The sequence below is a fragment of the Butyrivibrio sp. ob235 genome (genome assembly GCF_900109475.1).
Taxonomy (GTDB): domain Bacteria; phylum Bacillota; class Clostridia; order Lachnospirales; family Lachnospiraceae; genus Butyrivibrio.
In genome coordinates this window covers 1-54,976 of record NZ_FOBE01000026.1, presented here as the reverse complement: position 1 = coordinate 54,976, position 54,976 = coordinate 1, and the positions used below count along the sequence as shown (strand labels likewise).

At 41.5% G+C, this 54,976-nt stretch carries 70 protein-coding genes, 3 tRNA genes and 1 pseudogene (1 of these 74 cut by a window edge); 61 read left to right on the top strand and 13 right to left on the bottom strand.

Translation table 11 applies throughout. The features are described 5' to 3' along the window. The 6 genes from thpR to BMW61_RS15970 all read left to right on the top strand — a co-directional run. Positions 1–199 carry the final stretch of an RNA 2',3'-cyclic phosphodiesterase gene (gene thpR, locus BMW61_RS15995; RefSeq protein WP_091823901.1) on the top strand. It extends 314 nt beyond the left edge of the window, so 199 of the gene's 513 nt are visible here — the last part of the coding sequence; its start codon lies beyond the left edge, outside the window; it ends in the stop codon at positions 197–199. Positions 200–221: 22 nt separating this feature from the next. Beyond that, positions 222–674 carry a thioredoxin-dependent thiol peroxidase gene (gene bcp, locus BMW61_RS15990; RefSeq protein WP_022762716.1) on the top strand — a complete coding sequence of 151 codons (453 nt, stop codon included), beginning with the start codon at positions 222–224 and terminating at the stop codon, positions 672–674. Positions 675–1,200: 526 nt separating this feature from the next. Continuing rightward, a complete protein-coding gene (locus BMW61_RS22745; protein WP_022762714.1) occupies positions 1,201–1,491 on the top strand; it encodes a PspC domain-containing protein in 291 nt (96 codons plus the stop codon). Positions 1,492–1,506: 15 nt separating this feature from the next. Next, positions 1,507–1,746, top strand: coding sequence for a hypothetical protein (locus BMW61_RS15980; RefSeq protein WP_022762713.1), 240 nt, complete (start codon positions 1,507–1,509; stop codon positions 1,744–1,746). Positions 1,747–1,910: 164 nt separating this feature from the next. Then, positions 1,911–3,092, top strand: coding sequence for a MerR family transcriptional regulator (locus tag BMW61_RS15975; protein WP_091823899.1), 1,182 nt, complete (start codon positions 1,911–1,913; stop codon positions 3,090–3,092). Between the two features lie 19 nt (positions 3,093–3,111). Continuing rightward, positions 3,112–3,888, top strand: coding sequence for a class I SAM-dependent methyltransferase (locus BMW61_RS15970; RefSeq protein WP_091823896.1), 777 nt, complete (start codon positions 3,112–3,114; stop codon positions 3,886–3,888). A 31-nt stretch (positions 3,889–3,919) separates the two neighbouring features. Here the strand turns inward: BMW61_RS15970 and BMW61_RS15965 are convergent, their stop codons facing one another. Next, positions 3,920–4,351 (bottom strand): hypothetical protein, encoded by a 432-nt coding sequence (locus tag BMW61_RS15965; RefSeq protein WP_091823893.1) that lies wholly within the window; start codon positions 4,349–4,351, stop codon positions 3,920–3,922. A gap of 218 nt (positions 4,352–4,569) precedes the next feature. On the opposite strand from BMW61_RS15965, the gene BMW61_RS15960 reads away from it, so the two are divergent. The 13 genes from BMW61_RS15960 to BMW61_RS15910 all read left to right on the top strand — a co-directional run bounded on the left by BMW61_RS15960 (position 4,570) and on the right by BMW61_RS15910 (position 12,639). Further along, positions 4,570–5,253: a hypothetical protein gene (locus BMW61_RS15960; RefSeq protein ID WP_091823891.1), complete on the top strand. Its 684-nt coding sequence runs from the start codon at positions 4,570–4,572 to the stop codon at positions 5,251–5,253. A 183-nt stretch (positions 5,254–5,436) separates the two neighbouring features. Next, entirely contained in the window at positions 5,437–6,219 is a 783-nt protein-coding gene (locus tag BMW61_RS15955; protein ID WP_091823888.1) for an AAC(3) family N-acetyltransferase, read from the top strand. Positions 6,220–6,228: 9 nt separating this feature from the next. Further along, the gene (locus BMW61_RS15950; RefSeq protein WP_022762706.1) at positions 6,229–6,405 is read left to right on the top strand and encodes a hypothetical protein; all 177 of its coding nucleotides are present in this window, start codon (positions 6,229–6,231) and stop codon (positions 6,403–6,405) included. Between the two features lie 4 nt (positions 6,406–6,409). Further along, the gene (locus BMW61_RS15945; RefSeq protein ID WP_091823939.1) at positions 6,410–7,249 is read left to right on the top strand and encodes an MBL fold metallo-hydrolase; all 840 of its coding nucleotides are present in this window, start codon (positions 6,410–6,412) and stop codon (positions 7,247–7,249) included. Between the two features lie 38 nt (positions 7,250–7,287). Next, positions 7,288–7,503 (top strand): aspartate dehydrogenase, encoded by a 216-nt coding sequence (locus BMW61_RS15940; RefSeq protein ID WP_091823885.1) that lies wholly within the window; start codon positions 7,288–7,290, stop codon positions 7,501–7,503. A 19-nt stretch (positions 7,504–7,522) separates the two neighbouring features. Then, entirely contained in the window at positions 7,523–8,209 is a 687-nt protein-coding gene (locus BMW61_RS15935) for a Pr6Pr family membrane protein (protein ID WP_091823883.1), read from the top strand. 81 nt (positions 8,210–8,290) lie between these two features. Continuing rightward, positions 8,291–8,470 carry an oxidoreductase gene (locus BMW61_RS23095; protein ID WP_139176381.1) on the top strand — a complete coding sequence of 60 codons (180 nt, stop codon included), beginning with the start codon at positions 8,291–8,293 and terminating at the stop codon, positions 8,468–8,470. Further along, entirely contained in the window at positions 8,415–8,672 is a 258-nt protein-coding gene (locus tag BMW61_RS15930; RefSeq protein WP_091823880.1) for a hypothetical protein, read from the top strand. Before BMW61_RS23095 ends, BMW61_RS15930 begins: the two co-directional genes overlap by 56 nt. A 17-nt stretch (positions 8,673–8,689) precedes the next feature. Further along, positions 8,690–10,117 carry an Ig-like domain-containing protein gene (locus tag BMW61_RS15925; protein WP_091823877.1) on the top strand — a complete coding sequence of 476 codons (1,428 nt, stop codon included), beginning with the start codon at positions 8,690–8,692 and terminating at the stop codon, positions 10,115–10,117. 11 nt (positions 10,118–10,128) lie between these two features. Then, positions 10,129–11,478: an MATE family efflux transporter gene (locus BMW61_RS15920; RefSeq protein ID WP_091823875.1), complete on the top strand. Its 1,350-nt coding sequence runs from the start codon at positions 10,129–10,131 to the stop codon at positions 11,476–11,478. Further along, the gene (locus tag BMW61_RS15915; RefSeq protein WP_091823873.1) at positions 11,468–11,938 is read left to right on the top strand and encodes a GNAT family N-acetyltransferase; all 471 of its coding nucleotides are present in this window, start codon (positions 11,468–11,470) and stop codon (positions 11,936–11,938) included. Before BMW61_RS15920 ends, BMW61_RS15915 begins: the two co-directional genes overlap by 11 nt. A 27-nt stretch (positions 11,939–11,965) precedes the next feature. After that, entirely contained in the window at positions 11,966–12,127 is a 162-nt protein-coding gene (locus BMW61_RS22060; protein WP_022762698.1) for a hypothetical protein, read from the top strand. Further along, positions 12,124–12,639 carry an O-acetyl-ADP-ribose deacetylase gene (locus BMW61_RS15910; protein WP_091823870.1) on the top strand — a complete coding sequence of 172 codons (516 nt, stop codon included), beginning with the start codon at positions 12,124–12,126 and terminating at the stop codon, positions 12,637–12,639. The genes BMW61_RS22060 and BMW61_RS15910 overlap by 4 nt, the downstream gene beginning before the upstream one ends. Positions 12,640–12,924: 285 nt before the next feature. On the opposite strand, the gene BMW61_RS15905 is transcribed toward BMW61_RS15910, so the two are convergent. Together BMW61_RS15905 and BMW61_RS15900 are read right to left on the bottom strand one after the other, a co-directional pair. Then, a complete protein-coding gene (locus BMW61_RS15905; RefSeq protein WP_022762696.1) occupies positions 12,925–13,188 on the bottom strand; it encodes a hypothetical protein in 264 nt (87 codons plus the stop codon). A gap of 350 nt (positions 13,189–13,538) precedes the next feature. Beyond that, complete coding sequence (locus tag BMW61_RS15900) at positions 13,539–14,525, bottom strand: WYL domain-containing protein (RefSeq protein WP_091823867.1); 987 nt, start codon at positions 14,523–14,525, stop codon at positions 13,539–13,541. 237 nt (positions 14,526–14,762) lie between these two features. On the opposite strand from BMW61_RS15900, the gene BMW61_RS15895 reads away from it, so the two are divergent. The 13 genes from BMW61_RS15895 to BMW61_RS15840 all read left to right on the top strand — a co-directional run bounded on the left by BMW61_RS15895 (position 14,763) and on the right by BMW61_RS15840 (position 28,272). Then, a tRNA-Ile gene (locus tag BMW61_RS15895) sits at positions 14,763–14,826 on the top strand. A 189-nt stretch (positions 14,827–15,015) separates the two neighbouring features. After that, entirely contained in the window at positions 15,016–16,473 is a 1,458-nt protein-coding gene (locus BMW61_RS15890) for a DUF2828 family protein (protein WP_091823865.1), read from the top strand. A gap of 69 nt (positions 16,474–16,542) precedes the next feature. Further along, positions 16,543–17,760: an RtcB family protein gene (locus BMW61_RS15885; protein ID WP_091823862.1), complete on the top strand. Its 1,218-nt coding sequence runs from the start codon at positions 16,543–16,545 to the stop codon at positions 17,758–17,760. Between the two features lie 152 nt (positions 17,761–17,912). Continuing rightward, positions 17,913–19,727, top strand: a complete 1,815-nt coding sequence (locus BMW61_RS15880; protein WP_091823859.1) for a leucine-rich repeat protein — start codon at positions 17,913–17,915, stop codon at positions 19,725–19,727. Between the two features lie 612 nt (positions 19,728–20,339). Beyond that, a complete protein-coding gene (locus BMW61_RS15875; protein WP_091823856.1) occupies positions 20,340–20,852 on the top strand; it encodes a nitroreductase family protein in 513 nt (170 codons plus the stop codon). A gap of 630 nt (positions 20,853–21,482) precedes the next feature. After that, complete coding sequence (locus tag BMW61_RS15870) at positions 21,483–22,757, top strand: hypothetical protein (RefSeq protein WP_091823853.1); 1,275 nt, start codon at positions 21,483–21,485, stop codon at positions 22,755–22,757. A gap of 73 nt (positions 22,758–22,830) precedes the next feature. Continuing rightward, positions 22,831–23,229, top strand: coding sequence for a (deoxy)nucleoside triphosphate pyrophosphohydrolase (locus BMW61_RS15865; RefSeq protein ID WP_091823851.1), 399 nt, complete (start codon positions 22,831–22,833; stop codon positions 23,227–23,229). Between the two features lie 45 nt (positions 23,230–23,274). After that, entirely contained in the window at positions 23,275–24,213 is a 939-nt protein-coding gene (locus tag BMW61_RS15860; protein WP_091823850.1) for a phosphatase PAP2 family protein, read from the top strand. A 76-nt stretch (positions 24,214–24,289) separates the two neighbouring features. Then, positions 24,290–24,448 carry a hypothetical protein gene (locus BMW61_RS22055; RefSeq protein WP_175475251.1) on the top strand — a complete coding sequence of 53 codons (159 nt, stop codon included), beginning with the start codon at positions 24,290–24,292 and terminating at the stop codon, positions 24,446–24,448. A 219-nt stretch (positions 24,449–24,667) separates the two neighbouring features. Then, positions 24,668–26,092, top strand: coding sequence for an AAA family ATPase (locus BMW61_RS15855; RefSeq protein WP_091823847.1), 1,425 nt, complete (start codon positions 24,668–24,670; stop codon positions 26,090–26,092). 36 nt (positions 26,093–26,128) lie between these two features. After that, positions 26,129–26,959 carry a deoxyribonuclease IV gene (locus tag BMW61_RS15850; protein WP_091823844.1) on the top strand — a complete coding sequence of 277 codons (831 nt, stop codon included), beginning with the start codon at positions 26,129–26,131 and terminating at the stop codon, positions 26,957–26,959. 198 nt (positions 26,960–27,157) lie between these two features. Then, positions 27,158–27,652, top strand: coding sequence for a hypothetical protein (locus BMW61_RS15845; protein ID WP_091823841.1), 495 nt, complete (start codon positions 27,158–27,160; stop codon positions 27,650–27,652). Positions 27,653–27,816: 164 nt separating this feature from the next. Further along, positions 27,817–28,272 (top strand): hypothetical protein, encoded by a 456-nt coding sequence (locus BMW61_RS15840; RefSeq protein ID WP_091823838.1) that lies wholly within the window; start codon positions 27,817–27,819, stop codon positions 28,270–28,272. Between the two features lie 47 nt (positions 28,273–28,319). Here the strand turns inward: BMW61_RS15840 and BMW61_RS15835 are convergent, their stop codons facing one another. After that, on the bottom strand, positions 28,320–30,212 hold the full coding sequence (locus tag BMW61_RS15835; RefSeq protein ID WP_175475254.1) for an Ig-like domain-containing protein: 1,893 nt from the start codon (positions 30,210–30,212) through the stop codon (positions 28,320–28,322). 451 nt (positions 30,213–30,663) lie between these two features. Continuing rightward, positions 30,664–31,374, bottom strand: coding sequence for a hypothetical protein (locus BMW61_RS15830; RefSeq protein WP_091823832.1), 711 nt, complete (start codon positions 31,372–31,374; stop codon positions 30,664–30,666). 261 nt (positions 31,375–31,635) lie between these two features. On the opposite strand from BMW61_RS15830, the gene BMW61_RS15825 reads away from it, so the two are divergent. From BMW61_RS15825 to BMW61_RS15810, 5 genes are all read left to right on the top strand, one after another. Next, positions 31,636–31,938 carry an AAA family ATPase gene (locus tag BMW61_RS15825; RefSeq protein ID WP_091823830.1) on the top strand — a complete coding sequence of 101 codons (303 nt, stop codon included), beginning with the start codon at positions 31,636–31,638 and terminating at the stop codon, positions 31,936–31,938. Positions 31,939–32,077: 139 nt separating this feature from the next. After that, on the top strand, positions 32,078–32,338 hold the full coding sequence (locus tag BMW61_RS15820) for a hypothetical protein (RefSeq protein ID WP_022762673.1): 261 nt from the start codon (positions 32,078–32,080) through the stop codon (positions 32,336–32,338). A 349-nt stretch (positions 32,339–32,687) separates the two neighbouring features. After that, positions 32,688–32,849, top strand: coding sequence for a hypothetical protein (locus BMW61_RS22050; RefSeq protein ID WP_175475250.1), 162 nt, complete (start codon positions 32,688–32,690; stop codon positions 32,847–32,849). 108 nt (positions 32,850–32,957) lie between these two features. Next, positions 32,958–33,030 (top strand) — tRNA-Glu (locus BMW61_RS15815). Between the two features lie 4 nt (positions 33,031–33,034). Next, positions 33,035–33,117, top strand: a tRNA-Tyr gene (locus BMW61_RS15810). Positions 33,118–33,120: 3 nt separating this feature from the next. Here the strand turns inward: BMW61_RS15810 and BMW61_RS22575 are convergent. Together BMW61_RS22575 and BMW61_RS15800 are read right to left on the bottom strand one after the other, a co-directional pair. After that, positions 33,121–33,723 carry a hypothetical protein gene (locus BMW61_RS22575; RefSeq protein ID WP_242876771.1) on the bottom strand — a complete coding sequence of 201 codons (603 nt, stop codon included), beginning with the start codon at positions 33,721–33,723 and terminating at the stop codon, positions 33,121–33,123. Positions 33,724–33,747: 24 nt separating this feature from the next. Continuing rightward, positions 33,748–34,548 (bottom strand): hypothetical protein, encoded by an 801-nt coding sequence (locus tag BMW61_RS15800; RefSeq protein ID WP_091823828.1) that lies wholly within the window; start codon positions 34,546–34,548, stop codon positions 33,748–33,750. A 221-nt stretch (positions 34,549–34,769) separates the two neighbouring features. On the opposite strand from BMW61_RS15800, the gene BMW61_RS15795 reads away from it, so the two are divergent. From BMW61_RS15795 to BMW61_RS15785, 3 genes are all read left to right on the top strand, one after another. Further along, positions 34,770–35,507, top strand: a complete 738-nt coding sequence (locus BMW61_RS15795; RefSeq protein ID WP_242829950.1) for an AAA family ATPase — start codon at positions 34,770–34,772, stop codon at positions 35,505–35,507. A 22-nt stretch (positions 35,508–35,529) separates the two neighbouring features. Continuing rightward, positions 35,530–35,988 (top strand): GNAT family N-acetyltransferase, encoded by a 459-nt coding sequence (locus tag BMW61_RS15790; RefSeq protein WP_091823825.1) that lies wholly within the window; start codon positions 35,530–35,532, stop codon positions 35,986–35,988. A gap of 121 nt (positions 35,989–36,109) precedes the next feature. Next, positions 36,110–36,475: a YrhA family protein gene (locus BMW61_RS15785; RefSeq protein WP_207650195.1), complete on the top strand. Its 366-nt coding sequence runs from the start codon at positions 36,110–36,112 to the stop codon at positions 36,473–36,475. Between the two features lie 32 nt (positions 36,476–36,507). Here BMW61_RS15785 and BMW61_RS15780 read toward each other — a convergent pair whose 3' ends face one another. After that, entirely contained in the window at positions 36,508–37,074 is a 567-nt protein-coding gene (locus tag BMW61_RS15780; protein WP_091823819.1) for a GNAT family N-acetyltransferase, read from the bottom strand. After that, positions 37,046–37,567 (bottom strand): NUDIX hydrolase, encoded by a 522-nt coding sequence (locus BMW61_RS15775; protein WP_330388538.1) that lies wholly within the window; start codon positions 37,565–37,567, stop codon positions 37,046–37,048. The genes BMW61_RS15780 and BMW61_RS15775 overlap by 29 nt, the downstream gene beginning before the upstream one ends. A gap of 316 nt (positions 37,568–37,883) precedes the next feature. On the opposite strand from BMW61_RS15775, the gene BMW61_RS15770 reads away from it, so the two are divergent. After that, positions 37,884–38,102, top strand: a complete 219-nt coding sequence (locus BMW61_RS15770; protein ID WP_022762665.1) for a hypothetical protein — start codon at positions 37,884–37,886, stop codon at positions 38,100–38,102. 58 nt (positions 38,103–38,160) lie between these two features. Here BMW61_RS15770 and BMW61_RS15765 read toward each other — a convergent pair whose 3' ends face one another. Further along, positions 38,161–38,460 (bottom strand): hypothetical protein, encoded by a 300-nt coding sequence (locus BMW61_RS15765; RefSeq protein ID WP_091823816.1) that lies wholly within the window; start codon positions 38,458–38,460, stop codon positions 38,161–38,163. Between the two features lie 110 nt (positions 38,461–38,570). Between BMW61_RS15765 and BMW61_RS15760 the strand changes: the two genes are divergently transcribed. The 4 genes from BMW61_RS15760 (at position 38,571) to BMW61_RS15745 (ending at position 40,731) form a co-directional block, all read left to right on the top strand. Then, entirely contained in the window at positions 38,571–39,086 is a 516-nt protein-coding gene (locus BMW61_RS15760) for a pyridoxamine 5'-phosphate oxidase family protein (RefSeq protein WP_091823813.1), read from the top strand. Continuing rightward, positions 39,083–39,421: an arsenate reductase family protein gene (locus BMW61_RS15755; protein WP_091823810.1), complete on the top strand. Its 339-nt coding sequence runs from the start codon at positions 39,083–39,085 to the stop codon at positions 39,419–39,421. The genes BMW61_RS15760 and BMW61_RS15755 overlap by 4 nt, the downstream gene beginning before the upstream one ends. A 260-nt stretch (positions 39,422–39,681) precedes the next feature. Continuing rightward, the gene (locus BMW61_RS15750) at positions 39,682–40,161 is read left to right on the top strand and encodes a YbaK/EbsC family protein (RefSeq protein ID WP_091823807.1); all 480 of its coding nucleotides are present in this window, start codon (positions 39,682–39,684) and stop codon (positions 40,159–40,161) included. A gap of 18 nt (positions 40,162–40,179) precedes the next feature. Further along, positions 40,180–40,731 carry a DUF6609 family protein gene (locus tag BMW61_RS15745; protein ID WP_091823804.1) on the top strand — a complete coding sequence of 184 codons (552 nt, stop codon included), beginning with the start codon at positions 40,180–40,182 and terminating at the stop codon, positions 40,729–40,731. Here the strand turns inward: BMW61_RS15745 and BMW61_RS15740 are convergent, their stop codons facing one another. Continuing rightward, positions 40,732–40,926: a (2Fe-2S)-binding protein gene (locus BMW61_RS15740; RefSeq protein WP_242876770.1), complete on the bottom strand. Its 195-nt coding sequence runs from the start codon at positions 40,924–40,926 to the stop codon at positions 40,732–40,734. A gap of 228 nt (positions 40,927–41,154) precedes the next feature. On the opposite strand from BMW61_RS15740, the gene BMW61_RS15735 reads away from it, so the two are divergent. The 4 genes from BMW61_RS15735 to BMW61_RS15720 all read left to right on the top strand — a co-directional run bounded on the left by BMW61_RS15735 (position 41,155) and on the right by BMW61_RS15720 (position 44,560). Next, positions 41,155–41,892 (top strand): MmcQ/YjbR family DNA-binding protein, encoded by a 738-nt coding sequence (locus BMW61_RS15735; protein WP_091823798.1) that lies wholly within the window; start codon positions 41,155–41,157, stop codon positions 41,890–41,892. Between the two features lie 420 nt (positions 41,893–42,312). Continuing rightward, the gene (locus tag BMW61_RS15730) at positions 42,313–42,783 is read left to right on the top strand and encodes a MazG nucleotide pyrophosphohydrolase domain-containing protein (RefSeq protein ID WP_091823796.1); all 471 of its coding nucleotides are present in this window, start codon (positions 42,313–42,315) and stop codon (positions 42,781–42,783) included. Then, the gene (locus BMW61_RS15725) at positions 42,780–43,802 is read left to right on the top strand and encodes a nucleotidyltransferase domain-containing protein (RefSeq protein WP_091823794.1); all 1,023 of its coding nucleotides are present in this window, start codon (positions 42,780–42,782) and stop codon (positions 43,800–43,802) included. Before BMW61_RS15730 ends, BMW61_RS15725 begins: the two co-directional genes overlap by 4 nt. Further along, the gene (locus BMW61_RS15720; RefSeq protein WP_091823792.1) at positions 43,799–44,560 is read left to right on the top strand and encodes a nucleotidyltransferase domain-containing protein; all 762 of its coding nucleotides are present in this window, start codon (positions 43,799–43,801) and stop codon (positions 44,558–44,560) included. Before BMW61_RS15725 ends, BMW61_RS15720 begins: the two co-directional genes overlap by 4 nt. 74 nt (positions 44,561–44,634) lie before the next feature. Here BMW61_RS15720 and BMW61_RS15715 read toward each other — a convergent pair whose 3' ends face one another. Then, entirely contained in the window at positions 44,635–45,711 is a 1,077-nt protein-coding gene (locus BMW61_RS15715) for a hypothetical protein (RefSeq protein WP_091823790.1), read from the bottom strand. A gap of 394 nt (positions 45,712–46,105) precedes the next feature. Here BMW61_RS15715 and BMW61_RS15710 point away from each other — a divergent pair, with 394 nt between their 5' ends. Next, the gene (locus BMW61_RS15710; RefSeq protein ID WP_091823788.1) at positions 46,106–46,900 is read left to right on the top strand and encodes a hypothetical protein; all 795 of its coding nucleotides are present in this window, start codon (positions 46,106–46,108) and stop codon (positions 46,898–46,900) included. 190 nt (positions 46,901–47,090) lie between these two features. Further along, positions 47,091–49,754 (top strand): BspA family leucine-rich repeat surface protein, encoded by a 2,664-nt coding sequence (locus BMW61_RS15705; protein WP_091823786.1) that lies wholly within the window; start codon positions 47,091–47,093, stop codon positions 49,752–49,754. On the opposite strand, the gene BMW61_RS15700 is transcribed toward BMW61_RS15705, so the two are convergent. Continuing rightward, positions 49,747–49,932, bottom strand: a complete 186-nt coding sequence (locus tag BMW61_RS15700) for a hypothetical protein (protein ID WP_022763461.1) — start codon at positions 49,930–49,932, stop codon at positions 49,747–49,749. The genes BMW61_RS15705 and BMW61_RS15700 overlap by 8 nt on opposite strands. Positions 49,933–50,377: 445 nt before the next feature. Here BMW61_RS15700 and BMW61_RS15695 point away from each other — a divergent pair, with 445 nt between their 5' ends. The 10 genes and pseudogenes from BMW61_RS15695 to BMW61_RS15655 form a co-directional block, all read left to right on the top strand. Beyond that, a complete protein-coding gene (locus BMW61_RS15695) occupies positions 50,378–50,596 on the top strand; it encodes a helix-turn-helix domain-containing protein (RefSeq protein WP_022763462.1) in 219 nt (72 codons plus the stop codon). Then, positions 50,593–50,718 (top strand): hypothetical protein, encoded by a 126-nt coding sequence (locus BMW61_RS22740; protein WP_022763463.1) that lies wholly within the window; start codon positions 50,593–50,595, stop codon positions 50,716–50,718. The genes BMW61_RS15695 and BMW61_RS22740 overlap by 4 nt, the downstream gene beginning before the upstream one ends. After that, positions 50,678–50,764 (top strand): annotated as a pseudogene (locus BMW61_RS23090) (HipA domain-containing protein); the annotation flags it as partial. The gene BMW61_RS22740 and the pseudogene BMW61_RS23090, both read left to right, overlap by 41 nt. A 188-nt stretch (positions 50,765–50,952) precedes the next feature. Continuing rightward, positions 50,953–51,255, top strand: coding sequence for a Dabb family protein (locus BMW61_RS15685; protein WP_022763465.1), 303 nt, complete (start codon positions 50,953–50,955; stop codon positions 51,253–51,255). Positions 51,256–51,266: 11 nt separating this feature from the next. After that, positions 51,267–51,578, top strand: coding sequence for a hypothetical protein (locus BMW61_RS15680; protein ID WP_139176369.1), 312 nt, complete (start codon positions 51,267–51,269; stop codon positions 51,576–51,578). Positions 51,579–51,645: 67 nt separating this feature from the next. Beyond that, positions 51,646–51,834, top strand: a complete 189-nt coding sequence (locus BMW61_RS15675; RefSeq protein ID WP_091823784.1) for a YccF domain-containing protein — start codon at positions 51,646–51,648, stop codon at positions 51,832–51,834. A gap of 217 nt (positions 51,835–52,051) precedes the next feature. Continuing rightward, complete coding sequence (locus BMW61_RS15670; RefSeq protein ID WP_026499216.1) at positions 52,052–52,372, top strand: putative quinol monooxygenase; 321 nt, start codon at positions 52,052–52,054, stop codon at positions 52,370–52,372. 42 nt (positions 52,373–52,414) lie between these two features. Then, a complete protein-coding gene (locus BMW61_RS15665) occupies positions 52,415–52,792 on the top strand; it encodes a zinc ribbon domain-containing protein (protein ID WP_091823782.1) in 378 nt (125 codons plus the stop codon). A 225-nt stretch (positions 52,793–53,017) separates the two neighbouring features. Next, positions 53,018–54,598: a leucine-rich repeat protein gene (locus tag BMW61_RS15660; protein ID WP_175475252.1), complete on the top strand. Its 1,581-nt coding sequence runs from the start codon at positions 53,018–53,020 to the stop codon at positions 54,596–54,598. A 148-nt stretch (positions 54,599–54,746) separates the two neighbouring features. After that, positions 54,747–54,976: hypothetical protein (locus BMW61_RS15655; RefSeq protein ID WP_442857294.1), on the top strand; the 230-nt coding region annotated here is incomplete at its 3' end.

The window sequence follows — 54,976 nt, the reverse complement described above, 5'->3', positions numbered from 1 at the left end:
AGACATTGAGTATGACAGGAAAAAGTTTATCCCTCATATCACACTTGTCAGACGGGCGACCGGAAATAAGGATTTCCCCGGGCAATATGAGATTACTACCGAGGAATCGATGAGAGTAAAGGGAATCTCATTGATGAAATCAGAACGCGGAAAGCACGGAATGGTCTACACGGAGATTGGCTATGTGAGAGCTTTCTAAAAAAGATAAGGAGGAATAATTCATGCTCGAAGTAGGAACAAAGGCACCGTCATTTGAACTTCCGGATCAGAACGGAGTAATGCATTCGCTGGAAGAATACAGAGGTAAGAAGGTTATTCTCTATTTTTATCCGAAAGATAATACTTCCGGATGCACTAAGCAGGCATGCGGCTTTTCAGAGAGATATCCGCAGTTTACAGAAAAAGGAGCGGTTGTACTTGGCGTGAGTAAGGACACAGTGGCTTCCCATAAGAAGTTTGAGGAGAAGTACGGACTTGCATTCACACTGCTGGCAGATCCTGAGCGAAAGGTGATTGAGGCCTATGATGTCTGGAAAGAGAAGAAAAACTATGGCAAGGTATCCATGGGCGTGGTGCGGACAACATATCTGATAGATGAAGAAGGCATAATCATCAGGGCGAACGATAAAGTAAAAGCGGCTGATGATCCCGAAAAGATGCTTGGAGAATTGTGATGAGCTTTATGTAAGGATGTACCAAGGAGAAGGAGCGAAGAAAAAATCCACTTATTTTGCTTAATTATGAAAGTTTAATACTTTTTCAAAAAGGGTTAAGAGGCTGAAAATCCGGACCGATAAATATATCAGAAAGACAATCATACAGGGAACGAGACAAGCCTCCGGTTTCTGTATGGGAGCCTCCCGAGAAAGCCCGAGCTTTCAGAGGATGTATTAAAACGAAACGATAATAAGAGATTTTCTTCATTTTTTAACTCCTCCTAATATAAATATGTGACCTGAGTAACCTGATCAATGCAGAATTGACCAGGTTATTCTTTTGAACGAATCAGTGCAGAACAGGCCAAAATCAGTGTATGATGAGGCCTGTTCTTTTTGTGCGTTTATACTAGCATCTGAAAGCCACAGAAAAAGAAAATAAGGGTAGTGTTTTTGCTGTAAATAGATTTTATTTGAAGACAAATGAGGATTATATTCGTTATATAAACAAGTGAGTGCTTCAGAAGAAAGAGAGGCGTTAGTTATGAGTGAAAAGAGAATACACAAAAGTAATGATAAAAAGATCTGTGGCGTATGCGGAGGCATTGCAGAATATTTCGGCGTTGATCCTACAATAGTAAGACTTATTTTTGTTCTGGCAGTAATGTTTACGGGCGTAGGAATCCTTCCGTACATCATAGCAGCGATCATCATGGACGAATGTCCTGAAGGCGCAGCAGAAAAAACAACTTATAAAGAAGAAAACAGTTACTCGGCAAATAATAACTATTATGAAACAGATGAACCCGTTGGCTTCAAGTTCCCGATGTCATGAGAATGGGAGAAAATCATGAACAAGACACTTCGAAATGTGTTTGCAGCATGTGCAATAGTAGGTGGCATCTTATTACTTGGAGATGCGCTTGATGAAGGAAATGCACTTTTGATGTGGGAATGCATAGGAATCTTCCTCATAGGAGTGGGCTACCTTTTCCCGGTAAAGCAGGCTGCAAAGTATATACTTGAAAAAACAATTGCGTTAAAGAAAAAGGAAAAAGCTTCCGGAGAGGAAGTTTTCAAATCGGCGTGATAAAAAAAGGAAAAACTGAAGAATATTTTAACTACAAGGGCGGGGTACTTTTCATTTGAATTGTGTCCTGCCTTTTTCATGGGTATAATTATCAAAAACACTGTTGACTCTTCCCTTAGGGAACCCCTTAAGGTTGATTTATCAACAAGAAGGAGGTTTCGAAAATGGAAAAGAAAATGACATCCGGAGAAATGGCAAAGAAGGCGGGAGTATCGCAGAAGGCAATACGTCTTTACGATGAAAAGGGGCTTCTTAAGCCGACTGAGTATTCAGAGGGGAATTATCGCCTGTATGATGCGGCTGCGCTGCAGATCCTTGAAAAAATCGTGGCCCTTAAGCAGATAGGATTTTCTCTTGAAGAAATTCGCGACAATCTAAAGAGCGGTGAAGCAAGTGACATCAAGTCGGCGCTGGAGATTCAGCTCCAAAAGATGGAGGAAAAGAAATATCAGCTTGAGAAAATTACGGATGCAATTAAGAGGACGCTAGCCCGTAAGGATGATCTTGACTGGGATGATGTTGCAGGAATCGTACAGTATGTGAATGCCGATCAGTCAGCAGACGAGCGCCACTGGGATGCACTTAAGCACACAAGCGGAGAGCTCGACTGGTATGTAAGGATTTTCAGATCGCTTGAGATAAAAGAGGGCAGCAGGGTTCTCGACCTTGGATGCGGATATGCTAAGCTTTGGAGAAACAACTGGACCGAGATTCCAAAGGGCACAAAGATTACGGGATACGATATTCACGGAAGCTGGGCTGATGATTTTGCAAAGTTCATTCCGGAAAACAAGGAAACACTTCCCGAAGACGTAAGTATTGAGCTTGAATTTGAGGATCTTGAGGATGAGAAGACCTGGCAGAAAATAGATGCTACCGGAGAGTATGACGTTGTTGTTGCTCACTACCTTGACTCCGAGATAAAAGATATCGAAGCTATTGTAGCGCATGCAAGCAGCGTGGTTTCCGAAGATGGATATTTTTCATTAAACGGTGCCAACGTGGCAAAGTGGAATAAATATTTCAAAGAAGCTATAGAAGCTGTTGGGGTAGATGCATCTTTCATAGATGAAAAGATAGCTAAGCAGACAGAGAAGAGAAATCAGTATATAGCAATGATGGAGAAATACTTTGCAAGGGTTGAGTCAGTTATTTTGCCAAACGTTTGGCATTATACCGAGGCCGGAGAAATTGTAGAGAAGATGAAGGACTACTACAAGGATCAGGAGAAAGCCATCGTTCGCTACGAGGACAAGCTGCTTTCTTATTTCAAGGACAAGATTGAAAAGGACGGAGAGTTTGCTCTTGAAACCGGAAGCCAGTTCTGGCATTGCTATAAAAAGTGAAAAAAGTTGGAGGAGCTATATGGGGAACATTTTCATTGATGATACGAAATTCGTCAAAGATCAGTACAAGAATTCTAACGGACTAAGCACCAGAATCTCAATTCATGACAAGTATTCAACCAATAAAATGGGGCTGCATAATTGGTATTTTACAGTTATGAAGCTGGAAGAGGGCATGAAAGTTCTGGAGCTCGGCACCGGAAGCGCAGTTATGTGGGTAAAAAACAGAGATGTTATAGGAAAGCTGTCGCAGCTGGTTTTATCCGACATGAGTGAAGGCATGCTCGCTGAAGCGAAGAAGAACCTCGGTGAGCTGCCAAATGTTAAATACGAGGTCATTGATATTCAGGACATTCCGTTTGAAGATAATACTTTTGATGTAGTAATAGCTAACTGCATGCTCTATCATGTGCCGGATATAAACAAGGCGGTATCTGAGGTTCGAAGAGTGCTTAAAAGCGGCGGATGTTTCTACGCCGGAACATCCGGACAAAACGGCGTGCTCGAGACCATTGCCGACATTCTTGAGCAGGATATTTCCTATGAGAATAATTTCTCTCTGGAAAATGGTGGAGAGAAACTGGAGCCGTTTTTCACTAATGTCCGGATAGAGCGTTACAAGGATTCCCTTGAGATAACAAATATCGATGATCTCATGGACTACATCTATTCAGGCATCACCTTTGAAAAATCCTGTACTCTCTCACGAGAAGAGGTGAGAGAAAAACTACTGTCCAATATGGTGGACGGTGTTTTGAAACTCCCAAAAGATCCGGGAATGTTTGTAGCGTGGTGAGGGATATGATTTATCGCGCTCATCGGGGAGTTTAGCCGAAGAAGAAAACAAGCGCAGCGGTTGCGGCAACACTGAAAAGAAAGATTAGTGTTATAAATCTTATTTTTGCACCGCAGGTGTCTGTCTGGATTTCCGGAATTCCATTATTTGTCAGAACATGTACATTAAGGGAATCTCCTGCGTGGAGGTTCCTTTTTGCTGTAAGGACATCGCTTTGCTGCCAGTGACCGTCGAGATTATATTCAACACAATACTTTTCAAAGGTGTGATAATAGCTGGAACGGCCGCTGATGTAAGCCTTTTCCTTTACGGTGCCGAGGCTCTTTACTATATGTCCGCTATAAACGGATGCGCGGAAATAGTTGAACATGCCGATAAAATCCGATACCAGCATCCATATGAGTCTAACTAAGAAAAATCCAAGTATAGCTAAGAAAATATAATCTGTAGGTTTGTCAATCATGATGTATCTCCTTTATAACCGATTGTTATTTGCTGAGATAATCCCTTGTTTTATCTCAGTCTATTTATAATACAGATGGACTTTGGGAAATGTTGCAAACCGTACAGGAATTTTTGAAGCAGATAATATCACAAGAATTTTTCACAAATATTACACACTTTGTAACAAAGAACTGTGATACAATGCAAAACATAGTTTTTAAAAAGGAGATAAATGTTATGAAAAAAAGAATTTTAGCTATGTGTTTTGCGGTTTCGATAAGTACTATGCTTATTGCATGTGGGGGTGCTTCAAACAGCACTGTTGATGTTCAGGAAGAAGAGATAGCCGAGGCAGCTGAGAGTGAGGCTTCTGAGGCAGCAGAGGAAGCAGCTTCTGATGTAACAGAGGCAGATGTTTCAGATATAGTTGGTGATGTTACAGAGGCAGGCGAGCTTGCCGGAGAAGAAGCAGCAGATGGCGAGGACAAAGCAGCTGATGCCGGTGAAGATGGTGCAACTGATGCCGGCGAGGATAGCGCAGTTGATTACTCAGTCTTCACAAGCGCAAGCAGTGCAGACGTTGAGGCATATGCGCAGAAAATTGTAGATGCTACAAACGCAAAGGATTGGGACACAATCGGTGATATGATCGAGTATCCTATCGGTTCTGAGGAGCTTGGCAACCTTTGCAATAACAAGGAAGAGTTCGTTGCTTATGCTAATGACAAGGGCTTTGACGAAGAGGCACTTGCTAAGCTTCAGTCTTGGAGCGTTTCCGATCTCTGGGCTAATTACATGGGTGCAAGCATCGGCGACGGAGATATCTGGTTCAGAGACCTTAGCCTTGATAACCCTGAATTTAAGATTGTTTCATATCTCGGACTCTATGAGAGCGAAGCTGGTGGAGAGATATCAGAGTAATTACAATATAATATGGATTTGAGGATATGCCGTCATGCTGGTGCGTGGCGGTATATTTGTTTTATGGGAAATGGAAAATGCTCACGTGTGGAATTGTCTGAAAAAAGCCATGCTTTATGGATTGTTTACTGTTAAAAGGCTCTTTTTCTGCTATAGTAGAACTATGAATTTGAGGAGGAGAAAATGAAAACAGTTATTAAGTCGGATATTGTAGAAGCACTAAGGAAAGTAGGGCTTCAGAGCGGAGATACGGTGATGGTGCACGCATCTCTTAGCCAAATTGGATATGTATGCGGCGGAGCGCAGGCGGTTATAGAGGCTTTGATAGAGGTGGTGGGAGATGAAGGAACCATCATGATACCCACGCAGTCATGGAAAAACCTCGATCCCGAGACGGGAGTTCACTGGGATGCTGATGAAGCTGACTGGGACAAAATACGTGAAAACTGGCCTGCATACGACAAAGCTATCACGCCAACAAATACGATGGGCGCGGTTGCGGAAATGTTCCGCTCATGGCCGGGTGCGATAAGAAGTGACCATCCTGCGAGATCAGTAGCGGCCTGGGGCAAAAATGCTCAGTATCTAACCGAAAACCATGATCTGTCAAATATATTCGGAGAGGGATCACCTATTGGTAAGTTGTATGAGCTTGGCGGGAAGGTTTTGCTGATCGGAGTGGACTACGACAAAAATACTTCCATTCACTTGGCGGATGTTCGAGCTGAATATCCCGGCAAGCATAACTGCACCGAGCACAGCGCGGTTATGGAAAACGGTGAGCGCATCTGGAAAGCATACGAGACACTTTTTGTTGATGGTGAGGATTTTGTTGATATAGGAAAAGCATTTGAAGCTGTGAATGACGTGAATAAATGCATGCTTGGCGAGGCGGAACTAAGGCTGATGAACCAGCGTGAATTAGTGGATTATGCGGTGTCGTGGATTGAGAAAAACAGGAAATAGGAGGATGTTATGGAGACTTGGTACTATGTTGTGGAAAGTATAGACGGCGATTATGCAAATCTTCGCAGAACGGATATAGAATCCGATGATCTTAAGCTTGTTGCGAGAGCGCTCCTGCCGGATGGCATCGCAGAAGGAATAAAGCTTAAGTATGAGCTGATGCAGTATTCTATTATTGATGGGTGAGAATATGCGGATTGTAAATCTGATAGAAAATACCGAGGGTGTAAAAGGTTGTGCGAGTGCACACGGCCTGTCGTTTTATGTGGAGACAGAAAAGCACAAGCTTCTCGTCGACCTTGGACCTTCGGAGGAGACTATAAAAAATGCAGAAGTGCTTGGAATTGATCTGAAGGCAGTGGATACTGTTGTTTTAAGTCATGGTCATTATGATCATTCGGGGGGAATTATGCCCTTTTCATCAATAAATTCCACAGCTGCGATCTATATGCAGAAATCGGCGCCGGGAGAATATTACGCAGATGATGGAGTGGCAGAGGACCGGGATAGATACACTTATATCGGAATCGATAAGAATATCGCTGACTTGCCTCAGATAAAACTTGTCGAGGGCGATTATAAAATTGATGATGAGCTTACTTTGTTTATCATAGATGAGCGCGAAGAGGACGTTCCGTTTACCAATGCGCGTCTTCTGGAAAAGAAAGATAGTGGTTATATTAGGGACGATTTCAGGCATGAGCATTTTCTTGTTATCAAGGAAGGCGGCAGGCATGTTCTGATTTCCGGGTGTGCCCACAATGGCATTGTGAATATCCTGAAGGAGTACATCAGGAAGTTCGGGGAAGAGCCGGATGTGGTAATAAGCGGTTTTCACCTGATGAAGAAGACCGAATATTCCGAATCGCAAATGCGGGTAATCACTGACACGGCAAAGGAACTTCAAAAGTATCATACAATCTTCTACACCTGTCACTGCACCGGAATTCCGGCCTATGATGCAATGCATGAGATCATGGGTGACCAGCTTAGATACGTACATTCAGGAGATGAAGTGGTTTTGGGATGAATTTCTTTGTGATTGGTGAGAAGTAAGGAGCATGAGTTATGTTCTTCAAAAAGAAAAGCGAAAAGAAAACCTATGATAAGGAAAACAAGAAACCCGTGATCAAAGCCAGTATTTGTAATGGGGAACAGGTTGCAGGCTTTCTGGATGTTCATATGGGAACTTTCGAGGAAGTAATGCTGATTAGGGATTCGGAAGATCTTTTTCAGTTTAAGGATACGTATGGAATCAGCGGGGATATTGAGAAGATATACTAAGGCGGCATGAGGTTTATATATGAAAGATTTATCTGCGGGACAACAGAAAATAAGCTGCGTGCTTAAATTTATTACTGTGCTGTCGGCGGTTGTGGGAATTTTTCTCAGTGCTTATGCGGGCAGAAAAGTCTTCATGGGCGGATCGAGGTTTTTGATGTACTTTACGATTCAGTCCAATATTCTTATTGCCATCATCTGTGCGATAGGTCTTTTCCTGATTCTTGGGAAAAAGAAAATCAGCAAGACCTGGTATGTGGTCAAGTTTGTTGGCACGGTTTCAATAACGCTGACAGGCTTTGTGTTTGGCTTCATGCTCGCGCCTCTTCTTGGAGCAAATGCCTGGAATATTCAAAATACGTTGACGCACCTGATAGTTCCTGTTGTTGCAGTGCTGGATTTCTTTGTTATTGCCCCGAGTGCAGGGATTGCAAAGAAGAATGTGATATTTGTCACCATTCCACCCCTCCTTTATGCAGTCTATGCTGGAATCGGATATGTAAGAGGATGGGAGTTTTCACCGGGAAACAATTACCCTTACTTCTTCCTTAACTGGGGAAGCGCCGCCGGAGCATTTGGCTTCTCAAGCGAGCTCCCATATATGGGCACTGTGTGGTGGATACTCGCACTGCTGGCTTTCCTGATGGTTGTGGGCTACTGCTACCTTGTTATTGCGGATTTGATTGGGAAGATTATACATAGAGGTTAGGGCGGCTATAAGTCAACCAAGCCTGTAGATGTATTTTTGACTTACCAAAGGCAATAACAGGATGAAGGAATTTAGAAAACCATGGTAAAGAAAATAGTAATAAGAAACAGGCTTACTATGGCGCCGACTGTGAAGTTTGACTATGCAGGGTCGGATGGAAAGGCTACAGAGAAGCACATTGAGCATTACAGAGAGAGGGCTGAGCATGGCTGCGGGCTCATATGCGTGGATGCCTGTATCATGTGTCAACGGCATCTATGAGCCTGAGCTTGCGAAGTATCTTATTGAAAATGAGCTTGTCGATACAGTGGATCTTGGAAAAGCGATTCTTGCAGATCCAGCCTTTTGCGAGGCAGTATTAAACGGGACACCTTTCGTAAAATGCTTTGGCTGCCCGAACTGCCAGTATGGTCCCGGGATGCCGCACAAATGTCCTGCGGAAACTAAACGAAGCAGGAAATAAAGAAGGGGGGAATAGTAGTGTCAAAGACTATGCCATCGATTATCCTGACAATTGCGCTTTTGATCGGATTATTTTCCGGGACAGAATATGCAATTGCTGCGCATGCTGTAACCGGACAATATCCTCTAAGATATGAGTCAAACGGAGGCGCAGGGACTATGGATCCTATTGAGGTATCTATAGGAGATACCTTCGTATTTCCAGAATGTGAATTTGAAGCACCCGCGAATAAAACATTTTTGAACTGGCAAATAACAGGAGTTGATGGAATACATTATCCGGGCGATTCAGTAGTGATAGCTGCAAATTGTGTATCTGGAGGCGCTATAACCGTGACTGCGTATTGGACTAATGCACCTGCAGCCGGCGTAACCACACGTCCTGAGGAAAAACAGCTGACCTATTCGGGCTCCGCGCAGGAACTAATTACAAGCGGATCAACGTCAGAGGGCACCTTGCAATATGCCATCACAGATACAAACACTGCTCCGACTTATGATAAATTTTCTGCGGAGATTCCAAAGAGAACTGAGGTGGGAGTGTACTATGTATGGTACAGAGTGCGCGGAGATGCTACGCACAGTAACAGTAATCCGGTGAGCATCAAAACTGAAATAACAGGAAAATCAATCGCGGGAGCAACAGTTACGCTGAATGCTGCAACCTTGGAATATACAGGCTCTGAGCAGAATGTAAAAGTCGAAAAGGTTATGCTCGGAGACACAGTTCTTCCGGAAAACTGTTATGACATAACCGGAGATCTCACAGCAAAAGAACCCGGCACTTATAAAGTGACTGTCACCGGCAAAGGCAACTATAAGGATTCCGCGACTGCCGAGTGGATAATAAAAAAGTCAAGCGAGGAAAAAACACCTGATGCAAAATCACGTTTCCTTTCATCAGTCAAAGTAAAACAGAAGAAGGGAAAACTCATAGTCAGCTGGAGTAAAGGCACTGCATCAAAGTTCGATGTTTATGCGGCATATTGCGGCACTGATTTTTCCCAAAGGAATATGAAGACTACAGGCAGAACTACCGCAACTTTCAAAAAGCTTAACGGAAAACCGATTAATTTTAAAAAGAGCTTCAAGATCTATGTTGTGGGCTATGATAGTAATGGTCAGAAACTCGGGAGAACCATTACTGCACATGTTTCCGGAAAAGACAATAAAGAGTTTGCTAATGTCAAATCCATACATCTTTCCAAGAAGAGTGTTTCCGTAGAAGTTGGCAAGACGACAAAGGTTAAGGCATCTGTAAAGCTCGATGATAATTCCAAGAAGATGAAAGAGCATGCACCAATGTTCCGTTATAAATCTTCTGATGAGAATGTTGCTGCTGTAGATGAAAACGGAAATATCACGGGCGTTGGCGCAGGAACATGTGACATATATTATTATGCTGTAAACGGTATTTCGAAGACATTAAAAGTGACCGTGCAATAAGTGAGGAGTAAATGGAGAAACAAATAGATTTTACAGAAGGAAAAATATTAAGGCCACTGCTGGAGTTTGCAATTCCGGTGCTGTTTGCGCTGTTTTTGCAGTCCTTGTACGGTGCGGTTGACCTTCTGATAGTAGGAAAATTCGGAGAGTCCGCGGATGTTTCGGGAGTCTCCACCGGCTCGCAGATAATGCAGACAATCACGAACCTCATGACCGCCTTGTCCCTTGGCATCACTGTTTTCCTGGGACAAAAGATTGGAGAAAAAAAAGGAGAGGAAGGCGGAAACGTTGTCGCAAACGGAATAATGCTTTTTCTATCGCTGGGAGTGATTCTAACAATACTTATTCCCCTGTGTTCGAGCGGACTTGCAAAGGCGATGAACGCACCGCAGGAGGCGTTTGACCTGACCTCAGCGTACATAAGAATTTGCGGAATGGGAATCATCATAATAATAGCCTATAACCTAATCGGCAGTATTTTCAGAGGGCTCGGAGATTCTATCACGCCGCTGGTGTCTGTGCTGATTGCCTGCATTTGCAACATTGTCGGGGACCTTGTTCTAGTGGCCGGTTTTAAGATGGGAACCCGCGGAGCGGCGTATGCCACGGTGGCTGCGCAGCTTGTGAGCGTGATAATCTCACTTATTTTGATCAGGAAAAAGACGCTGCCCTTCACGCTCAGCAGGCAGAGCTTCAGCGTGGACAGAAGTATTATAGGAAAAATTCTTTTCATAGGTACGCCGGTTGCGCTTCAGGATCTTCTCGTAGGTATTTCATTCCTTGTGATCCTGGCAATAGTCAATGCGTTGGGACTTGTGGCCTCCGCGGGAGTTGGCGTATCGCAGAAAGTATGCGGATTCATCATGCTGATTCCGGCGGCGTTTGCCCAGTCAATGTCCGCTTTCGTATCACAGAACAGAGGCGCAAAGAAATACGACAGAGCCTTCAAGGGCCTAAAATATGCGATAGGCGTGTCTTTCATCTTTGCAGTGGTCATGTTTTACATGGGATTTTTCCACGGCGATATTCTGGCGGGACTTTTTGCTAATGACAAGGAAGTCATCATGGCGGCCTGGGATTATCTGAAGGCGTACGCCATCGACTGCCTGTTTACATGCTTTTTATTCTGCTTCATTGGATTCTTCAACGGCATGGAATATACGAAGTTTGTCATGCTTCAGGGAATCGCAGGCGCGTTCCTTATAAGGATTCCTGTGTCGTATTTCATGAGTAAGCAGGAGCCGGTATCACTTTTCAAAATCGGCCTTGCGACGCCGTGTTCAACCATTGTTCAGATCATAATGTGCTTCATCTGCATGTTTTATCTGCAGAGAAAATTGGGGGAAAATCATGAGCATTGAATACAAGAAACTGACGCAGGAGTACCTGGACACCATCATCAGCATGAGAATCAATCAGCTGACGGAGGAGTACACTTCAGAAGGAAAAACACCCCCTGAAGGCGTCGACCTAAACGCAGCACTTCGCGATTTTTATACGAAAAATATGGCTGCCGGCACCTATGTCTCATGGCTGGCATTCGATGGGGACAAAATCGTGGGAACAAGCGGAATGTCGTTTGCGGAGAAACCGCCGTACTTCACGTGTCCGTCCGGAAGGCTTGGAATCCTGTCAAGCATGTATACCGATCCGAATTACCGCAGAATGGGGATAGCAACCGCGCTCCTCGACAGAGTTGTCAAGGAAGCAAAGGACTACGGCTGCGGAACAATTTACATCACTGCCTCCAACATGGGCGTTAAGCTCTACGAGGCTTATGGGTTCAAGCATAATGGCAATTTCATGCAGTACAATTTTTAGTTAAGGAAAATGACTGAGGAGGTGCTTATGGCAGTTTACAGATGTAGAGCGTGTGGTTACATTTTTGATGAGGAGAAGGAAGGAAAAAGCATCCGTGATATCGATGTGTGCCCGAGATGCAAGCAACCTGACGATATGTTTGTGCTTGTTGAAGAAGATGGAAACACAGAAGGGAAGGAAGAAAAATGAGCAGCATAAATTATCATGCAGGCGATATAACTAAACTCAAAGTAGATGCGATTGTTAACGCAGCGAACTCGAGTCTGCTTGGCGGAGGCGGCGTTGATGGCGCAATACACAGGGCTGCGGGTCCGGAGCTTTTGAACGAGTGCAGAACGCTTAACGGCTGCAGAACCGGTGAGGCCAAGATCACGGGAGGTTACAACCTTCCTGCGAAGCATGTCATTCACACTGTGGGACCGATTTACAGCGGCAGTGCCTCGGATCCGAAGGACCTTCGTAACTGCTACTGGAACAGTCTGGAGCTGGCAAAAAAGAATGACCTTCACAGCATCGCTTTTCCTGGAATATCTACAGGAGTTTACGGGTATCCCAAAAAAGAAGCGGCAAAGGTTGCCCTCGCCGCTGTTAATGATTGGATTGCTGAAAACGTCGGATACGAGATAGAGATAACCATCGTGAATTTCTCGGAAGAGGATTATCTGATCTATCAGAAAACCGCGGCGGAAATGTTTAACTGATCTTCTGTCCTTTTCCCTTAAGACCTTTTGAGGGGAAGGAATTTCTTGTAGGCTTTAAGAACTTTCTTCGGAACCTTTACTTTTGCGTTCGCGTTTATCTTCTTAATATTCTTGTTCTTCGGACCGGTGAATTCAATTGTGTTTGTACCGATAACTTCATAGCTGTTTCCGTCGGAGCCCTGCTCAACAGCACCTACAGTCTGTCTCTCAGCAAAGGCAAAAGTACTGAAGTGCGTGATCGTAAATGAAATGGTTCCGTCACTGTTGAACCTCGGATGGATCAGGTCATCCCCAATGCCAGGTCATGATGGTTTTGCCATCTTTCTCCAAGTAAACAAAATAGTAAGCTTCCTGATCTACGACTGTGAAAATTGCGTGATGATCATCACTCCATTTAAGATTGGTGGGTGCAACCAGGGCTGCAGGCGTTTCTGTCTGAGCCGCGGATGTTTCTGCTGCAATAACGGTGAAGTTTGTTAATCCGATTACTGAAAATAGACACAGCATAGCTGTGGTGAAACATAAAAGATTTCTCTTGATTTTGTTCATTCCTCGCTCCCCTTATAAAATTTTCATACCCTCGGACTTTTATACTACATAAAAACTGTGAAATGTGGAATGTGGAAGGAAAAAGGTAAATCTTCCGAAGGAAAATTGCTAAGTGGATTTATGCAGAAATCATGGGTTACCAAGATAACATAAATAATGCATAGATCTGGGTATGGAAAAGATTTTTTGATGCCAAGAAAAAGTGGAAAAAAGAAATATCTTGGTAGAGCTGCTTCCAAGCACTACCAAGATATAAAGAATAGTCAACATATATTGGTACAACAAGTTTTGAACACTACCAAGAAAACAAGAAAAGCAATCGTATCTTGGCACAACAAGCTATAAACTCCTCACCTACTATATTCCCTCAGCCCATAATAATAGAACTTCCTGATCTTCTCCTTCAGGGATTCCGGCTCGATTACGATGGCGTCGCGGCCGAAACGCTTGAAGTACTCCTCAAGCTGGAGCTCGGGCCAATCAAAGTAATAGAGGTCACCTTCAATCTTGGAGACAAGTGGGCGGTTCTTGGTGATTGCCTTGAACTTTCTGACGCCATAAGGGTTGAGGCGTATGACAGCCTGCACGGGCAGACTCACAGAATGAGGGCTACGCAGAGCTTTTTCTCGAAGCTCATCCTGAATGTCCGGATTAAGCGTGAACGTGTCGGAGCTGACAAAGACACTTCGAAGCCTGGAGATGCGGAAAGTCCTGTGCTTTTTGGCGCGCCTGTCAAAGCACAGTAAATAGTTGCACTGCTCCTCCTTGGAAGGCGCAATGATATAGGGCTCAACATAGTAAGCCTTGTTGTCGCCGGAGGTTGTGGTTGTGAAAGAGAGGACCCGGTGCTCCTTCAGTGCCCGCGAAATATCCTCATAGCTGTCCTTGAAAATGATGGACTCTCGCTCGCTTCGTGGAATGGACAAGTAAGCATTGAACATGTCCTTGAGGTACTGTGAGAGGGACGTTTCCGCCAACATATTGTTCTCGATTATCTTCAGAATTTCATAGGAAGAGCCGCTCACAGTCAGGGTGAGCGCAGAGTTTTTGCCGCTCTGGTGGCGGTCAGCCTTAATATATGTGCTCACGATCTTATCTGCAAGAAAAGCTGCATCCTTCTTACTAATAGAAGAAAGCTCGCTAAGATCCTGCATAATATTCGCGAGCAGCGCCTCGCTGTCGTGCCTGTACTGATCAAAGTAGTTCACAATCAGCGTCTTGAGAAAAGCGTTGAGATTCACGCTTTCGTCATTCTTGGTGAACTCGAAGAGTTCAGCGTCATTTATAAGTCTTGATTTTGTATCCTCTGAAAGATAGATTTTATACTTTTCTGTCATATTGCACCTCTTTTATGGGGATGTATATTACATCATAAAAAACATATATAAACCATTTATAACATTATATTGGGGTCGCAGAAAAGAGTCAAACTGCATCTTTTTATCTCCAATACACTGCGCTATGATTAAGTCACAACAAAGACAAAGCCAAGTCACAAGTGGCCTGGCGAGTCACAAAGTCAAGTCACAACAGGCCTGGCGAGTTACAAAGACACAGACAGCAACTAACTTACAGGATAGCTAAGAGGTGAAGCACCGGATGAATAATCCGTGATCGCGGGTTCAAATCCCGCTCCAGCCCGGAAGGGTGTATGTGTCTTGAAAAAAAGAAGATACTAACAGCAATTAACTAGGGACGCGTTGAAAAGTCAGCTGTAGCATGATTTAGGCATTGCGGGGTAAGAGCCCGCGGCGCGTAAAAAACAGTATCTTGAAAAGCGGCTCATGGAAGCTACAGATCTGTGAGCAACAACAGGAGGAAACCAACATGTTATCATTCTTAAAGAAAGAAGCAAACATCACATATACAGAGAACGGCGCAGTTACCTATGTTTCAACACAGTCCGACTGCCTTGATCTTTTCGCAACAATAGGCGCGCTCAGAAGAGCTTCCGAGGAAGACATCATCACCAGATTCGTGAAGGCGTACGCTGAGGATGCGGACCTTGCGATGAAAATGCTCTTCTTTGCAAGAGACATCAGAGGCGGCCTCGGTGAGAGACGAGTTTTCAAGGTAATCCTTAAGTACCTCGCCGCTACAGAGCCTGAGTCTGTGAAAAAGAACATCGCGAACGTTGCGGAGTACGGCAGATACGACGATCTTCTTGCGCTCATGGACACACCTGTGGAAAAAGAAGTCATGAACTACATAGAGCAAACACTTCGCTCAGATATGAACGCCACCACTGACATCTCTCTCTTGGCAAAATGGCTCCCTTCCATCAACGCAAGCAACAAGGAAACCATAAGCAATGCAAAGAAGATCGCGAAGGCCCTTGGCATGACTGACTCCGAGTACCGCAGAACCCTGTCGGCACTCAGAGCGCAGATCAAGATCATAGAGAACAACCTCCGTGAGAAGGACTACACCTTTGACTACGAGAAGCAGCCCTCCAAGGCGCTCTACAAGTACAGACAGGCCTTCATCAGGAATGACGGCGAGAGATATCAGGCTTTCATAAATAGAGCGCAGGCAGACCCTTCAGTCATGAATACAGGCGCGCTCACACCTTATGATGTAATCGCACCCGTGATAGACAGAAGAGGTAAAACCTTCAGCGTGGAAGAGAGACAGGCGATGAACGCTACCTGGAACGCGCTCCCGAACTTTGCGGGCGCGGAGAACTCCCTCGTAGTTGTCGACGGCTCGGGCTCAATGTACGGCTGGGACAATCCCACACCGGCAGCAGTTGCGCAGTCACTTGGCATCTATTTTGCAGAGAAAAATACAGGCGCTTTTCATAATCACTTCATCACCTTCTCGGCGAACCCGAGACTCGTGGAGATCAAGGGATGCGACATAGTGGAAAAAGTCCGCTACTGCATGCGGTTCAACGAAGTCAGCAACACTGACATCGAAAAGACCTTCATGCTAATCTTAAGAACTGCCGTAAACAACAAACTCACGCAGGCTGACATGCCGGAGAAACTCTACATCATCTCCGACATGGAGTTCGACTACTGTGCTAATAATTCCGGAATGACCAATTTTGAGAACGCGAAGGCGCAGTTTGCAAGATACGGCTTCAAGCTTCCCCAGATAGTTTTCTGGAACGTGTCGAGCCGCAATCAGCAGCAGCCTGTAAAAATGAATGACCGCGGCGTGGCGCTTGTATCAGGCTGCAATCCGCAGATCTTTTCAATGTTAAAAGACGGCGATTTAGAACCCTACAAATTCATGATGAGCGTTCTTTCATCGAAAAGGTATGAAAGAATAGCCGCATAGCCGGGACCCAAAAAAGAAAACAGCCGAGAGCGTGCAATACTCCCGGCTCTGACAAAAAGGAAAAAACCAATGAACACAATAGAGATCAAAGGAAAAGTAAACACTGCTCTTTGCTTCGCTAAGGTGATCGAGGACGAGGCAATCGAGCAGATAAGAAGAATGTGCGACTACCCCATGACCGAGGGCTCCAAGATCAGAATCATGCCCGACGTCCATGCCGGGAAGGGCTGCACAATCGGAACCACCATGACCATCACAGACAAGGCCGTGCCCAACGTCGTGGGCGTGGATTTGGGCTGTGGCATGTACACAGTTAATCTCGGAAAACAGAACATCGACCTTGAGAAGCTTGATATGGCGGCTTTTACCGTGCCTTCAGGAAGAGAGGTCTGGGAGGGCAGAGTCGAGAAATTCGACTTAACCGAGCTTCGCTGCTACAGACAGCTGAAAGACACCAAGCGTCTCGAGAGATCCCTCGGGACACTCGGCGGCGGTAACCACTTCATCGAGGTGGACAGAGCTACTGATGGAACCCAGTATCTCATAATCCATTCGGGCTCCAGAAACTTAGGAAAACAGGTCGCTGAGCTCTATCAGACACTTGCCGTGGACCTTGCAAAAGGTATAGGAGATTATCTCGAGGCGAGGGATGAACTCATAAGAACCTACAAGGAGCAGGGCAGAAGAAGCGAGATCCAGGCTGCACTTAAAGAGCTCTACCATAAAAAGTATGTCGAGTTTCCGTCAACCATGCCCGAGGACCTTTGCTACTTATCGGGAAAATACCTTGAGGACTACCTTCACGATGTGGAGATATGCCAGAGATTTGCCAAGAGAAACCGCGAGAAAATGGCCGAGATTTTACTTGAGAAAACCGGTCTGTCAGGCGGGGAGTCTTTTCACACGATACATAACTACATCGACACCGACGAGATGATCCTAAGAAAAGGCTCAATCGCAGCCCACAAAGGAGAGAAGGTTCTGATCCCCATCAACATGAGAGACGGATCCGTGCTTGCGATCGGCAAGGGTAACCCTGAGTGGAACTACTCCGCACCCCACGGCGCAGGAAGAATCATGTCCAGAACCGCTGCGAAGAACAACCTATCCATGGAGGAGTACAAGGAGTCAATGAAGGGAATTTTCACATCATCCGTCTGCGAGGCGACAATCGACGAGGCCCCCATGGCCTACAAATCCCTTGACGACATCATCGACGTGATAGGGGAGTCGGTGGAGATCGTGGACGTCATGAAGCCGATCTACAACTTCAAGGCCTCAAACTGATATGTGCATAAGCCGTGAAAACTGAATAATGAACAATATAGGCTAAGCAATTTTGTTAATTGTTTAGCCTATTTCTCTGATGCCGGCGTAATTTATAATTGTTTTTGTAGCGTTAAGTCATGATTCTTTTTGTGACATTGGGGGAAATAAATATGAAGAAAAAGAGACGTCTGGTTTCTATTGTTTGCGCTGCCGTTCTGGCACTTTCAGGCCCTGGGGTTCTAGGGGCCGGAGATTTCACTTTGACTGCTCATGCAGAAGAGGAAGATCCGTACGAAATAGGTTTTTCTGATTATGCTATTGGAATTGCGAATGAATTTGGCGAGATAATTGATGAAGATACTATCTGTGATGGAGAAGGCCCCACTTATTCTGCAGTGTTTATGGATGAGGAGCTTGAAAATACCGTTTCGGATCCTGAGTATGAGTGGACACTTAGCAAGGACATACAAAAATATCTGTATATAGATGGTTCTGCTACCGGGGACACCATAGCTATTGCTACAAAGGAAGATGCTTTGCGGCAGCTTGGCGGCGAGGTATGTGCGTACGGAGAGCTGACTCTGACTGTATATAGTGATGATCTGGAAGAGCCCCTGGTGAGGGAAATTTCAATTAATTTTGCATTAGACGCGGCGTTCTATATTGCTGACGCGTGCCGAGTAAGCACAGAATTTCCGACACGCACTGTAAAAATGGAAGTTTCTGACAACATAGATCCAGACATGATTTCCTGGGATCTTTCCGGAGATTATGCAGATGACATTTTTTCTGTGAGCAAAACAGGTAAGGATATTACTGTAAAGCTGATGGATGACGCTGCAAACATTGTTGCTGAGAATGGCCTTGATAACGATGATTGCGGTTATCCACTTTATGCGGCAGATATGGAATTTTATTTGGAATCAAAGACCGGAAAGACAATGATGAACCTTCGCACTATGACTCTTGAATTTTATCTGGAGGATTTGTATGAAGTAACCTACTCTCCGGAGGAATTGTACTTTGTCAGAGGTGTTGCCGCAGAGAAGACAATTACGGCAAATATCAAGAACGCCGGCTCCAAGAACATAACTTACAAATGGTCACTGGATGGGTATGATCCGGAATCTGAGAAATGCTTTAAGATAACTCAGACTAATTCCAAAACCGTAAAGGTGAAATATAACGGCTATGCTTCAGAAGATGACTGGTTTGCTTTGCTTCTTGATATTGAAGTAAACGGCAAGCCGAAACCGCTATCCAAGGATACTGGAATCAACCTTTCTGATACGGAAGAAAAACCTAATAACAACGAGGAAGAATCGGGCTCCGGAAATAACGGCGAGTCCGGCTCAGGAAAAGGCGGCAAGTCAGGTTCAGGAAATGGAAAAGAGTCCGGTTCAGGAAATAGCGGCGAGTCAGGTTCAGCCAATGGAGGCAAGCAGGAGAATCCGCCTACCGTTCAACAGAACGAAAACCAGAACAATGACCAGGCTAAGAAACCCAAAGATATAGGCACACTGATTGAAGTTGCCGGCATGAATAATTACAAGTTTGTAGTTACTTCCAATACTGAAGGCGCTGCAACAGTAGCTTTCGCGGGATTAAAAAATAATAAGAAGGACAAAAAGCTCACAATTCCGGCAACTATAACGGATGAAAACGGCATTATGTATACAGTAACATCTATATCCGCTAAAGCCCTTAACGCTAATAAGAAAATCACTAAGGTCGTAATTCCGGAAACAGTAACTCTCATTGGCAAAAAAGCCTTTTACCAGTGCTCAAAACTTGGCACAATAATCATTAAATCAGAGAATCTTACCATAAGGGACAAGGCCTTCGGAAAAATTAAGAAAGGTGCAACCATCACTATATACGCAAGCAAGAAGTTGAAGTTTAAAAGAATGGTGAAAAAGATAAAAAAGGCCGGAGCCAAGAGTGCTGAATTCAAATACGAGAAAATTATTGAGTGTTATAAATAAATACGATTGCATTGGAAGGGGTCCTTTCTATTTTTTTTGCAGGCGTAGTTCCTGGCTTCTTACTAATTATCTTGGTATTGGAAATGGTAATAGTAATGGAATTGCTGTATATGCCAAGATAATTCTTATTTTTGTTTTTTCTTGGTAATGAATTGCTATTTTGGAACCAAGAAATTTTGCCTTAAGCGAATATCTTGGTTGTGGTCTAAATAAGCTGTACCAAAATATTTCTTGTTTTAGATTTATCTTGGCAATAAAATAGCTTTTTCGTGCCAAGATATTCTTGCTTTCACAAATATATTGGTAGAACTTGGATCAAGTCATACCAAGATATATCGTGCTTTAGATTTATCTTGGTAATGAAATGACTTTTTTGAACCAAGAAATATTATTTTTCACGAGTATCTAGGTATAGCCCATAACAAGCTGAACCAAGATATTTCTTGCTTGAGCTATATCTTGGCATTTGGACGTGCAAGGAGTTCATAATTGAATTCGATACTTGAAAAATGATTACAGAGTGATACAATTACATTGTGCAAAATATAATACAATTGTATCTTTTTATGCCTACCATTGGCGGGCCAAAGCAAGCGAAAGGGGAATTATTAAATGGAATTCAGTGATGTAGTAAAGAATCGTTATTCATGTAAAAAGTACGATACCAGAAAAGTTGACAGAGCTAGACTTAATACAATTCTTGAAGCAGGGCGACTTGCTCCCACAGCAAAGAACCTGCAGGAACAGCATGTATATGTAATTGAGTCGGAGGAGAATCTTGCTAAAATCGATAAGGCTACTCCGTGCCGCTATGGAGCACCAACAGTACTCGTTGTGGCTTTTGACAAGAACAATGTGTTCACATATCCCGGCGGCAAGAGAGATTCAGGCATCGAGGACGCGTCCATCGTGGCAACGCATCTTATGCTTGCTGCAGCAAATGAAGGCGTCGACAGCTGCTGGCTCAATTTCTTTGATCCTGATGAGCTGGCAAAAGACCTCGGCCTTCCGGAGAACGAAGAGATTCTGATGCTCCTTGATCTCGGATACGCTGCTGAAGGTGCCGGCCCGCTCGACAACCATAACAGCAGAAAAGAATTGTCAGAGACAGTTACATATATTTAAGGTAGAATGTATGCTTGAGAGTATATGTGAATAATGTAGGTTAATGTGTATGAGCTATGAAAAGCTGGTTAGGCTTTTTGTAGCTCATTGTTTTTAAGACGCGCCTGAGCGCAGGGGTATCTTGGAGCTGTCCCCTTACCAAGAAAATGTTGTATTCGTAAGTATTTTGGTAGTGCTTGGATCAAGTTGAACCAAGATATTTCTTGTTTTAGATTTATCTTGGTAAGGAAAGGGCTTATTTGTGCCAAGATATTTTTGATTTGTTTATATCTTGGTAGCAGCTGGAACTAGCTGTGCCGAGATATTACTTGTTTTGGTTCTATCTTGGTAAAGAAATAGAATTTCTATGCCAAGATATTTTTGTTTCCACAAATATCTTGGTAGTGCCTAGAACAAGCAATACCAAGATATATCTTAATATAGACTTATCTTGGCAATTAAATAGAATTTCTGTACCAAGAAATATTTGTTATCACTAATATCTTGGTAGAGGGTCGGAATATGCCATACCAGGATACATTAAAAAAATATAAAAGCTACGAGGAAATGGTAATTAGTCGTCGAAAAAATGTTAAAATATTAAGAGTTGGATTTACGGACTGAAGCAAACACTATAATGAGGGGAAATAAATGTCGGAATACTACGAACCTCAAATAAATATATCATCACCAGAGACTCACAACACCATGGGTGTGATAGTTGTGCTCAAAGAGAAAGTAGATGGTGAGATTCTAAGGCAAGTGGTAGAGGAGCTTAGAGAGAGGTTCCCTTACTTCTATGTGAAGGTAGGGCGCAGAGGCGGTGGCCAGACAACAGAAGAAAACAGAGCCGGTGGTCAGCCAACAGAAGCAAGCAAAAATGGCCTGACAACAGAGCCAGCCGACCTCATCCCCATCCCCAACGATCTTCCGATGACAACACGTAACACCTGGGAGCCGATAAAACTAAACTCAGCAGAGTCAAACTATCACCTCGCGGCCTGGAAATACGAGAATAAAAGACTTGCATTTGAGATAGATCATGCCCTGACAGATGGGGCGGGGATCATGCCTTACATAAAAAGTGCAATGTATCTGTACCTCTCGAAGGCGACCGGGAAGACCTTCAATTCAGAAGGATTCAGGCTGCCCGGCGACACGATACCCGAATCAGAAACAGGAGACCCCTTCAAGGACATAGATTTCACAGAAGTGGAAGAGCCATTCTACCAAAAGAAACCAATCACAGATTTCCTGCGCCTGGTCAATGAACAAGACTATGAAAAGAGAGTATTCTACCTGAAACTCCCGGAAGAACAAATCATGCAATATTGCAGGGACAAAGACGGAAGTCCAAACGTGTTCTTCTCAGTTATGCTGGCGAAAGCGGCAAGACGATATAAAACGAATGATGAAAAGCCGGTCACTGTTTCTATATGCACCGACCGCAAGGCAATCCTTGGAAATCATGACAATTACCGCATGTTTGCGGGGGACTGCAGACTGGACTTCCCCAAGAACAGGGACTTAACCGACATTACTAAGGCTTGCACAATAGCCCGCGGACAGGTGATGCTGCAGATTCAGCCTGAAAACGCGCTTTATGAGATCAAGCAGATGAAGCAGATGCAGCAGACGCCACCCGCACCTGATATTTCGTTGGCGAGCATCTGCGTATCCTATGTAACCGGCAGAAGCTTTGGCCCGCTTGATCCCTACATCGAAGAGATATATGTCGTGACAGCCCTATCCAAGATTACAGACATCCTTTGTGAGATTACCTGCATCAACCACAGCTTCTTCATAGCCTTAATGCAGCCGTTCTCATCAGAGGAGTACTATAACTGCTTCCTGAAGGAACTAGATGAAGCAGGAATCCACTATGAGGAACTATCTAGCGAACCCCTGCGCATCTGCGGAATCTAGCAACAAAACAGAATCGAGCCCCGGCACACTAGTCCCAGCCCAAAAAACATAACCCAATAACAGGACATAACCCATGAAAACAGTAAACGTAGTAGCAGCCGTAATCTGTGACGACTACAAAAACAAAACAAAAATATTTGCAACCCAGCGTGGCTATGGTGACTTCAAAGACGGCTGGGAATTTCCCGGCGGAAAAATCGAAGACGGCGAAACCCCGGAGGATGCGCTTATAAGAGAGATAAAGGAAGAACTTGCGACAGACATAGAAGTGCATGACCTCATCAGCATCGTCGATTACGACTATCCAACATTCCATCTGCATATGCACTGCTTCTTTGCAACTGTGAAAAGCGGAGAACTCTCACTTCTCGAGCATGAGGCAGCAAAATGGGTAACCAAAGACGACATAGACACCCTTGACTGGCTACCGGCTGATGAAGGACTAATACAAGAAATCAAAAAATATATATGAAGAAGTACTTATACAAGAAAAAATTCTTATGAGGAGGAATTTGTAATGGATATTCAGTACTTGTTATGGCTTCAGGAACTTAGGAACGCAACAGGCGGCACTTTTGACGAATTTTTCAATGCGCTGTCGAAAATCGCGGTGGATGTAATGCCGTTCCTGCCATTCATCATTTTCTGGTGCGTGGACAAAAAGTGGGGCTATCGCTTCATCTACACGTTCGGCATCGCAAACGTGGTGAACGGAATTCTAAAACTCACGGTATGCGCATACAGACCCTGGATCCGCTCCGACCTGATCGAACCCGCAGGAGACTCCAAGACTGCCGCAACCGGGTATTCTTTCCCGAGTGGACACACCACCGAGGCGACATCTGTCTATGGCACAACGATAGCGTGGCAGCATAAAAAGAGAAAATGGCTGGCCTATGCCTGCGGCATCCTGATCGCGCTGACCGGATTTTCAAGAAACTTCCTGGGCGTACATACCCCGCAGGACGTGGTCGTTGGCTTTGGTGCAACTTTGATCATCATCCTTGTATACGGAGTTGTTGAGAAGAAAATCGAGGGCAATGAAAAAACTTTGGACATCCTGACTATCGTCGGAGTTCTCGTGGTTATAGCTTCCCTTATCTACATCTCGGTAAAGTCTTATCCCATGGACTATGTGGATGGCGAGCTACTTGTGAATCCGAAAAAAATGATGAACGACACCTTCAAACAATGCGGTGCATTTTTCGGACTTCTGTTAGGAAGCTATATTGAACGCCATTATATTCACTACGAGATTCCGGAAGGCTCCAAAAATCTTCCCATTCTCGGATTCATCGGCTTCATGATCGTATTTTCCTGGAAAGAATTCCTGGCACCTGCAACAATCGTTCAGGCCCTCGGCGGACACTGGGGACACTTCATCTCAAGAGCCATCATGTGGTTCTTCGTTGTGGCGATCTGGCCGATTGTTATCAGGAAAAATTCGAATGCATGACACAGATCAGGCGAAGAAACAAATCAAGTATAAGAGAAAATATGTAGCAGTAACTGCATTTTAGAGAGGTACACATATGGAGCGAAAATTCCCCAATCTTACAAAGCCGATAACAATAGGGCGGACGACTTTCAGAAACAGAATGTTCTCAGCGCCCATGGGAGGAACCGACATCGCCAACGACGGATGCATAGGACCTAAATACATTCCACAAGGCGCTCAGGATAACAGCTGACGGCGTTATCTGCGATGCTTCAAGAGTATCAACAATTACCAACGCGGTTTACTGGGGATACCACGTAGCTCTGGATATCTAATCGAGTTGACTATACTTGCGGAAAATCATGTTTGAAAATGGTATTTTGGCGATTTATAATGTAAATAAGTATTATAAATCGCCAAAACTATGTTATAAGAATATGTTTTGGCGCAATATGATCAAAAGAGGGCGCTTATGAAGATAATTGGAAGAAAGCATGAAAAGGATGTATTGCTGCAGTGCCTCAAGTCAAAGAGACCGGAATTTGTTGCCGTATACGGCAGACGAAGAGTAGGGAAGACATACCTGATAAGAGAGTATTTCAATCAGCAGTTTTCGTTTTATACCACGGGTCTTACGGATGAAAAGACTAAAGGACAATTACGTGCCTTTAATGAGAGTCTCAAGACATGTGGATATGTGAGTAAGACACCTCCTAAGGACTGGTTTGAGGCATTTGCATGGCTGAGAGAATTGCTTGAAAGTGATAAGGTGTATCGCGAGCCTATAAACAATAAAAGGGTGATATTTTTGGATGAACTGCCATGGATGGACACGGCACGGTCTGACTTTAAAAGTGCTTTGGATTATTTCTGGAACAGCTGGGCATCTGCCCAGGAGGATCTGGTGCTGATCGTGTGCGGAAGTGCGACTTCATGGATAATAACTAATTTATTGACTTCCAAAAAGGGATTTCATAACAGGGTTACAAGACGTATTCATTTAGTAGCCTTTACACTGGCAGAATGTGAGAAACTTTTTGAGATGAATGAAGTGGTCATGACCAGGAGCCAGATGATCGAGAGTTATATGGTGTTTGGTGGTGTTCCGCATTATCTCAACCGCCTGGATCCGAGGCTTTCTCTGGCACAGAATATTAATGAACTGTGTTTTAAGGAATATGGAGAGCTTCATAATGAATACTATAATCTGTTCCATTCGCTGTTTGCTAAGCCTGAAAAGCATATTGCCATCCTTGAGACTTTGGCGAAAAAGAAAGAAGGCATGACTAGGACGGAGCTTTCAAAACAAAAGGCAATAGGGGGAGGATCGGTACTGACCAAGAATCTTCGTGAGCTTGAGGAGTGTGGATTTATCCGTAGGTTTTCCAATTATACAAAAGAAGAGAATAATGCTGTTTACCAGCTTATAGATCCATTCACTCTTTTTGCCATAGCGTTTATAGAAAATAAGAAATTTGATTCATGGAATGAGTATATAAATTCTCCGGGATATAATTTCTGGAGAGGTAATTCTTTTGAAATAGTATGTCTGAATCATATTAATCAGATAAAGGCTGCGCTTGGAATAAGCGGCATTGAGACAAATGAATTTTCCTGGAGAAGTAAGGAAGGAGATAAAGGCGCTCAGATTGATCTCATAATATACCGCAAGGATGGTGTAATAAACATCTGTGAAATGAAGTTCACTAACAAAGAGTATATGCTCGATAAAAAAGAATATGAAAAGCTCCGGAATAGAATGGAGAAATTTCAGGATGAAACCGGAGCAAAGGAAGCAATTCACATCACACTTATTTGCGGTAATGGTTATAAGCAAAACGAGTACTCCGGAATTGCTCAGAATATAATAGTTGGGGATGAGCTGTTTGAGGATTGATGAAGACACTATAACACAATACTTGGAGAGATTTAAATGATTCATATAGGCTGTCACTTATCGGTTACAAATGGATATGAGGCCATGGGCCGTCAGATGCTGGAGTTTGGCGGAGACACCTTCTCGTGGTTTACGAGAAACCCCAGGGGAGGAAAATCGAAGGATGTAGATCCTGCAGACGTCAAGGCACTTGAAGAACTCCTTTCTGAAAATAGATTCGGAAAACTCGTGGCGCACGCCAGCTACACCATGAACCTCTGCTCGGTAAATCCCGACACGAGGGCCAACGGCCTTGATATGCTGAAAAAAGATCTGGAGAAAATGGAATACCTTCCGGGGCAATATTACAACTTCCATCCCGGTTCACACACAGGACAGGGAGCGGAGGTCGGAATAGAGCAGATAGCGGACGGCCTTAACAAAGCTCTGTGGCCTGAGATGCAGACCACAGTCCTTCTGGAGACCATGGCAGGAAAAGGCTCCGAAGTCGGAAGAAGCTTCGAAGAACTAAAGAAAATAATTGACCGCGTGGACCTCAAAGACAAAATCGGAGTCTGCTTCGATACATGCCACACCTGGGATTCCGGCTACGATATCGCGGCTGACCTTGACGGAGTCTTGGATCAGTTTGACAAAATAATCGGCCTTAGCAGACTTAAGGCAGTTCACTTCAACGACAGCAAAAACGAGCGCGGCTCAGGAAAAGACCGCCATGAAAAACTCGGTCAGGGAATGGTAGGCATGAAAGCCATGAAGAGGTTTGCGATGCACCCTGCTTTCGAGGGCCTCCCGTTCATCCTGGAAACCCCTAATGATGATGAGGGATATGTGCAGGAGATAGCGACCGTGAAGGGATGGTTTCAATGACAAAAGGCAGATTCATCTGTATAAATTTCTTAAATTAAATCAGATGGGAGATAGGTATTATCAGCGGAAGAAACCGAAGCGGAACCTGAAGAAACAACACCCAATACTTCCACATCCTCCGACGAAGACGCCTACGCAGACGTTCTCGATGTCTACTACTACGAATTAAAGAGCCAAAAGACCTACGAAGACTTCTGGATGACCAAGCCTTTTAATCCCATGGCGACCTATGCCTATTCCAAAGACGGCTATGACAAATCCGGATCCCTGGAATACACAGGTTATGGCTTTGAAGGCCTTAACGGTGATGGAGTGGATGAACTCATTATCGGGAACATGTCCGATGATGGAAGGCTGGACAAGATGGTTTATCTTATCGGCACGATTCATAATAACGTTCCCTATGGAGTTCTGACCAGTATGGAAAATGGGAACTATTACATCTGCGACGACAACAAAATCAGTTATGAGTGCCGCGGTAATTTCGGTGAGGATTATAAACTCTATCAGTTTTCATCTGATGGAACCGCTACAGAATGCATAGGCGGTATCTCGAGTTACAAGAATTCAGATACAGGAGAAATCAGTTACAAAACAACAGATAAAAACGGAACCACCGTTGATGAGATTTCCGAAGAAGAATTCGAAACGGAAAAGAAAAATATCCTGGTAAAAAAGTTCAGATACAGCTGACACCTTTTGCAAATTATAATCCGAGAAATCCCGAGGATGCTATCGGCGCAGACTGGGATACTGTATTCGGAAAAGGATTCAATTCCTGGAATGAAGGTTATCTTGCCTACTATAACGAACAGCTGAAAGATTATGACAACGGATTATCATACGCTCTTATATATGTGGATGTCGATGATATTCCGGAGCTCGTCATCGATACCGGAGTTGAGGCCGGAGGTTGCCAGATCCTTACATACTATGATGGCGAAGTTACTGTCCTTCAGACAGCCAGAATCTACTTCACATACATTGAAAAAAGCGGCCTTCTGTGCAATTCCGACGGGCATATGGGCTACTACTATGATTACGTATATAAACTGGATAAGGGAAAATGGACTTCGATATTCAGCGGAAACTACTATGAATTCGAGGAGACCGATGAGGGTGAAGTAATAGATTACGACGAAGAGACCGGCCGATACCGCACACTTCACTATGAGATTGACGGCGAAGAAACGGATGAAATGACCTGCCTTGAAAAACTGGGCGAGGTATATGACATGGGACTTGCAAAGGTACCGGAGAACTATTTTGGCTCAGATGAGTTGCCGGCATATATATGTGAGAATGAAAACTAAAACAGTTAAAAAAGCCGTTTCGCATATCGTTGCGAAACGGCTATAATTTATTTTACTCTTACCTTTTTGATTTTACTCCAGTTAGAATAAACTTTACCATTATCAGTATTTTTAAATGAACGCATTCTTACAAAATACGTTGTTTTAGGCTTGAGTTTCTTTACTGTCACATTTGTCTTTTTTGCACCTAATGTTTTTGATTTAGCTGAAGAAAACTTCTTTGAAGTATCATACTGTACTTCATATCCATCTATGGATGAAGCCTTTTTAAAAGTAACAGTAAATTTCTTTTTAGCTGCCTTTAGAGATTTGATCTTTACAACTTTAACTGTGTCATCAACTTTTTCCGAAACGGTCTCAGCCTTTTGGGCATCATTGGTTGAATCAACAGCATCATTTTTCTGAGAGGCAGAGCTACTATTCTGATCGCTCTGAGCATTAGCATTACTATTGCTGTTATTTGAACCGGAGTTTGATTCCGTACCGGTATTTGTATCATATACTGTGACTAAAATTGTATCTGATAAAACTCCATCATGAGACACAACAACAATATCTGCAGTACCGGCAGAATGTGCTGTTATAACACCATTTTCTGAAACAGTAGCAACCTTTTCATCACTTGATGAGTAGCTAACCTGCTTATCATAAGCGTTCTCAGGATTTATGTTGATGGAAGTGGTAAGTGTTTCACCAACTTTGAGTTTGCTCGAGGATTCATTAAATGCTACGTCCTCAACTCTTACTCCCATATCTATCGTTTTATCATAAGAAGCCATTACAGTTTTTGTGGAATCATTTGTATTAACAAAAACGAAGTCTAATGTGTAATAATATTTTCCTCTGGCATTATTGTTGGTTGAAATATCGCAAGATACCTCGATTTCGACATCAACAGATGCATATTCCAATTTCAGTCCATGAACCTTAGACAGCGAACCTTCAGATTTGAGAGGGATGTCTTTTTCAGTACCATTAGGCATCACATATTTTACTCTGCCCTCTGTTGTAAGATATCCATTATCCGGTCTGCGATAGTTCTTATAACCATATGTTATTACAAATTTGCCATTTTCCAAATCTATCGATGGCTCTTCCAAATATGTTTTGACATATTCAAGGCTATTTACTACAGTTACAACACATGAAGCAGAAGCACCATCATCTGCAGTTGCTGTAATTGTTGCCACACCGATATTATTGGCATATATATATCCATTAGAATCAACAGCTACAATATTAGAATCACTGCTTGACCATGTAACATCAGAAGTTATTACTCCATCCCTTTCAACCTTTGGGAAAAATCTGGTCATTGCGCCTTTTCCCATTCTATAAGTAGATGGATCTAAAGTAACATTTGTTTTGGGAGCAGCCTGGCCGGCTACTTTGCTCCAATAGGATTCCTTGATTTTATATATCGTAAAAATACAATTTCCGTACAGATATTTATTGTAAAAACTTGATGAAGTGTTCAACTGAAGCTGCTTGTCATTATGCCATATTGTGCCACTTGAAGTTCCATCTGTGATTTCAATAGAGCTACTACTATAATCAAGAATTATAAAATTGTGGGTAACACCCTCGCTGTTATGCGCCCATACGATATCACCGGATTTTGCATTATTCTCACGTAAAAACTTATACAGATCATTGCTTTTGCCGGAAGTTGAATTTTTATCGTATTGTCCGTCATAATAATCAACACCAAAGACATTTTTCCATACATAATTAACGAAAGCAAAACATCCGGATGCTTTTCCTTTATAGCTGACAGGATAGCTTCCATTTAATCCGTTTACGTAATTATTAATTGCATTAATTACATTTTGATTTCTTCCGCTTGCAGCTCTTGAGTCAAAGCCATTATTAGCTAGTAGAATATTAATAGTCATAATTACAACTAATAATCTTGACAGCAACACATTACTTTTCTTCATAAATTTACCTCCCTTGTATAAAAAAACACGTCCCAGAATAGTCATAGGACGTGTAAATATCAATATTTTGAAGCAAAATTGTATAATTGTATATCTGCTCAAAATTTTATTGTAATTATACCCCCTATCAACTTTTCCTAAAAAGATTTTAATATCAAAAATTAAGTTACGCAATTATTTTTTGGCCAAAATATAAAAATTTTATAAACAATGTTACAGTTCAGACCCTGGCTTGAGATAAGAAGACCGTTTCGCTTGTCTAACTGCTTGATTATGCCCATGGTGTGCTCCTTTCAAAGATACATCGTTACGTTATGGTTATATACCATAACGATGTAAATGCAATAGCAAAACCCAGAAAAAGTCAGATTTTTTCTGGGTTTAAGACCATTTTGATATGTGATTTTTAATCGTTAGGGTTGTGTGTCAAGCTAAGGTCTGAACTGTAACACTACCTATTGCTGTTGTTGAATCCTGCCAAACCGATGTAGCCCTCTTTGTCCTTGTAAGCAATGCTTATGCACGTGATGTTTGAAAAATTAATGGTTCTTCCATTCTTGAAGGATGGTACTGATTTTCCATTTTTCGCCTGGTAGTGAGACCATTTTTTATTTTTTAAAAGTTTATATCCATTTTTCATGGTTATTTTTAGAGCCTTTTTACCTTTGATTTTTTTATATCCAAAGTAGTAATAACCACGTAAGAGTACTTCTGATTTGTTAAAAATATTCTTGTAGTTTTTCCCACCAACGGAAACGGACTTGAAGGGATTTTCATAATCGACAGCTTTAATGCGTGCCTTTGAAGTATAGTGTTTGTTTTTATAGTCACATTCTACGGTTATGACTGCTTTGCCGGTCTCCCCCATGTCCATATTTAGATAAGGGGTATTGCTTGAAGACATTTCTAGTGTAACATCACATACAGATTTGTTGGAACTTGTAACTTTTACATTACTAACACCTTCAAATGCCAAATAGGAAGGGTAATAGGTGTCGTCTACACCTGCATTAAACAAACGTTTGTCCAAAGATGATATGCCCTCTTCAACAGTCATTTTAAGAGCTTTGTCATATTTGCCTGCGGATGCCGACTTTGGCACAGCAAGGACGAGTGCTGCAAAGAGCATCAGTAGTGCCATGAGTTTTAGTGCTTTTTTCATTTTTCTCCCTCCGTGAAACATTTTTTATACTATGTAATATTTTAGTACATTGTTTGCAAAATAACTAGTAAAGCATCGACGAAGATAGCGTAAATTGTTGCAGGATGTGGAGCTATGGGGGATTGTAAAGGAGTTAGAGAATGTACCATTACCTGCAAAAAATAGAAAAAATGCCGATATGGGTAAGTTAACTTCTTGAAAGAGCTATGTATAAATTTTATATTTTTCAAAGAACAGAGATAGATGTAGAGGAGCCAGAAGATGGAGTTTAAAGTTGGTGTAGGTAAATCCGATTTTAGAGATATCCGAGAATCCGGTAATTATTACGTTGATAAGACCGAGATTTTATATGAGCTTGTGCATGATACTGATAATGCGGTAAGTTTATTTACCAGACCTAGAAGATTCGGTAAAACATTGATGATGAGTATGATGGAAAACTTCTTCAATATTAGGAAGGATAGTCATACTTTGTTTGATGGTCTTGATATCTCTGGGCATCAAGACTTTTGTAAGACTTGGATGAATCAGTATCCGGTTCTATTTGTCTCCTTAAGAAATTAAAATAAATAACAAGATTAGGTATTATGTGAGCTCTCAGACATATGATCTGAGAGCTCTTTTTGACATTGGGATTTAGGTTAGATTAGCTTATAATATTGGTATCGTGATTATTGAATATCTTATTCTGAGGAGACGAGTGATGTCGGATAAAATAAGTGCAGAGATAAAGAGATTATTTGTGATTCGTGTAGGTTTATGGATTGTTGCTTTTGCTTCTACGGCCTACTGGATCTATTTTTCAATAAAACTGCATATGGATGGAATCTTTGAGGAAACAGAATATGCTACCCTTCTGAGACCGGTTCTGTATACATGTCTGATTATTTCAATTGCGGCGATCTGCATCAGTTTTGCTTTATATCGTCGGAGTCAGAAGCTAAAAAAGGATAATTCTGTTTAAGGATTGGGCTATTGTATTTGGAAGGAGTGAGCTTCGGTGTTAAATGGCGGAGGGGCTTTTTTACTAAGGAGTTTTATACTACGAGTATAATAGACTGCTAAGTATATCGGTGTTACTATATGATATAGAAAGAGATAAGCGGAGCAGACAGAAGGCTCCCGGAAAGGAAAGAGACATGACAACAATTAATCGCATGTATTGCCTGAATAATGAAAGTTATGAATCAGCACTCCAGTATAAATATGAGTGGGGATTTGATTTCATGCGCTCATTTAAAGATAGGCAAATGCGAGAAAGTGTTGTTTTAGCACGGATCCAAAGACAATAGGATCAGAGCAGATAGATAAACATGTTTTGCGTACCGCTTACCTTTGATGAGGCAGGCGGTATTTTTTTGCAGAAAGGAAAGGAGATCAACATGGTTACAATTCCTGCCATTGATATGGTGGCAACCGGAAAAAACATAGCAAAGTTGCGTCAGGATGCCGGATTGTCTTATCAGTGGTTTTAGGTGTTCCTATGGATGACATTATTGTTATTGATACCGGTATTCAGGCGCAAGTCAGCGCCTAATATAAAATTATATAGTGGAGCTGTGAGTAAACATGGCTCCGTGCACGGTCCCCTAGTCTAAAGGTTAGGACACAGCCCTTTCAAGGCTGGGATACTCGGTTCAAGTCCGGTGGGGATCATTTTGGGTAGGTAGCCTAGCGGCGAAGGCAGGGGTCTGTAAAACCCTGACAAGAGAAACAGCGTGAGTTCGAGTCTCACCCTGCCCACTATTAGTAATCTGTCACTACATAATACCAGTTGCCACCTAAGGACTCTACGGATACAACAGGATGACCGCTTTCATTGTCTCGGATCTGTTCCTCGCCGCCATCAGCATACATCACAATTCTGGAACCGGATAGCATCCCTCTGAATTCCCAAAATCCCACTTCTACGCCATCTTTGCCATTCTCATAGACATAGACAGTTCCATCACTTGATGCCCTTTTATACTTGGCAGGCAGGTTGACCAGAACTGATGATCCGCCAATTTCTCCGCTAGCTATTTTGTCCACCACTTCCTGCCTCATTGGCGTAAGGCGCATGTAGTCAGCCTTTACTTTGACTGCCCCAAAAGGGAAAAGGGAACACACAGAGTATGTTCCTATAAGCAAAACCAATGCCAGGCCGCCCTGAACTGTCCTTTCTCCCTTTAAGTCTTTAATGATTTTGACAATGCAAACAATCAGTATGATTAAAAGTATTGGGTATACCAATAGTGCGAAAATAAATAGGTTATCAAACAGCGTGTCACTCCACCAGCTATTTGCAAAACAAAGAATAAAGAAAATGACAGCCCATAACAGACTATGTCTACTTTTCTTTTTTTCCATCCTCGGTTCCTCCAATCAATAAATTCATATTGTCTCTATTATTGCTGTAAGTTCTGACATAGCATCGTAAGAACCCTTGGGATCTGTATACCCAAGCCCGCCATAGTAGGAGCAGGTATTGCCGCTCTCGGTCACAAATACAAGGCGCCATGCATAGTTTGCGGTGCTATCAGGATCGGTAGGCTCATCTACAGGTATTTTATTCCATTCATCCAAATGATGTCTTTCTGCAAAGGTTTTTAATTCCTCTCTTACCCCGTCAGGAATATTGTGAGCTGTCAGATCGTCAACATAGAAGACTCCCTCTGTAATATCAAAAACAGAGCTCTGTGCAAAGGTACCTTCGTTAAAGTAATAACCTATCTTAACGATAGCATCACCTTTTTGTACGGATTCATTGGTATCTCTGTAGATGAAATTGTACATTCTGGTCATATCAGTATATTGATATATATCAGCGGTGTATTTGTATATTTTCCAAGCGTCTTCTCTGGAAGCAATCTGTGTATCGAGAGAAAAATCGGTTACAAACTGTATGATATCCATATTATCAAAGTCAGATGCTTCGAAGCCATATGTATCAACCATAAAATCTATATAATCCCACTCTGTTTTTAAAACATTGCCATTCATTTTTACTATAGCAAGGACACTGGTATCTTCTATCTTATCGCTGTGGTTTATGCCGCTTCCTCCGTGAATAAGTCCGATAAAATCATCCTTTGAATAGGAGTACTTGGTACCTGTAAGGCTTCTGACCGGTATGAGTGCAAGTAGTGAAAGTGTTGCTAATATTAGTATATGTACCCAAATGCGTTTTTTCATGATTCTCAATGTCCTCCGGATAGTGGTCTATATATATGGAACAGATAAGAGGAGGTAATTGTTGCAGGAGGTGCAAATCAGTGCCGGACCGATGCAGAGCTGACTGGGGTATTCTTTTGTCCATTTGCATGGCAGTTAGAGTATAATATTGCTAGCAATTTGTTAGGAGAAAAAGATGGAGCATATGGTATGGCATTGGCACACGATGAAGAGGTTTTTCTATGCTGGATGAAATGTGCAGCTTGCCAATTCAAGGGGTGAGCATCAACTGGGATAAGATTGATAAACGGAGCTATTTACGTGGAATAGAAGCTATCAAGGATCTGGATTATCTTTCTTTTAACAAGAATATAACCATATTTGTTGGAGAGAATGGCAGTGGGAAATCGACCGTGCTTGAAGCAATTGCTGTAAATTATGGTTTTAACCCGGAGGGTGGGACGAAGAATTACAGTTTTTCAACCTATGATTCACACTCCGAATTGTGCGATGCGATAAGACTTTCGAGAGGTGTGAGCAAACCGGGATGGGGATATTTTCTTAGGGCTGAGAGTTTTTATAATGTGGCGACGGCAGAGGAGATGTACAGCAGGGAAGATCCAAGGGGAATACGTCAGCAGTTTCATGAGCGTTCTCATGGTGAGAGTTTTCTCCAATTGGTTCAAACAAATTTTAAGGGGCATGGCTTATACCTTTTGGACGAGCCTGAGGCTGCTCTATCGCCACAGAGACAGCTTACACTTCTTATCGAGATAGTGAACTGCGCCAAGGAAGATTCGCAGTTCATCATGGTAACGCATTCGCCAATCCTTCTTGGTATACCCGGGGCGGAAATTCTGAGCTTTGATGATGGTCAGATACATCCGATCGAGTACGAGGATACGGACAGTTATCAGATTACAAAAATGTTCATAGAGAACAAGGAGCAGCTTTTAAAGAGACTTCTGAGTGAGGAGTAAGTGAAGATATTTGGAGAAAAAGATGGATTTTGTAATTAAGCATTTTAATGAGCTAAGCACAAGAGAGCTTTATGAGATTTTAAAAACAAGATTTGAAATATTTGTTACTGAGCAGGAGTGCATTTACCAGGATCTGGATGACAAAGATCAGGACGCAATCCATGTATTTTGCTGGAATGATTCGGGAAGAGTTGCAGGGTGCCTCAGAGTCTTTTGGAAAGATCATGATGATACCGCAGGCGTCGCACAGATTGGCAGAGTAGTGACTCTGGAGCATGGTAAAGGCATCGGAGGAGCAATGCTTCATAAGGGAGTCGATATAGCTATAAACAGGCTTAAAGCACAGAAAATATATCTTGAAGCCCAGGAATATGCTATTGGATACTATGCAAAAGAAGGCTTTGAGGTGGTTTCTGATGTGTTCATGGAGGATGGAATTCCTCATGTGAAGATGGAGCGTATTTGTAATATTTTTGAGTAAGAGAAAAAATAGTTAATTTTTCAAGAGGAAGATCATATATGTGGGAAGCAGAAATTGGAAAAATCAAAGAGGAGTTATCTCGATGGGGTGATGAAATAAATCCCCCTGCTACAGAGAGGGAATCAAAAGATTAGCGGAAGAAACCAAGAAGCGTTTTCAAGTAGAGATTCCTTCTGAGCATATAGACTTTTTGAAGGAAATGGATGGCCTTGAATATAACGGATGCATGATATATGGAGTAGATGAGGAATTACTTGAAGAGATTCCAGATAGAACAGTATATGGTCTACTGGAATACAATGATATGCGATCTCAGGGAGACAAGGAAAAGAGATTGTATATTGCCGAAAGTGAAACCTTGCTTTACATATATAGTTTTGAAGATAAATCATATTATCAGTTAGATAATTTTCTGTACAAGAAATTGAAAAAGTACAACTCTTATGCTGAAATGATCAAAGACATCATTAAAAAGTGTATAGAATAATAGGGCGTCTTTAAAAGATGCCCTATGCTCTTTCATCCTCCCAGATACTCTATATTTTTCTCTACTATATCCATTGAAAAAACTGCCCCATAAAAGGACAGGTACAACTCCCACAGTTTTTCATTGGATATGATAGTGCTATTTTCAAGCACAAGTATGATAAAAGGGACGCCAAAGCACCTAACTTTGAGTCCTGTATCGATGCAGCCATTCCGTTTGTAAAAACCTATGCGCCTTGTTTGCAGCGCTTTAAGGTCGCGATCATTAGTATAAGCGGGATCTTCTACCTCAAGGATAACAAGCCCGGCTTCTGACATATATTCACGAAGCATCCTGATGATTTCACCGCCAAGACCTTTATTCCTGTGCTTTGGATAAACAGCAAGATAGTCCACAAGGTAATTCATTCCCTGTTTCACAAGGAATGTGTACCCGATTATCTCAGAATCATCATAAATCCCCAGACACTCATATATTCCATCATCAACAGCTTTGAGAATGACCGGGAGCTTTTTGAGCTCATCCTCGATAAAATCGTGAACCAGACGCTCCTGATATATAGTTGTGATCTCAGCGTTTTGTAGCTTTTTTAGTTTCATTTGATACAATATGTTCTACCCCACTATGTTCCTTCTGGAGATACTCCTTCATAAATGTCGGAAAAGCTCTGTATTTGTCCAGTTCCGAGATCGGAAGCCAGTACATGTTTTCTTTAACTCCTTGAGTATAGCTGTCACTTTGAAGTTCTTTGGTTCCCCTTGGCTTCATAAGGAAATACATTGCTATCTCGTGACAATCCATTCCTTTTAAAGAGCCTTGATTCTCGGTAAAAAAGTTTTCATGAATCACAGCAAGGCGATCGATTTCATAAGCGACGCCGGTCTCCTCCAGCACTTCTCTTTTCACGGCATCTTCAGCTGTTTCTCCTATGTGAACAGCGCCTCCGATAGAGTAGTAATAATTATCAATTTCATTTCCTGCAAAAAGAACACATCCTTCTTCAACGATAATAGCCGCAGCTCGATATCTGAACCATTTATTATCATTGGAAAAGCCACAATCATAATCCATAGTAATAAGCTCTTCTTCCATATAATTCCCTATTAAAGTATAAAACCAAATACGCATACAGTAAGGCAACCAATACCAAATAGTATGCATAGTGCGTCCTTTAGCGTTCTGGTATACATTTTAGCCTCATTTTAATGTGGGTTCAAACCCAAAAGTAAATGAGAAGACCTTTTTAATGACTTGGTACCCATGATTTGAAAATTGATGGGTACCAAATGCTCGAAAAAGCCTTTTCATTTACAAATCACATACCCCCTTTGGTTATTTGCCAATTTGCTCTACCGGTGGAGTATAATATTGCTAACAATTAAGTTTTTCATAATGAAGGAGGTTAGGTATGGCAGACATTGCGGAAATCATCAAGCAGATCAATGGTAACAAGGAACTGATGGCTCAGATTGCGAAGGCTGATCCGACACAGGCAAAGGAGCTGTTCAAGAAAGCAAACATCGATGTCAGTGAATCGGACATCAAGATGGTACAGGCAGCAGTTGCTGACGGAAAGCTGGATTTGGGAGATATCAAGAATCTCGCCGGTGGGTTATTTAAAAAGTAATAGTGTTTATGCTGAGCGGTGCTTCGTAAGAGGTTCCGCTCTTTTTAGTTGAGGTTTTTTAACCCATTTCTGAACAGCCACCATTAAGACAGGACATGCATGTATGAATTACATAGAGTATGCCTATAATTACGATAATTATCTCAATGACAAATAAAATTGTAAGTGTTTTGGCAAACTTACTTCCGGGATACTTTTCCATCGCAATAAGTGCAATTACAAAGCCCGCTATAAGCAGGAAGCAGGCTACTATTGCTACCTCTGTAAACAACATTAAATTGCCGATAATCCAACATGCAAGGGCAGCTATACACAGATCTTTGCCGCCTTCATTATTTTCATCACTTGAATTAGGCATAGGACTCGGATTTTGGTAGGTGGTTTGCCCATCAAAAGGTTATTCGTTGGCCCATTTACACGGCTGTAGAGTATAATAGTGCTAACAATTTGTTTTAGGAGTAATAAAAAATGTGGAAAATGGATTATGAATCAGCAGCAAATCATTGGATTTTGAAGGATAAAGAATCAGTACATATGGAGAAGGCTGCGCTTGAGGAGAAGATTGTTAGTTTTATAAAAGGACATAATACCTGTGCGCTCGCAACGGCATCCTCGGAGATGGTGAGAAATACGCCTATTGAATACAACTATGTGGATGGTGATTTTTATTTCTTTTCAGAGGGAGGTCTTAAGTTCAAAGGGCTAAAAGAAAACAAGAATGTTGGGCTGGCGATATTTGAATCATATGGCGGATTCGGACAGCTTAAGAGCCTTCAGGTAGAGGGCATTGCCGGTATGGTGGAACCTTTTTCCGATGAGTATCTGAAGATAATGGAACACAAGAAGATTCCGGTTGATGTCATGAAAAAGCTTCCAGAGCCTATGAATCTCATCAAGGTTGTGGCTACGAGTTATGATTATTTGGATTCTGATCTGAAAAAAGACGGCTTTGGCAGCAGGCAGCATATGGAGGTAGCACGTTGATACAGATATTCGGTACAAAAAAGTGTAATGATACAAAGAAAGCAGAGCGATTTTTCAAAGAGCGCGGCATAAAGTTCCAGTTCGTTGATATGAAGGAAAAAGGCATGAGTAAGGGCGAGCTCACATCAGTTGCCAGTGCCAATGGAGGCATCATGAACATGGTGAATCCTGATGCGAAGGATAAGGATGCCGTAGCCCTTTTGCAGTATATCGCTGATGAGGACAAACTGGAGAAGCTTCTTGAGAACCAGCAGATCATCAAGACACCGGTTGTAAGAAATGGAAAGCAGTCCACACTGGGGTATCAGCCTGATGTGTGGAAGAAGTGGGAGTAGCAATTAGATTTTCATAAAGAAGGCCCTGTGTTGCGACTAGAAACGCGACACAGGGCATATATTATTTTACTTTGATATTCTTGGTTTTACTCCATTTTTGCTAAAACCTTCATGGCTACCATTTTAGCATGTTTCTATGTGTCAGGCATAAAATAGAAAGGTGAAAAAAGAATATTTTGCCATATGAATGTTTGACCTGATTCATAACGTGATAAAATATGGACAGAAATGCTTGATGATAGTGGCCGGGGAGGATTGAAATGGTAAACGAAACAGTAAAAGAGTATCTTATCAGCAGGAATTTTGGGGACAGATTAACGGAGCATGCTGAAACCATCGATACAGTTGAGCATGCAGCTCAGCAGATAGGCTGCAGCGAAGCAGAAATTGCAAAGACGTTATCTTTCATGGTTGAGGAGAAGCCTGTAATCGTTGTAATGGCCGGAGATGGGAGAGTTAATAGTTCGAAATTCAAAGCGCAGTTCCACACAAAGCCTTCAATGGTGGCAAGGGACCTTGTTGAAGAATTGACAGGCTTTCAGCCCGGAGGAGTATGTCCTTTTGCAGTAAAATCGGGAGTCCCGATCTGGCTTGATGTTTCGATGAAGCGCTTTGAATATGTTCATCCGGCGGGTGGGAATGAGTTTACATCCGTTAAGCTTTCCCCTGATGAACTTGAAAAAGCTGTCGATGCAGAGGGATGGTGCGACGTATGTAAAGGCTGGTATGACGAGGCTTGATTTGAAAGAGGAGAAAAAATGAAAGAAGTGCTTGAATTTAATCACAAGAAACAATGCGGACTTTGGCTCATGCTTATAGGAGTAGTTTTGATTATCTCCGCAGTTTTGGGTGGGAGGTTTCTTGTTAATCCTTTTGTGTTTCTTATTGGATATTATGCCTGCTTTTTTGGCGTGAATGTGAATAAAAAGCTTAGGAAAAAGCTTTCACAGGGGAGCATCTCAAAAGTACAGATAAGGATGATTTACATAAGTATAGCGGCGCTGTTCATTCTGATGTTTGCTATAGCAGGCCCATTTATCCCCGGATGGCATTGGAGACAGATATGGCTGGGAGTGCTTCTGGCAACAGCGATCCACTTTTTGCTTTGGTTCGTTGTTCATGGCCCGAGCATGATAATGCTTGGAATTGTATGTATCATCATAGCTGCAGTCGGGTATATGAATCCCGGTATTCCTCTTTTGTGGATTGTTGTAGCTGATGCGGCTGTAAAAATAGATTTTGGGGTGTATTTATTCTTTTTTTCAAAACCATCTAAATTTGGGGCGGAAGCACAGGTATCTGGGTTATGATCATTCGTAATCTTCCGGAAACATAATGATATCGCGGATCATGGTAGTGATGAAATCGCGACATTTTCCGCAGCCTGTACCACATCCGGTCGCTTTCTGGACTTTTTCATATGTATCTGCGCCATTTTTTACAGCATCGAGAATTTTGCCATAATTAACGTTTTTGCAGGAGCATGCTATTTTTTCTCTTTTCATATCAGATATCCCTCATCCAATAATAATAGTGTCTGTCAATTACTAATTCTAGCACTCAGGACACTCGATACAAATATCAGTTTGTACTATAAAACTGTGAAATAGCAGATGTTTTAGCTAATAAAAATATTGGCAGAACGGATATAGTTGTTAAAATTAGTCTGAAGGAGGCCAATATGGCCCTGCTTAAGAGAGGAATCATAATATTCTTTTTAGAGGTGAAATGACATGAAAGACAAAGTATTTGCATACATTAAAAAGAAATACAAAGTATTGCCCGAATATCCATGGCGTAAATATGACAGCAATGCAGTGTTCCGACATGCTGATAATAACAAATGGTTTGCTCTTGTTATGGATGTTGGAAGGGATAAGCTGGGGCTTGTGGGAAGTGATTCTGTGGCAGTTATCAATCTGAAAATTGATGATATGTTTTTCAGAGATATGCTCGTTAAGCAGGACGGAATTATGCCGGCGTATCATATGAATAAACAGCACTGGATAACGGTTCTGCTCGATGGGACAGTACCGGAGAAACAGATTTTTGATCTGCTGGATGCAAGCTATATGGCGACAGCATCTGCAAAGAAGAAGGCAAAAATGCGGCCTGCTAAGGAATGGATTGTACCTGCTAATCCCAAATATTATGACATTGAGGCCGCTTTTGAAGCATCGGATGAGATTGATTGGAAGCAGGGAAGCGGGATTATCAAGGGCGACACAGTCTTCATGTATGTGGGAGCTCCTGTTTCTGCGATTCTTTACAAGTGTAAGGTTACTGAGGTGGATATTCCTTATGACTACGAAGATAAGAACCTCAAAATAACAGCACTTATGAAGATTAAACTTTTGAAGAGCTATAAACGTGATGAGTTCACTTTTGATAAGCTTAAGTCAGAATACGCAATTTATGCGGTAAGGGGACCGAGAGGGATTCCTAACAGTCTTAGTGCCGCACTAAAGTAGGTTTTTATTAGAGATTGCCAGCTATACAGCTTAATGTTGAAGTGGTTTTGTGTTTTATGGTTTTTGGTGAGCAACATATTGTTAGTGGGATTTTAATGCCACAAAATTAGAAAATGTGAAAAGCGGTAGTGCAAATCAAGATGAAAAATCTGCTGCAAATATAACATTTCATAATTGAGGTAGTGAGTTTTAGATTAAAATGTCTGCTGTAAAAGAGAAACCTTCAAATAGCGGCAGAAAACTGATACATAGAGAGAATGCCGGATTTTTTCGATATGTAAATTGTGGCAGAAGATTGTGGTTAAAAACATCTACCGCAAAAGGTACTCAATGAAATATTGGCAGTTTTATTCTTGAAAAGTGCTCGATAGCTGAGTCAAAAACAGATATAAGGTAGTATAGTTTGGAGGAGACAATACCATGTCAGAGATAGACAGATTAAAAGAAGTGGTTGAGAAACTGAGGGCTGAGGATGGCTGTCCGTGGGACAGGGCTCAGACTCATACGAGTTTGAAACCTGAGTGTATTGAAGAAGCTGCTGAAGTCATCGGTGGAATCAATATACTTGAAAAAACAGGAGATCCTGAGAACCTCAAGGAAGAGCTTGGGGATCTTCTTTTACAGGTCATGTTCCATTCTGTTATTGCGGAGGAGGAAGGCCTTTTTTCATTTGATGATGTAGTAAAGGGAATCTCTGATAAGATGGTAAGGAGACATCCGCATGTGTTTAGCGGTGTGACTTTTTCATCAGAGGAAGAACTTCACAAAGCCTGGGCTGATATCAAAAAGGCAGAGAAGGCCGGAAAAGAATGGCATGCTGATTATCTCCCGGAGGCTTTTAAGGAAGCAGGGGAGTTCATTGAAAAGGCTAAGGAAAGAAAAGGGATATGAATTTTGTAAAGCTGATGCAGTCTGAGGAGTATGATTTCCTTAGAACTAATGAGAGACTTGGAAATAGAATAATGCTGCTGGGACTCGGTGGCAGCTATGCATATGGAACTAATAATGAAAACAGCGATATAGATTTCAGAGGCGTTACATTGCAGATGCCGTCTGATTTATTGGGGCTTACCGAGTTTGATCAGTATGAGGATGATAAGACAGATACTGTTATCTATGGTTTCAACAAGCTGGTGAAGCTTCTTGTGGAGTGCAATCCGAACACATGTGAGATGCTGGGGCTTGATGATGATCAGTATCTTATTATGTCTGAGCTGGGACAGGAATTAAAAGATAACAGCCATATGTTTTTGTCCAAAAGAGCGATAAAGACGTTCGGCGGTTATGCGGATTCTCAGCTTCGAAGGCTTCAGAACGCGATAGCAAGGGACAGCCTTCCGCAGAGTGAGAGGGAGAAGCATATCCTGAAGTCTGTTATGCATGCCCTTGATGATGTGAACAGAAGATATTATGGGAAAACTGAGGGCGGACTGAAGCTGTATATCGATAAGGCAGAGAATCCTGAGTTTGATACAGAGATATTTGTAGATGCAAATTATGAGCATTTTCCGCTTCGTGATTATGAGGATGTGTGGGGAGTCATGCGGAGCGTTGTGCGAGACTATGACAAGCTCGGCAAGCGCAACAAAAAGAAGGATGACAACCACCTTAATAAGCATGCAATGCATCTGATTCGACTTTTCATGATGGCGATTGATATTCTGGAAAATGGCGAGATTATAACGCACAGGACGAATGACCTGGATACACTGCTCGCAATTCGAAGGGGCGACTTCATGGAGGCGGATGGATCCTATTCACCTGCTTTCTTTGAGATGCTTGATGAGTATGAGAGAAAACTGGATGAGGCTGCGAAGAAAACAACCCTTCCTGATAATCCTGATATGGAGAAGGTAGAAAGATTTGTTGAGCGCGTAAACAGATACGCGGTTACAGGGGAACTTACATGAGAGATATTTTAAAGGAAATAGATGAAAAGCTTGATGAAATCGAGAAGACTGAGAATGTGAAAATTCTGCATGCGGTAGAGTCGGGCAGCAGGGCATGGGGGTTTGCTTCACCTGACAGCGACTATGATGTCAGGTTCGTTTACGTGCGTGATGCAAAGGACTATCTGAGACTTGATGAGCCAAGGGATGTCATAGAATGGCAGCTTGATGAAGTACTTGATATAAACGGATGGGATCTGAAGAAGGCGCTGAAGCAGTTTGCCAGGGGAAATGCCACTTTGTTCGAGTGGAGCGGATCTCCGATAGTGTACAGGACAACTCCTGAATGGGCCAGAATTGCGGAGGTATCGGGCCAGTACTTTTCTGAAAAGTCCGCGGTATATCATTACTATGGGACCGCAAACCATACATATCAGGAGTACCTAACAGGTGAGATGGTGAGATACAAGAAGTATTTTTATGCTCTTAGGCCTATTCTTGCCGCGATGTATATTGAGAAGAATCACGCAGCACCACCGGTTTTGTTTGATGATCTGTTAAAGATGGAATTGTCACAGGAACTTAGGTCTGCAATTGACGAGCTTCTTGAAATCAAGAAACGGACAACGGAAAAAGAAGAGAATCCCCAGCTTCCTGTAATCAGGAAATTTATCGAGGATGAAGTGATAAGGCTTAAGAAGATTGCCGATAATATGCCTGATGATCACAATAATGACTGGGGCAGTTTAAATAGTCTGTTTAGGGAAATAATAGGATAAAAAATGTAAAATGAAAAATATCCATGCCACTGTATTTTAGGAGCATGGATATTTTTTGAGATTGTAAGGGTGTGTTATCTCTTCACTTTAACTGAAGCTACTTTGCTCCAATCTGAATACTTCTTTTCATTTGAAGTAGGATAAGAATATGCGCGGATTCTTACGAAAACTTTCTTTCCTCTGTACTGCTTGGGAATTGTTATTTTCTTTGAATTAGCGGTTCCTTTTGCTTCACATTTTTTAATTGTGCTGTAGAAAGCTTTTCTATCGGAAATCTCAATTTCATATCCGGCAATATTTCTGTCTGTTATTTTATTCCAGTTTATAGATACTTTGCCCTTCTTTGATGCCTTAGCCTTGATTTTATTGAGCTTTACGGTTGAAACATCTGTAGATAATCCGGATTTAAGCTGGAAGGTATAAATGCCTGCGTAGTTGGAACCGATTCTTAAATAATAGGTACCGGCATTTAATGAATGAGCAAATTCATCTGAACCGCTACCATCTGCTACATAGTTTCCGTTTCCGTCCTGTATTAAATAATTGGGAGTTACTCTATCGGTGAGTGAGGTTAAAACCAGCTTTACATCACATGTTGAAGGTGCTGTAAATTTATACCAGTCATACTTTTCAGCTCCGGAGCATATCATACCTGTATATACTGTTCCGGATAATGATGGAATGATGCTTGCTGTTTCGGGAATATCATTATTTACTGTTTCTGTTTCGGGAAAGCTTTCGTTTTCAGGAGTGAAATAGAAAGTAAACTCCGGTGCATAGTCGTTACAATAATAGTTGCATACTCTGACGGAATACTGGCCGGCTCTTAGGTATCTTGTAAAATCATCAATTTTATACCAGCCATTACTGTCATCAAAAAAAATACTGTTATTGTCCTTGTCACGAATTTCAACGCCTTGAATTCTGTCACTGATTGTATGAAATGTTAATCGTCCGGAAGAGGGAATCGTCATAGTGTAATAGTTATTACGAATACCCTTTTCAAGCTTTATGACTTTATTAAGCTGCATCACTTCACCTTCACCAATCGGTAAAGTAACTGCCTTCGCATCAAGTGGTGACAACCAAATGCTGCAAACTGCTGCCAGCATGACAAATTGCATGCCAAGGAAATTTTTTAAATTTTTCATTTAATCCTCCATAATAATAAATACACACTTAATCAAAAACGCAACAGTTTGTGATTATAGCACGTTGCCATAAGTTTAGCAATGTATGATTTAATAATTTGGGTTTTAGGACTAAGATTTTTGAAGGAGTTGCTGATGGAGCTGATAAAGATCAGATAGCTAATGCGATAAGGAAAGCCTTTTTTAAATAGCTGGTCTATCCTTTTTGAACTTAATAATTACAAAAACAAGGGCAATGCATAGGCACAAAATATGATTTAAGGGCTATTATTGGTCGAAAAATTGAACATCATATTTGTATGTGTTATAATTTCAACGTTCGTTTTTTACGAAACATGAGGGGACGCGTTTGCAATATTTTGTGAACAGAATAATAGAGAAAAGGGGAAATCGTATGAAAAGAGTTTTAAAAAAAGTTACTGGGATTATTATGGCTGCTGCATTCGCAGTGAGCGCATTATCAGTTGCCAAGGTTGACGCTAAGGCTACTGCAGCAATCAACGCTAATCAGGAGTATAAGCTGACACTTGGATATGATGAGAAGGCAGAATACACATTTGTTACACAGCCTGATTGTACTACAAGTGTTACGGCTTGTATTGTTGGAGGAAGCAGTAACACTGGATTTGCATGGATGAAGTTAACTGTTGATTATTGCAAATATGATTCAGTTTATGTCGATAACGAAAAAGGCGCTGCATCAACAGGTACATTTGTATTTGCTCCCGGAAAGACTGCTACTCTTACTTTTAATAGTTCAAATGTAGGTACTGCAAAAACTATAGATATTGCATTTACTGTTAATTCTACTCCTGTCAGCAATCTTGAGAAGGAAGGCAATAATTCACCTAATTCCGCTACTAAGATAAAGCTTAATAAGACATATAACGGTGTTGTGTCATATGCTGATTCTGATACAGACTGGTATGTTTTTAAGGCACCTAAGACAGGTAAATACAAGTTTTATGTTGTAAATGCATTGATTGACGGAGGTAGCTCTGTTTGGTGTCACGGTTATAAGTCAAAGACAAAGAATGACAGCGATTTTTCTGCTTATTTAACCGCAGGAGACGGTTGGAAGAATTCTAAAAAGATAAAACTAAAAAAAGGAAAGAAGTATTACATCAAATTTAGCAGCACCGGCCATAAAGCTGTTCCCGTACAGATCAGAGTTAAGAAAGTTAAATAATTGTTTTGATAATATCAGGGTTTGCTTTTAGCAAGCCCTGAAATTATATTTAAGGAGAATATGTAAACATGAAGAGAGCACTTGTATTGTAATTAGTATTTGTGCTATATTCATCCTTCGAGGGGACAGATATGCAAACAGTATTTGGGGCTGTTTGGATAAAAAAAAGAAGTTTTAAGGGGAAATCAAAATGGAAAGAAACAGAAAATCGTTGGTGTGGGTCATCGCAGCTTTTCTTTGCGTGGCTCTTTTCTTCGGATGTTCATCCGGGAATTTCAAGATTAAGGCAGAAGCTGCCTCCAGTGCAACTTTAGTTACCGGGAATAACTTTAATAAGGCACTTAAAAAATTTGTAAGCAACAAGGTTTCCAGTTATACAGATGAAGATGAGACTATTGAGCATGTCATTTTTATGGCCAAGGGATCCACTCCAAATAAAAAGCTGCCTTCAAAGAATATTGGGACTGCAAATAATTCGGTTATGGCCTATTACGATAGTGAAAAGAAAAACGTATACATTTATTCTGCTGCAAATACCATATTTTTAAATGCTGATAGTGCAAATATGTTCTATGGATATACGGCAGTAAAAAGTATCGAATTTAATGGAAGAATAAGCACTTCCAGGGTAACAAACTTCAACGATATGTTTGGATTATGTCACAAGCTGGAGGTCCTTGATGTAAGCAACTTTGATACATCAAAGGCTACAAACCTTTCCGGTATGTTTAATCACTGTGATGTGTTAAAAACGATAGATATCAGTAATTTCAATACATCAAAGGTAACTTCAATGCATAGCATGTTTTTCTGGTGCTCTGCAGTTGAAAAATTGGATTTCAGTAATTTTGATACATCAAAGGTGGAATACTTCACTCAGATGTTTGTAGGATGTTATGGATTAGAGTCACTTGATCTTTCAAGCTTTAAAACTTCAAATGTTACTGAAATGTATAGGACTTTTGATGGCTGTAAGAATCTCAAATCACTCGATCTTAGCAATTTTGATACCTCCAAGGTTACCAATATGAAGTGGATGTTCGAGGGATGCTATAATCTCGAGAACCTGAATATAAGCAGTTTTAATACATCAAAGGTTACAGATTGCACAGAGATGCTAAATAGATGTGATAAGCTGAAAGTACTTGATGCACCTAAGATTATAGGTAAGGCGATAGCTCTTCCCGGCGAGTTCGGACTTGATAATAACAAGGATGGCAAGGCTGATAATGCAACTGTATATACAAAGCTCGCAGTAAAAAAGAGCGGAACAAGTAACAGATATATCAACCTGAAGAAGGAAGAAGAAAAGAAGCCGGAAGATGGTGCAACATTAAATACAGGAAAAAGCATAAATTTAGCACTTAAAAGATTCGTAGACAGCAAAATTTTAATTCATTTATATGATGATAAGACTATTGAGCATGTTGTGTTTTTGGCAAAGGGAGTCACTCCGGATAAAAAACTGCCTTCATGCATTATTAGTACCGGTGATAATCGGGTTACGGCCCATTACGATAGTGGAAAGAAAACCGTATACATTTATTCCTCTGCCAAGACAATATTTTTCAATCCTGATAGTTCAGACATGTTCTATGGATTTAATGCATTGAAAAGTATTGAATTTAATGGAAGAATAAACACATCCAAGGTAATGGATTTCCATAATATGTTTATGGCATGTAAAGGGCTGGAGGTTCTTGATGTAAGCAAATTTGATACTTCAAATGCTGTCAACCTTGCTTCTATGTTTGAACACTGTGATGTTTTAAAAACAATTGATGTCAGTAATTTCAATACATCAAAGGTGACATCAATGTTTGGTATGTTTGCCAAGTGTTATACAATTGAAAAGCTGGATGTCAGTAAGTTTGATACATCAAAGGTGACAAATTTCGCGCAGATGTTTGATGACTGTTATAAATTAAAGTCACTTGATCTTTCAGGTTTCAATACTTCCAATGCTACAAACATGCGCAGTGCATTTAATTACTGTTCTAATCTCAAATCACTTGACCTTAGCAATTTTGACACATCTAAGGTAACTAATATGGCGACGATGTTCTTGGGATGTACTGGTCTCGAAACTCTGAACATAAGCAGCTTTAACACAGGAAAGGTTACTGATTGCGCAGGTATGTTCAACTTCTGCGGTAGGCTGAAAGTAATCGATGCGCCCAAGGTTATTGGCATGGAAATAGAACTTCCGGGTGAGTTCGGACTTGATAATAATAAGGATGGCAAGGCTGATGATGAGACTGTATATAAAAAGCTTGGAGTTAAAAAGAGCGGAGCAAGTGATAGATATATCAACCTGAGGAAGGAAGAAGAAAAGAAACCGGATCCTTCAGAGAGTGGCGAATCAGGGAATGAAGGCGGATCCGAATCAGGAAATCAGGGTGATGGCTCTGAATCCGGCAAGCCGGAGGATAAGCCAACACCGACTGAGTCACCGGCTCCGATCGATACTGCAAATCAGTCAAATCCTTATGAGCAGGCAGCACAGGCTTCCAATCCTGCAACACCTCAGGTAGAAGCAGAAGCGGCGGAGAAGATCGACGGCAAGCAGAAGAGAACATCAATTACAAAGCTTACCGCCGGCAAGAAATCAATCACAATTGCCTGGAAAAAGCAGACCGGTATTAAGGGCTATGAGATCCAGTACACCACAGACAAGAATTTCAATAAGGACGTAAATGCTGTAACTATAGTTAAAGCCAAGACTACTTCAAAAACCATAAAGAAGCTTAAAACCAATAAAAAATACTACGTCAGAATTCGTACTTATAAAAAATCAGGCGCTGAAAAGATCTACTCAAAGTGGAGTAAATCTAAGAGTGTGAAGGTTAAATAAAGAACAAAAAAGAGAAAGCTACTATACCCGCGAAGATCATTATTGCTGATGCTATGCCGGTGGCTTTCTCTTTTACTGTCTCTAAGTCTATATAACGGTTGTTGAAGCGAACCGTGTCTACGATTTTGGGTGAAGCTTTACCAATGAACGCTTTGTTTGCAGAATTATTGTGGCCCATAATTTTTCCTCCCATAAATCCATAAATGTTTATAAAAACAACATCTAGTGGTTTTAAATGATTATAACCACAATATATAAAATGTTTATAAACTTGAGGAGAAAAAAATATTAAAAAAAGAGCCCCAGTCCAATGAGGACTGAAGCTCTTGCATGCGATTGTACAGATTAAAAATTTGTTCCCTTGAGCGTGTATTCAAGGTCAGCAGGTGATTCAACTTTTCTTAAAGGAATGTACGCACTTGTCGTAAAATAGCCATCACCGGAGTGATAGTTTACATAAAGGTTAAAAAGATCCTTTATAAGGTCGTCATATGTTTGCGATAAAGCCGGAGCTTGACTAAGCCGAACGGCTAATATTATACTGTTTTTAGCGTGATAAAGCCGAACGGCTTATTATTTGACATTTTTGACTGAAATAAGCCGAACGGCTAAAAGGAGTAAATATGGTCATAGCGGATACTAAAATGTTTGGAGAGGCTTTGAAAAAGCGCAGGAAAGAGCTGGGATATACACAACGCTATATTTCAGAATTTACGGGCTTTAGCATCAGTTTCATTTCTGATCTGGAGAATGGAAAGAGCACGGCTGAACTTGGAAAGGCAATTTTCCTGGCGAATATGCTTGGATTGGATATTGTGATAAATTCAAGGGGCAACAAATGAGAAAATACGACGTTATTTTGGAAATACAGGGTAGACAGGTGGTAGTCGGATATATCGAAGGGGAATCATTCAGGGAATCCGTTGGAAGATCAGCTGAAGTTATGGCGCAGGATTGTTTTTGATTATGTCCTTGGGAATACTGACGCTCATATCAAGAATTTCTCATTACTGTATAGCTATGATCTTGGAGAGAAGAGGCTTTCTCCGGCATATGATAAGTACAGCTATATACGAAGCTGCTACCAGAGAGATGTCTTCCATGGGATTTGAGAATGCAATGGATATAGGTGATAGGATACTTCATGCCAGAAGGAGTGTCTTGTAGTTTTTGAAAAAGTGGAAATAAGGAGGTAATAATGGTAAAGCATGTGATTTTATGGACATTAAAAGATGAACTGTCAGCTGAGGAAAAGGCTGAGATTAAAAAGGGGATTAAGGAAGGACTCGAGGGTCTGAAGGGAAAGGTTCCGGGGATTGTTGAAATCAAGGTTAATATCAATGGCCTGGAATCTTCAAATGCGGATCTGATGCTTGATTCTACATTTGAAGATGAGGCGGCTCTTAAGGGATACGCGGTTCATCCTGAGCACGTAGCAGTTGCGGATACTAAGGTAAGACCATATACAAAGATCAGAAGTTGTTTGGATTTTGAGGTGTGATGAAAGTGGTTATGAGCGATAATAGTATTGGACAGTGTATTCAAAACGAGATCGACAGGATATACGGAATCGAATACGGGAAAAAGACCGGCAAGGTGCTTGTGCCTGCTTTTCTAGGAGACTTCAGAAAAGTACTTGAGAATAGCATTGCGGGGGATGTTGTTTCCGAGGAGTATATGACTGAAGATAAGAAAATGCATCTGATCCTGAAAGGGCAGAAAAGGCTTGGTGCTAAGGGATATGTGCCTTTCATTGTTTCATGTATATGCAATGACAGGGAACTACTTAGCTCGGAAGTATTGTTTTTGGAAGAAATGTTATAAAGGTGCATAGATGATGTTAAATGATCTATGGAAAAACTGAGTCAAATCTATTCGATGGGGTATTAAAATGAGATTTTTAGGAAACATTATCTGGTTTGTTTTTGGTGGATTATTAAGCGCAATAGCCTGGTGGATTACAGGCCTCTTGTGGTGCATAACTGTAGTAGGCATTCCTTTTGGAAAGCAGCTCTTCAAGATTGCAAAAGTGGCACTTATGCCCTTTGGAGCAAAGGTGGTCAGAAAGCATTATCTTTGATTTGAATGGCAACTTTGATATGGTGTGTCATAAAACGGACAGCAAAATTGGTAGAATAGACCCGGATGAAATTGTAAGAAGTTTACGAGTTTATCAGGGAGGTGCTTATGTTTGATACACATCATATCTATCAGGGATTTGGGTCGGAATTGTTGTTTTCGGTTGTGATAATAATTCTTGCTGGAATTCTGGCAGTGAGTTAGGAGGTATCTCGGATATGATAACCGTTAATCTTTATTATAAGGGAACAAATGGAAATGCCAGAGCTTTTGCTGATGAAATGGAGTCATCGGGGATAGCTGATGCGATAAGAAAAGAGGAAGGGAATCTTCGATATCAGTATTTCCAGCCGATAGGGGATCCTGAGACGGTCCTTCTCATAGATTCATGGACGGATCAGGCTGCGATTGATGCTCACCATGCGTCGCCGATGATGGAGCAGCTCGCAAAGCTTCGCGAGAAATATGATCTTCATATGACAGTGGAGAGATTTGTCAGTGACGACTATGAAGGAGACGAGGGCTTCATTAGAAAGTAATGTGAAGCTCTTGATGTATAAAAGTGTAAGGAGTAAGGAAAGATGTTTTTTATAATGGGGATAACACAGGGCAGGAAGGATTTTGATTTTAACCAGTTTGTGACCTGCACTATCTGTGGGAAGTATGGACGCTTCAATGTGTTCATGACATATATGGTTTTGTCTCTTTTCTTCATTCCTACAATAAAGTGGAGTAAACGCTACTATGTACAGACAAGCTGCTGCGGCACAGTTTATGAGCTTGATCCTGAGATTGGAAAAGCAATTGCAAGAGGCGAAAATGTCGAGATCCAGCAGTGCCATCTGACACGTGTGATGAATGGAAACGGATATGTGAGTGGCTATAAAAAGTGCAGACAGTGCGGCTACGAAACGGTAGAGGATTTCGAGTTCTGTCCTAAATGCGGAACGAGGTTTTGAAAGTATAAAACAAAAAAAGATATGACTTTGTTTAGGAGAAGGCTTAAGGCTTTCTCCTATTTTTTCGAATTTTAATTTCAGGAATGAGTGAAACTTTTTGGAGAAATTCTTAAAAAGAGACAAATTGTTAAATTTAACTTGAAATAATTAAAGCGGGGGTAGTATGATGGGTGACGTTGCGTCAAAAATTTGAAAAGAAGAATGTGTTTTTTGCAGGAGGATCAAATGAAAAGAAACATAAGACTGATAATGTATGCATTATGTATGATCATGATGTTTGGGTACTCAAAGGAAGTACATGCTATAGATGCAAATCAGCAGGAAAACCAACTTGCGGTTACTATACATGCTGGTGAGGGATACTATTTTTGTGATGAATGGTGGGATGAGAATAAGACAGAATATACGTATTCATCATCAAAAGTAAACGATAAAACTGTATATAAAGTGCATAAAACTTTGAAGAATTATGTAAGGCGCTATTCACAGCATGTTGATGATAACTTTATTTTGGATTGGTACACTGATCCTGCACTTACTCATAAATTCAATCTAACAACAGAAAACTTGAAGAACAATCCTAAGATTGATTTATATGCTAAGTGGGGAAAATGCTATGAACTTGATCCTCAACTCGGAGAAGTATATGGCCTTGTTCATAATGATTATAGGTTTTTAAGCGGAGATAAAATTAAGGTTAGGGTTAAGAGAGCGGAATATGGTTATGAGCATTCTGATTATGATATAGATTATTACTATGATAATGCGTGGCAAACATTATATTCTGTAAGGAAAGATGGATTTGTTTTAACAGGTCTTAGCAAAACTCCCGATGGAGCTTTAGTCAATGAAGTCACATTTTCAAATTCAGATGAAACCCTCTATGGTATATGGGAGAAAGGCTGGAATCTGAGAATAGATTATAATGGTGGAATTTATAGCTCAGAATCTTATTCTTCGCGAAGGGTTGAGAATTTTACCATGCTTAATGGTAGTAAATTAAGCAGTGTAATAGGCAAGGACTATATCGATGACCTTATAAATAACTGTGAAAATGGTAATTATGTATGTGTTGGTTTTTCAAAAAATCCTAACGCAACTGTTGCTGAAATAGATGATTTGCTGGATATGACTGTGAATGCGGATACTACTGTGTACATGGTATGGCAGGATCCGAATAACATAACAACCAATGACAATAAGAAGACTGATGAACAGAAAAATAATCAGGCTAATGAAAAGGTAAATAATCAGAATAATAATTCTGAAGGTCAGAAAGATAGCAAGACTAATAATACTGAGACCAATAATCAGGACAATGTCAAGAACGAGACTCCGGCAGCAGTAGGAACTGTTATTAATGAAAAGACTACAGGAACAAATGCTAAGTATAAGGTAAAATCTTCAACTAACGGTTCAGCATCAGTATCATACGCAGGCGTTTCAAATAAAAATGCTAAGTCAATCACAATTCCTTCTACAATTAAAGATGAGAATGGTGTTGAGTACGCAGTTACTGAGATTGATGCAAAAGCGGTTTCCGGAAACAAGAAGGTAAAGAAAGTTACTATTCCTTCAACTGTTACTAAGATTAACAAGAATGCTTTTACAAATTGCGGAAAACTCGGAAAAATCACAATTAACGCAAACTCATTAAACAGTATCGGAAAGAATGCATTTAAGGGAATCAAATCCGGTGCAAAGATTACCGTAATCTGCAAGGATAAAGAGACTTTTAACAAAATCGTTAAGATGATGAAAAAAGCCGGTGCTAAAGACGCTAAGTATAAGTGGAAAAAAGGCTAAATAATTTTATGGGTGGTGCATATCCGGTATGCATCGCCTTTGCTAGCGTAAAGTTTTTGTAGGATTAATTGAAAAAGGGGATTTCCTTCATGGTATAGTTGATATTCGGGTGTGCAAACCTAATACAACTAGATGGAGGAGTCCCCTTGTGTTAAATAGTATACAGCATTTTATTGAGAATGGAGTACCAAATCTTCAGAAAGCATCAAAAGATTTCTCGGAGAATCCAAAGGACTTTGCAGGGTTTGTAAGCAGAGTGCGAAATGAAGCATTACAGATGGCATTGGACTACATTTCAGAGACACTCTCCACCTGCAACCAGATTCTTAAGGACAGTCCCATAAGAAGAGAAAAATGGGAAGTGGTTAGAACTGATGA

Coding starts and splice junctions, on each gene's coding strand:
- BMW61_RS15695 (WP_022763462.1), top strand. CDS start 50,378: ATGGTCATAGCGGATACTAAAATGTTTGGAGAGGCTTTGAAAAAGCGC.
- BMW61_RS15945 (WP_091823939.1), top strand. CDS start 6,410: ATGCGGATTGTAAATCTGATAGAAAATACCGAGGGTGTAAAAGGTTGT.
- BMW61_RS22575 (WP_242876771.1), bottom strand. CDS start 33,723: ATGGAAAAAAAGAAAAGTAGACATAGTCTGTTATGGGCTGTCATTTTC.
- BMW61_RS15715 (WP_091823790.1), bottom strand. CDS start 45,711: ATGAAAAATTTAAAAAATTTCCTTGGCATGCAATTTGTCATGCTGGCA.
- BMW61_RS15965 (WP_091823893.1), bottom strand. CDS start 4,351: ATGATTGACAAACCTACAGATTATATTTTCTTAGCTATACTTGGATTT.
- BMW61_RS22740 (WP_022763463.1), top strand. CDS start 50,593: ATGAGAAAATACGACGTTATTTTGGAAATACAGGGTAGACAGGTGGTA.
- BMW61_RS15795 (WP_242829950.1), top strand. CDS start 34,770: ATGCTGGATGAAATGTGCAGCTTGCCAATTCAAGGGGTGAGCATCAAC.
- BMW61_RS15675 (WP_091823784.1), top strand. CDS start 51,646: ATGAGATTTTTAGGAAACATTATCTGGTTTGTTTTTGGTGGATTATTA.
- BMW61_RS22060 (WP_022762698.1), top strand. CDS start 11,966: ATGGCAGTTTACAGATGTAGAGCGTGTGGTTACATTTTTGATGAGGAG.
- BMW61_RS15720 (WP_091823792.1), top strand. CDS start 43,799: ATGAGAGATATTTTAAAGGAAATAGATGAAAAGCTTGATGAAATCGAG.
- BMW61_RS15870 (WP_091823853.1), top strand. CDS start 21,483: ATGTCGGAATACTACGAACCTCAAATAAATATATCATCACCAGAGACT.
- BMW61_RS15710 (WP_091823788.1), top strand. CDS start 46,106: ATGAAAAGAGTTTTAAAAAAAGTTACTGGGATTATTATGGCTGCTGCA.
- BMW61_RS15745 (WP_091823804.1), top strand. CDS start 40,180: ATGAAAGAAGTGCTTGAATTTAATCACAAGAAACAATGCGGACTTTGG.
- BMW61_RS15735 (WP_091823798.1), top strand. CDS start 41,155: ATGAAAGACAAAGTATTTGCATACATTAAAAAGAAATACAAAGTATTG.
- BMW61_RS15910 (WP_091823870.1), top strand. CDS start 12,124: ATGAGCAGCATAAATTATCATGCAGGCGATATAACTAAACTCAAAGTA.
- BMW61_RS15975 (WP_091823899.1), top strand. CDS start 1,911: ATGGAAAAGAAAATGACATCCGGAGAAATGGCAAAGAAGGCGGGAGTA.
- BMW61_RS15835 (WP_175475254.1), bottom strand. CDS start 30,212: ATGAAGAAAAGTAATGTGTTGCTGTCAAGATTATTAGTTGTAATTATG.
- BMW61_RS15940 (WP_091823885.1), top strand. CDS start 7,288: ATGTTCTTCAAAAAGAAAAGCGAAAAGAAAACCTATGATAAGGAAAAC.
- BMW61_RS15730 (WP_091823796.1), top strand. CDS start 42,313: ATGTCAGAGATAGACAGATTAAAAGAAGTGGTTGAGAAACTGAGGGCT.
- BMW61_RS22050 (WP_175475250.1), top strand. CDS start 32,688: ATGTTTTGCGTACCGCTTACCTTTGATGAGGCAGGCGGTATTTTTTTG.
- BMW61_RS15890 (WP_091823865.1), top strand. CDS start 15,016: ATGTTATCATTCTTAAAGAAAGAAGCAAACATCACATATACAGAGAAC.
- BMW61_RS15765 (WP_091823816.1), bottom strand. CDS start 38,460: ATGCCTAATTCAAGTGATGAAAATAATGAAGGCGGCAAAGATCTGTGT.
- BMW61_RS15905 (WP_022762696.1), bottom strand. CDS start 13,188: ATGAACAAAATCAAGAGAAATCTTTTATGTTTCACCACAGCTATGCTG.
- BMW61_RS15705 (WP_091823786.1), top strand. CDS start 47,091: ATGGAAAGAAACAGAAAATCGTTGGTGTGGGTCATCGCAGCTTTTCTT.
- BMW61_RS15790 (WP_091823825.1), top strand. CDS start 35,530: ATGGATTTTGTAATTAAGCATTTTAATGAGCTAAGCACAAGAGAGCTT.
- BMW61_RS15660 (WP_175475252.1), top strand. CDS start 53,018: ATGAAAAGAAACATAAGACTGATAATGTATGCATTATGTATGATCATG.
- BMW61_RS15685 (WP_022763465.1), top strand. CDS start 50,953: ATGGTAAAGCATGTGATTTTATGGACATTAAAAGATGAACTGTCAGCT.
- BMW61_RS15665 (WP_091823782.1), top strand. CDS start 52,415: ATGTTTTTTATAATGGGGATAACACAGGGCAGGAAGGATTTTGATTTT.
- BMW61_RS22055 (WP_175475251.1), top strand. CDS start 24,290: ATGGAGCGAAAATTCCCCAATCTTACAAAGCCGATAACAATAGGGCGG.
- BMW61_RS15825 (WP_091823830.1), top strand. CDS start 31,636: ATGGAGTTTAAAGTTGGTGTAGGTAAATCCGATTTTAGAGATATCCGA.
- BMW61_RS15930 (WP_091823880.1), top strand. CDS start 8,415: ATGGCTGCGGGCTCATATGCGTGGATGCCTGTATCATGTGTCAACGGC.
- BMW61_RS15740 (WP_242876770.1), bottom strand. CDS start 40,926: ATGAAAAGAGAAAAAATAGCATGCTCCTGCAAAAACGTTAATTATGGC.
- BMW61_RS15955 (WP_091823888.1), top strand. CDS start 5,437: ATGAAAACAGTTATTAAGTCGGATATTGTAGAAGCACTAAGGAAAGTA.
- BMW61_RS23095 (WP_139176381.1), top strand. CDS start 8,291: ATGGTAAAGAAAATAGTAATAAGAAACAGGCTTACTATGGCGCCGACT.
- bcp (WP_022762716.1), top strand. CDS start 222: ATGCTCGAAGTAGGAACAAAGGCACCGTCATTTGAACTTCCGGATCAG.
- BMW61_RS22745 (WP_022762714.1), top strand. CDS start 1,201: ATGAGTGAAAAGAGAATACACAAAAGTAATGATAAAAAGATCTGTGGC.
- BMW61_RS15920 (WP_091823875.1), top strand. CDS start 10,129: ATGGAGAAACAAATAGATTTTACAGAAGGAAAAATATTAAGGCCACTG.
- BMW61_RS15830 (WP_091823832.1), bottom strand. CDS start 31,374: ATGAAAAAAGCACTAAAACTCATGGCACTACTGATGCTCTTTGCAGCA.
- BMW61_RS15700 (WP_022763461.1), bottom strand. CDS start 49,932: ATGGGCCACAATAATTCTGCAAACAAAGCGTTCATTGGTAAAGCTTCA.
- BMW61_RS15875 (WP_091823856.1), top strand. CDS start 20,340: ATGGAATTCAGTGATGTAGTAAAGAATCGTTATTCATGTAAAAAGTAC.
- BMW61_RS15750 (WP_091823807.1), top strand. CDS start 39,682: ATGGTAAACGAAACAGTAAAAGAGTATCTTATCAGCAGGAATTTTGGG.
- BMW61_RS15880 (WP_091823859.1), top strand. CDS start 17,913: ATGAAGAAAAAGAGACGTCTGGTTTCTATTGTTTGCGCTGCCGTTCTG.
- BMW61_RS15935 (WP_091823883.1), top strand. CDS start 7,523: ATGAAAGATTTATCTGCGGGACAACAGAAAATAAGCTGCGTGCTTAAA.
- BMW61_RS15865 (WP_091823851.1), top strand. CDS start 22,831: ATGAAAACAGTAAACGTAGTAGCAGCCGTAATCTGTGACGACTACAAA.
- BMW61_RS15970 (WP_091823896.1), top strand. CDS start 3,112: ATGGGGAACATTTTCATTGATGATACGAAATTCGTCAAAGATCAGTAC.
- BMW61_RS15960 (WP_091823891.1), top strand. CDS start 4,570: ATGAAAAAAAGAATTTTAGCTATGTGTTTTGCGGTTTCGATAAGTACT.
- BMW61_RS15860 (WP_091823850.1), top strand. CDS start 23,275: ATGGATATTCAGTACTTGTTATGGCTTCAGGAACTTAGGAACGCAACA.
- BMW61_RS15725 (WP_091823794.1), top strand. CDS start 42,780: ATGAATTTTGTAAAGCTGATGCAGTCTGAGGAGTATGATTTCCTTAGA.
- BMW61_RS15800 (WP_091823828.1), bottom strand. CDS start 34,548: ATGAAAAAACGCATTTGGGTACATATACTAATATTAGCAACACTTTCA.
- BMW61_RS15915 (WP_091823873.1), top strand. CDS start 11,468: ATGAGCATTGAATACAAGAAACTGACGCAGGAGTACCTGGACACCATC.
- BMW61_RS15670 (WP_026499216.1), top strand. CDS start 52,052: ATGATAACCGTTAATCTTTATTATAAGGGAACAAATGGAAATGCCAGA.
- BMW61_RS15680 (WP_139176369.1), top strand. CDS start 51,267: ATGAGCGATAATAGTATTGGACAGTGTATTCAAAACGAGATCGACAGG.
- BMW61_RS15850 (WP_091823844.1), top strand. CDS start 26,129: ATGATTCATATAGGCTGTCACTTATCGGTTACAAATGGATATGAGGCC.
- BMW61_RS15885 (WP_091823862.1), top strand. CDS start 16,543: ATGAACACAATAGAGATCAAAGGAAAAGTAAACACTGCTCTTTGCTTC.
- BMW61_RS15770 (WP_022762665.1), top strand. CDS start 37,884: ATGGCAGACATTGCGGAAATCATCAAGCAGATCAATGGTAACAAGGAA.
- BMW61_RS15855 (WP_091823847.1), top strand. CDS start 24,668: ATGAAGATAATTGGAAGAAAGCATGAAAAGGATGTATTGCTGCAGTGC.
- BMW61_RS15980 (WP_022762713.1), top strand. CDS start 1,507: ATGAACAAGACACTTCGAAATGTGTTTGCAGCATGTGCAATAGTAGGT.
- BMW61_RS15820 (WP_022762673.1), top strand. CDS start 32,078: ATGTCGGATAAAATAAGTGCAGAGATAAAGAGATTATTTGTGATTCGT.
- BMW61_RS15950 (WP_022762706.1), top strand. CDS start 6,229: ATGGAGACTTGGTACTATGTTGTGGAAAGTATAGACGGCGATTATGCA.
- BMW61_RS15780 (WP_091823819.1), bottom strand. CDS start 37,074: ATGAAACTAAAAAAGCTACAAAACGCTGAGATCACAACTATATATCAG.
- BMW61_RS15775 (WP_330388538.1), bottom strand. CDS start 37,567: ATGGAAGAAGAGCTTATTACTATGGATTATGATTGTGGCTTTTCCAAT.
- BMW61_RS15900 (WP_091823867.1), bottom strand. CDS start 14,525: ATGACAGAAAAGTATAAAATCTATCTTTCAGAGGATACAAAATCAAGA.
- BMW61_RS15845 (WP_091823841.1), top strand. CDS start 27,158: ATGACCAAGCCTTTTAATCCCATGGCGACCTATGCCTATTCCAAAGAC.
- BMW61_RS15760 (WP_091823813.1), top strand. CDS start 38,571: ATGTGGAAAATGGATTATGAATCAGCAGCAAATCATTGGATTTTGAAG.